We start from the raw sequence: 56855 nt of genomic DNA, 5'->3' as shown, positions 1-56855 counted from the left end.
CCAGCACCCGCAAATACGACAGCGGCACCGGCTGGCCCAGCTTCTGGCAAGCCTTGCCCGGCGCCGTCGCCACCAAGCCCGACCACCGGCTCGCCCAGGCGCGCGTCGAATACCACTGTGCGCACTGCGGCGGCCATCAGGGGCACGTGTTCGACGACGGCCCGGCGCCGAGCGGGCAGCGTTATTGCAACAACGGTCTGGCCTTGCGCTTTATCCCCGAGGGCGAAGCCCTGCCGCCGCCTCGCTCCGTGCCGCCCATACCACCAGAGGGCGCGTAAACACTGGCCTCCAGCCTGGCTGCGGGGCGCGTCCTGCCTTACGCCCAGCCTTCCGGCCACACGTCTTACTTGGTTGGGGGCTCGCTGCCGGTTTCGCTTTTGCGCCGCTTGGCGCGGGGGTGGGCAGCGTCGTAGGCCTTGGCCAGGTGCTGGAAATCGAGGTGGGTATAGACCTGCGTCGAGGCGATGCTGGCATGGCCGAGCATCTCCTGCACGGCGCGCAGGTCCCCCGACGACTGCAGGACGTGTGAGGCGAACGAGTGCCGCAACATGTGCGGATGCACGTGGGTCGGCAAGCCCTGGGCCTGCGCGCGCTGCGCCAGCCGGGCTTCGACGACGCGCGGATGGATGCGCCGTCCGCGCTGGCCGACGAAGAGCGCCGGCTCCGTCTCGGCGGCCAGCTCAGCGCGACGCTCGGCCCAGGCGGCGAGCGCCGCGCGGGCCTGACGGCCGACCGGGATGAGGCGTTCTTTGGCGCGTTTGCCGAGGACGCGGATCTCGCCCGCGAGCGCATCCTCGAGCGCGTCGAGGTCGAGCGCCACCAGCTCCGCCAGACGCAAACCCGAGGAATAGAAGAGTTCGAACATCGCCTGGTCGCGCAGCACTTGCGCCGCTTCGTTCTCGCCACCAGGTTTCGTCTCGAGCAGGCGCGCCGCCTCGTCCGGCGACAGCGCGCGCGGCAAGGCCTTGGGCGTTTTCGGCGGACGCAGGCCGTCGAGCGGATTACCGCGCAGGATGCCGCGTCGGCCCAGCCAGCGGAAAAACCCGCGCCAGGCGGAGAGCAGCCGGGCCAGCGAACGGCCGCTCAAGCCCTGGGCATGCAGGCGACCGACGAAGCGCCGGAAGTGATGGCTTTCGAGGGCCGAATACCCCATGCCAGGGGCCGTTTCGGCAGACACCTCGGCCAGGGTCGCCAGGTCGCGGCGGTACGCCGCCAGAGTGTGCGGGGAAACCCGACGCTGCTCAGCCAGCTCCGCCAGATAGGCGGTGACAAGCTCGGCGTCGGTCATCGCGGAAATCGCGCCTTTTCAGCGCAGAACGCGGGCCAGCGCCGCCGAAGCCAGCTCGCCCAGGCGCTCGAGGTACAAGGTGCCCATGCCGGCGTAGAAGCGTTGCACGTCCTCGCTGCCGATCGCCAGCAGGCCCATGGTGCCGCCGCCCCGACGCAAGGCGATCAGCGCCTGCGAACGCACGTGGCGCGCCGCGTCGCCGAACCACGAGGAGGTCTCGAACCCCGAGGTCGAGCCGCAATACGGCTCGGTCAACGTCTCGGCAAAGCCGAGCAGTTCGGCGCTGACCTCGGCGAACTCGGGCAGCTCCTCGCGCCCTTCGGGGCACTCCCACAAGCGCAAGGCCACGTGCGGGATCGAGAAATCGTCGCGCAGGTGGAAATTCAGCGTATGCAGGACGGCCTGGAACGAAGCCGCTGCGGCCAATCCAACGCACAGGCGGTGCATCTTCTCGCCGATCGCGTCGTTTTCTTCGCCGAACTGCAAAAGCTCACCCATCTTGCCTTCGAGCTGCCGGTTCTTTTCGCGCAGGCTGAGCATCTGCCGTTCGGTGATCGAGATCGTCCGCCCGCCGTGCGGGTGCGGGATGACCATGCGCGAAATGAGTTCGGCGTGCTCTTCGAAAAACTGGGGATTCGACTGCAGATACAGCGCAACGTCCTCGGATTTCATAGTTCGATTTCTCCCGAAAAAACGGTGACCGCCGGCCCGCGCATGAACACCGGCGTACCGGGTCCGGACCAGGCGATGTCGAGTTCGCCGCCGCGCGTCTCGACGCGCACCGGCGAATCCAAAAGTCCGCGTGCAATGCCGGCGACCACGGCCGCGCAAGCGCCGGTGCCGCAGGCCAGGGTTTCGCCGACGCCGCGCTCGAAAACGCGCAGGCGAATCCGGTCGCGCCCCACGATCTGCATGAAACCGGCATTGACGCGCTGCGGAAAGGCGGAATGCGCCTCGATCTTCGCGCCTTGCGCCAGGACCGGCGCAGCATTGAGGTCGGCAACGACCTGGACCGCATGCGGGTTGCCCATCGAGACGGCGGTAATCTCGACCGCCTCGCCGTCGACGTCGAGCGTCTGCACGATGCGTCCGGCGTCGCCGCGGAAAGGAATCCTCTCGGGCGCGAACTCGGGAACGCCCATATCGACACACACCCGTCCGTCGTCCTCGAGGCGCGGAACGATCGTCCCGCGCTGCGTCTCAACCCGGATTTCGCGCTTATCGGTGAGCCCTTGCTCGACGACGAAACGCGCAAAACAGCGTGCGCCGTTGCCGCACTGCTCGACCTCGCCGCCGTCGGCGTTGAAGATGCGATAGCGAAAATCGACATCCGCCCGCGGCGCAGCCTCGACCAGCAGGATCTGGTCGCAACCGATGCCGAACTTGCGGTCGGCGAGGAAGCGCAGCTGCGCAGGCGAAAGGTCGATGCGCTGGCGCACGCCGTCGAGCACGACGAAGTCGTTGCCGAGCCCCTGCATCTTAGTAAAGTGAAGTTTCATCGTTTGCGTTCTTTGCGTTGTTGCTTCGGGGCCCTCGAGCGCCCCGAACGTCATGGACCAGTCGCGCCCATTATAGAGTCCTTCGCCCCCCCACCGTCACCCTGACGTGCAGCCCTCCGTGTCCGAGCCTGCCAGCGGCCGCGCGGCGATTTGGCGCCCACTCCGAATGGCCCTAAAATGCGCCATCTTGCGCCACGGGGATCGCCATCGTCCGGCGCCCACGCCGCCCGCTTCCGCCCACCCACGTCAACATGTTCAGTCGTCTCTACAGTTACCCCCTGGCCGCGCTGCTCTGGCTGCTGCATTTTCTGCCCCTTTCCGTGCTCGCACCGATCGGCCGTGGCGTCGGCCGGCTGATCTTCGCCTGCGCGGCCCGACGGCGGCGGATCGCCACGCTCAACATTGACTGGTGTTTCCCGGAACTCAGCCAGAACGACCGCCGGGCCCTGGTGCGCGAGCACTTCGCCTGCCTCGGCCGCAGCCTCGTCGAACGTGCCATCTTCTGGTGGGGCAGCGAAGAACGCCTGCGCCGCCTGATCCGCGTCGACGGCGAGGAACACGTCCAGGCCCTGCGCGCCGAAAGCCGCCCGATCATCCTGCTCGCGCCGCACTTCCTCGGCCTCGACGCCGGCGGCGTCGCGGTGACGATGCGTTTTGACATCGTCAGCATCTACGCCGCGCAAGCCAACCCGGTCTTCAACCGCCTGCTCTACGCCGGCCGTACTCGCTTTGGCGACCAACAACTGCTCTCGCGCCAAGACGGCGCACGCGCCACGGTCAAGGCCATGAAGAGCGGACGCCCGTTCTACTACCTGCCCGACCTGAACGGTCGCCGGCGCGATTCGATCTTCGTTCCCTTCTTCGGCATTCCCGCCGCCACCATCACCGGGCTGCCGCGCCTCGCCAAGGCGGCCAGCGCCGCCGTCATTCCCTGCATCACCCGCATGCTGCCTGGCGACCAGGGTTACGCCGTCGAATTCGGCGCGCCCTGGATCGATTACCCGAGCGAGGACGTCGAGGCCGACACCGCGCGCATGAACGCCTGGATCGAAAGCGTCGCGCGCACCATGCCCGAGCAATATTACTGGGTACACCGCCGCTTCAAAACGCGCCCGCCGGGCGTCGCCAAACCCTACTGAACGATTTTCGATGAATACGCCTCCCGCCGCTGTGCCCGACACCTTCGAAGGCTGGTGGACCATTGCCGGCGACTGGGTCGAACCGCCCAACCGGCGACGCGACGGCTGGAGCGGAATGCTGCGCGTGCGTATCGGTGACGCCTTGTTCTACGTTAAGCGCCAGAGCAATCATCGTTACTGGTCGCCGCGACCGCCCTTCCGGCATCCGACGGCCAAACGCGAATACGACAATCTGCTGCGCTTGCGCGCGCTCGCCATCGGTGCGCCGGAACCGGTCTTCTATGGCCAACGGCACAGCGCCGAAGGGCTCGAAGCCGTGCTCGTCACACGCGAGTTGTACGCTTACCGTTCGCTCGACACCCTGCCGGCGCTCGACGCCGAGCAACGTCACGCCGTAGCCGTCGCCGCAGGCGAATTGATCGGTCGCCTGCACCGCGCCCGCTTGCAGCACCGCGCGCTCTACGACAAACACCTGATGCTGCGCTGGCCCATTTCCGGCGCGCCGGAAATCGCCCTCATCGACCTCGAGTCGATGCGCCGCCAGCCCAGCCGCAGCCTCGCCGCGCGCCGCGACCTCGGGCAATTGGCCCGGCGCCAGGCCCTGTGGTCACCCGAGGACTGGCAAACCCTACTCCAAACGCATAGGAATTCGCTGCACGGACGCTGATTGAGGCGGCGCACACGCGCCGCCGAGGGTATACTAGCGCCCGTTGGCGGACGCCATTTTTTCAACGACTTAGCCAGAGGAAACAGACTTGGCCCTCACGATACTTGGACTCTCCGGCGCCCTGACGCACGACCCTTCGGCGGCACTGTACATCGACGGCAAGCTGGCGGCGGCGGCCGAAGAAGAGCGCTTCGTGCGCGACAAGCACGCCAAGGGCCGCATGCCCTACGAGGCGGCGAAATTCTGTCTGGCACAGGCCGGGATCAAGCCCGCCGACGTCGACGTGGTGGCCATCCCCTACGCCCCGATCAGCATTTTCGAGAAGGCGCGCTGGCACTACGCCAAGCGCTACTACTACGCGCCGGACCGCGCGCTCGATGCGATCTTCGCCGGCAACCGCCGCTACTACCGCTACAAGAAGCGCATCGAGTGGTGCCTGATCCAGCTTGGCTTCGACCTGAAGAAAGTCGAGATCGTCCCGGTCGAGCACCACCTCGCACACGCCGCGAGCGCCTACCATTGCTCGGGTTTCCGCGAGAAAACCGCGATCGTCGGCATCGACGGCAAGGGCGAGTACGCGACGACTTTTTTCGGCTACGGCGAGAACGGCAAGATCCACAAGATCAAGGAATTCTACGATCCTGACTCGCTCGGCGGCCTGTACGGCGCGATCACCGAATACCTCGGTTTCGAGATGCTCGACGGCGAGTACAAGGTCATGGGCATGGCCCCTTACGGTGATGCGGCCAAGTACGATTTCTCACGCCTCGCCAAGTTCGAGAACGGCGAGCTGATCGTTAACACCGACTACGCCAACGTCATCGGCTTCCGCCGCTACAAGGAAAAAGGCAAGGGCTACTACTTCTCGCCCAAACTCATCGACTGGCTCGGGCCGAAGCGGGTCGGCGACATCGCCGACGACCCCTACATCCACTACGCCGCGAGCATGCAGAAGCTGTTCGAGGACCTCGCTCTCCAGATGATCGAGCATTACCTCGGCGACCTCCTGCGCGAGACCGGCAAGCTCGCTTTCTCGGGTGGCGGTGCGCTCAACGTCAAGCTCAACCAGAAGATCATCGCCCGCCCCGACCTCAAGGAACTCTTCGTCCAGCCGGCCTCAGGCGATGCCGGCACGGCGGTCGGCGCGGCGGCCTACGTTTCAGTCGAGCGCGGCGTCCCGGTCGAGAAGATGGAACACGTCTATCTCGGGCCGTCTTACAGCAATGAAGACGTCATCGCAGCGTGCGCACGCCATCCGTCGCAGCCCCAATGGACCCGCCTGGAGAACGTGCCGCAGCAGGTCGCGCAGATTCTGGCCGACGGGAACCCGGTCGCCTGGTTCCACGGGCGCATGGAATTCGGCCCGCGCGCCCTCGGTGGCCGTTCGATCCTCGGCTGCCCGAGCGCGCCTGGTATCGCCGACCGGATCAACGAACAGATCAAGTTCCGCGAACGCTGGCGTCCTTTCTGCCCGAGCATGATCGACCGCGTCGGCCCGCAGATGCTTGGTAGCGACCACCCGGCGCCGTTCATGACCTTCACCTTCGAAGTCGCGGAAGGCTGGAAGGAACGAGTGCCCGAAGTCGTTCACGAAGACGGCACCTCGCGCGCCCAAGTGCTCGAACGCAAGCACAACCCACGCTATTACGACCTGATGGTCGAACTGGAAAAACTCACCGGCAACGGCGTTGTGCTCAACACTTCGCTCAACCGCCGCGGCGAGCCGATGATCTGCTCGCCGACCGACGCGCTCAACATGTTCTACGGCTCCGACCTCGAATACCTGGTGATGGAGGACATCCTGGTCGCCAAAGCCAAACCTGAAGCAGGAGCCTGAGCCATGGCCGAACGCTGGGTCGTTCAATTCTGTCATTGCCATTACGGCCCCTTCCTCGACGTCGCGCGCCAGTACGCCGCGCTCTTCGCGGGCGGCCCGTACAAGGTGCTGACCGTCTATCTGACCGGAAAACCCAGCGACAAAGCGCGCCTCGAGTCGGCGTCGGACGAAGTGGTGTTCCTCGACTACTCCAGTCGGCAAGTGCGCGGACTCAAGCTCGACGCCATCCGCGCCCTGCGCGGGCTGATCGCCGACCGCGATGTCGCGCTGGTCATCGCCCACCGTTTCAAACCGATCTACATCGCCTGCCTGGCGACCAAACTCCCGGTGATCGGCGTGCACCATGCCTTCGGCGGCTACCTGCGCGCGCCGCGGCGCTGGTTCGTCGGCGCCTTCCGCCGCCGCCTGACGCTGCTCGGCGTCTCCGACGCGGTGCGCGACGACATCCGACGCTGCCTGCCCGGATGGCCGGAAGACAAGATCCAGACCCTGCACAACCGGATCGACGTCGCCGCCGTCCGCGCCACACTCGTCACCCGAGAAGAGGCGCGCGCGACGCTCGACCTGCCTGCCGAAGCAAAAGTCATCGCCAACGTCGGCCGCCTGCACCCCGACAAGGACCAAGCCACTCTGCTGCGCGGCTTCGCTCAAGCCCGAGCCCAACTGCCCCCCGGAACGCTGCTGGCGATCGCCGGCAGCGGCCCGCTGGAAGCCGAACTCAAGGTGCTGGCGAGCGCACTCGGCATCGCCGACGGCGTGCGCTTCCTCGGCCAGGTGCCCGATGTGCGTCGCTATTTCCGCGCCTTCGATCTCTTCGTCCTGAGTTCGGATCACGAACCCTTCGGCATGGTCCTGCTCGAAGCGATGGCCGCCGACGTGCCGATTTTTGCCACCGACTGCGGCGGCGCCCCCGAGGTCGTCGCCGACCCGGCGCACCTGTTCGCGCTCGGTAACAGCGACGAACTGGCGACACGCCTCGTCGCTTTCTTCGCCGACGCTGGAGCCACCGACTCCGCCGCCCGCGCCGACAATGAAGCCGCCAACATCGCGGTCCACTGCCGCCTCGAACAATGCTTCTCTGACACGGCCGCTCGGCGCCGCTTTTTCTCGCTCCCGGCTGTTGCCGCAGTATTGCCGTCGGCATGACCCCGTCCGCAACACCCCCTGAGACCGTCCCGCCGCCGATGGCGCGGGGCATCGCGCGCATCGCCCTCGTCGCATTCAGTTCGCTCGGCGACGGCCTGCTCTATCTGATGATGGCGCACAACCTCGCCCTCAACGGTTATCGCGTCACCTATTTCGGCTCGCTCGCTTACCAGCTGCGGGGATGGCTACCGGACCTGGACATCCAGCCGCATCCGCCCCTCGACGCGCTTGATCAAGCCCTCTCCGGCTATGACCTCGTGCTCATGAGCCCGCCGCAACCTTTGCGCGACGCTCTGACTGCGGAAAGCTTGGCGGACCTTAAAAGCAAATGGCAGCTCATATGCCTGCGCGCACCGCAGGACTGGCAACACGACCTCCGTGCCACGCTCAGCGCCCGCTGCACGCCCGCGGCTTATGCCGAAATCGCCCCACTGCTTGGCGGCAGTGGCGCCATTCGCTACCGCAAATTTGACGGAGAGAGCGTGGTCGACATCTGCCTCGACTTCATGCGCAACAAGATGGGGCTAACCCGAACACAACGCCAGGTGCCCATCCTCCCGCCTGCGGAGCACGCCTTCCGCCGTCATCCGCGCCGCATCGTCCTGAGCCCAGACTCGGCCAACGCAGAGAAGAAGGATTGGTCACCAGAAGGTTTCCTGCGCCTGGCCCATACCCTCGAACAACACGGCTACACCCCCGTATTCGTCGTCGCCCCAGCCCGCCATCAGGATTGGCAAGCGAAGATCGGTGGGCGTTACTCGCTGCCGCGCTTTGATGATATCGGCGAGCTCGCGGCCTTCATCTACGAGTCGGGTGCGTTAATCGCCAACGACTCCGGCAACGGCCACCTGGCCTCTTTCCTTGGCGTTCCAGTGGTCACCATTTATCGCAAGAACAATCCTCGGTTTCATTGGCGCCCCGACTGGGGACCGGGCCGGGTCGTCGGCCCTTGGCTAACCCTGCACTGGCGAGGCAAAGCGCACTGGCGACCTTTCGTCCGAACTGGAACGATCCTTGCCGCGCTTGAAGCATTGACATGTCCGACCAAAAATTGAATTTCCTGATCCTCGACGGGATCTCCGGCGTCCCGCTCGGCCTTGAAATCGCCGAGGCGCTCGAGGAACTCGGCCACACGAGCATCCATTTCGACTGCCTGAAACAACGCACCCGAACCTTCTACGGGCTCCGCTCGGCCTTGAGCAAAGCGCTAGATCGGCATGCTCACCGCGACGGTTTCTACTGCCTGCCGCGACTCGACGAGAGCGCGCTTGCGACACTGATTGCCCGCAGCCAACCGGATGTCATTCTCGTCATCGGCTTCATCTACAAGTTCTTCTCCCCCACAGTCTTGCGCCGCCTCGCCGACCGCCAGGGCACGCACCTGCTGCTTTACGACACTGACAGCTGCAATCTCTACAGCCGGCGACGCGAGTTTATTTTCTTCATCGAGCAGGAGCTTCCGGTCTACGACCGCATCTTTTCCTTCTCCAAAGTCACCACGCGCTTTTTCAAGGACACGCGCGGGCTCGATGCCGTGCACCTGCCCTTCGGTGCAAAACCGATCCCAACGAACGAGGGTCCGAAAACGCACGAGGTTCTCTTCGTCGGCAGCGGCGACTTGCGTCGCATCTTTCTGCTTGAAGCCATCCGCGACCACATCACCGTGCGCGGCAATCGCTGGGAGCGCAACGCGCCGCTCATCTCCGCTCCGCTCAACGCGCGCATTGATGACCGCCCAGTCTGGGGCAAAGAGTTGCACTCCCTGCTGGGCAGCGCCAAGATCGTCCTCAACATCACGCGCACCGACTTCTACGGTGCCGAAACCGGCGTCAACCTGCGCATCTTTGAAGCCCTGGCCGCCGGCTGCTTCCTGCTGACCGACCACTGCCCGGAGATCGCCGAGCTTTTTTCGGTTGGAGAAGAACTGGAGACCTTCCGCTCGTCGGACGAATTCGCCGACAAGGTACGCTATTATCTGGCGCACGACGAGGAGCGGGAGCGGATCGCGCGTACTGGCGCCCTCGCGTTCAACAAGAAACACACTTGGAAGACACGCCTGTCAGACGGCCTTATGCACATTCATTCCTCACCGGGCGTCGGCGCGAACCTCGCCGCTCCGTCCGCTAACCGCATCACCTAGTCGTCAGCTCGCTCTCCCGTATTGAGCAATGGACAACACTAACGAGGTCAGATGAATTTCAGCGCACGTTGCGGCAGTAAAAGCCCGTCTTCAACGTGCTGATTTTTTCGCGACTTTCGCGCCGCTGAATTCACCTCACGGCTGCTGACGACCACCCGGATTACGCTGCATCGTCACGTTTGAGATCACACCATGCCTCATCACCGCATCAAAGTTTTACAACTCATCTTCGAATGCCACGACCGCTCGCACGACCCAGAGGAACTCGCGGAACAAATCGTTGCTGCGTTCCCGCGCAACGAATTCGAGGTCACTTCTGCGTATCTTCGAGGCGAACCGGTCAACGGCCAACCTCAGAGTTTGGCAGAACATGTCCGGTATTTCCGTTTCCCTGAGGCCGCGCTCAAAGGGCTCCGACTTAGCGTAAAACGCACCCTGCTCGACTATTGCGCTCAAGAAAAATTCGACGTCGTCATCTGCCACCGCTACAAACCGGTCAGTCTCATGATGGCTCTCAATAAAAAGCTGCACATACCGGCCTGCATCGGGGTGTCTCACGGCTTCGGCGAATACAAGACGCTGTGGCGCAAGCTGCACGCGCGCCTAAGCATCGACAACAGATGGCATTTCGTTGGCGTCTCCTCTGCCGTGCGCGAGCATCTAATTCAGCAAGCGTGCGGTTTCACGGCAGAAAACACGACGGCGATCTTCAACGCACTCGACATCGAAACGCTCGAAAAAATGTTCCTTGAGCGCAAGGACGCCCGGCAAGCGCTAGAACTTCCCGCTGCCGCGCGCATCGTCGGCACAATCGGCAGGCTAGTGCCGGTCAAGGGGCACATCCATCTGATTCGCGCTTTCGCACAAATCGCCCCCGCGCATCCCGATGCTCACCTAGCGATCATTGGCGACGGCAGAGAAGCAGAAAGCCTTAAAGCAGAAATCGCGCGCCACGACCTTGCGCAACGCATCCACCTTCTCGGCTGGCGCACTCGAGCAAAACAATATATCAGGGCCTTTGACATCCTCGCTATACCGTCTTTGAGCGAAGGCTTCAGCTTAGCCCTACTCGAAGGCATGTCGGGACGACGACCGATTATCGGATCCGACATTCCTGCGATGGCACCGACCATTCGGGCGGCCGGGGGACTTTGCGTCCCACCGTCGGATACTGACGCCTTGGCCAAGGCCCTCTCGTGCTACCTCGCAAAACCCCCAGAAGCCTTAACCGAACTGGGCGAACAGGCCTATCAATACGTCCGTGCCAACCATGGAATCGCGGACTACCGCGCTGCCTATCTCCGCTTGACGCGCCAAGTCCTCGCCCGGGGAAAACAAGCTTCTTCTCACCGCACCTAAGCCCACTTCGATGCAGAACCTCGTCACCGTCATCATCGCCTCATACAACCATGGCCCGTACATCGAAGAATCGATTCAGAGCGTTCTTCGCCAAACCTATCCGCACATCGAACTTTTGGTCATTGATGACGGTTCGAGCGACGATAGTGTAGCGCGCATCGCCGCTCTGCAGGCGAGCCATGGCTTCGACTTCCGCACCCAACGCAACATCGGGCTGACACGCACGCTGAACGACGCCATTGCCCGAGCCCGCGGCGAATTCATCGCCCCTTTCGGGTCGGACGACATCATGCTGCCGGAGCGGATCGCTCTGCAAATGGCACATGTCGCGGACAAACCCGAGGTCGGAATTTGTGCCGGAAACATCCAACTGATGAATTCGGATGGCACCCCCTACGCCGTCAAACGCCCGGCACGCGACGGTTTTCGGCGCCTCGACTTTGACGACGTTTTTCTGGAAAGGAAACCGATGGCACCGGCGCCGACGATGCTGATCCGCCATGATGCGCTAGAAAAAGTCGGCGGTTTCAATCCTGAGATACGGCTGGAAGACCTCTACATCCAGCTCAAGATCACGCATGCGGGTTATTACGTTGACGCATTAGGCACCGATCTCGCCCGCTACCGCATCCACACGACGAATTCACACAAGAACATCCGCTTCATGGCGGAAGCCATCCTGCGCATTTACGAGGATTACCGCGACCACCCAGCCTACGAAACCGTCAAATTCAAGTTCATCAATTCGATGCTGGTCAAAGCGTCTCGACGCGATCGAAAGCTAGCCAAAGAGTTGCTCGCTCAACTCCCGTTGCGTGCCTGGAACCGCAGAACCTTTGCCAGCCTTCTGCGTTATCCTTTCGCTCCAGCCGGGAAATAAGAGTCGAATGACGCACGCCTCAGCGCGAAGGTGCCGAGGTTTTTTGGGTAAGTAGGAGGGTGGCGTTCAACAGCGCCAAGGGAATCCAGATCAACAACCAGTGCTCCTTTGGACGGGAGAGGAAACTACCGCCCTCGGTCATCCCCGCCATCAGACCATAAACAACGGCAACGGAAAAAATCACGACCGCGTCATCCCTCTTGTGCTTCCATGCTGCATATAATGAAGTGGCATACATCGCCCCCCAAAACGCAACCCCCACCAGCCCCAAGCGATAAAGCACCGAGAGGGTCATGTTGTGTGGGTCACTAAACGGGTAAGGGATATCGGAAAGCTGCACGCGCAGCTCCGCATCTAAACCGTGCCCCCAGATCAGCGCTTCTTTCGACTGCTGCCAGACGTCGGACCAGATTTCCGTCCGATATGACAACCCCCGTTGCAACATCGCCTCCGGATTGAGCGCAAAAAGAACGCTCACCAAAGCCAGCAGCGCTACGCCGCCGAGCAGCACTTGGCGGCGTGGACGCAGTACCACCACCCACCCCAGGGAAGCCAGTAACGCCAGCATTGGCGTGCGCGACCCGGTTTCGTACAACAGGATCGCCAGAACGCTGAGCGGCGCAACAGCCCACCAGCGGGCACGTCCCTCCCCAGTCATCAGATACCCCAGCCAGATTGCGGCGAAAAAACCATAGGCATGTGAGATCAAGAGCGGGTTGCTCAAAACTCCGAAGCCAATGAGGCGCTCCTGGTTTCCTCCGGCAAAAAGCCAGAGATTCCATAGCGCGAGAAAAACAGACAGCACGGCCGTACCGCGCAGCGTCGCGGCCAAGCGATCGTGCTGCGTCAGCGCCAAAAAACTCACGGCAATGAAAACAACCAGTACATAAGCCGGTAGTCTGAGCAAGGACGCTGCATCCCGAAAACTCTCGCCAACGACGACACTGAGCGTGACATACGCAAGAAACGACACGGCCATACGCGCCTGCGGCTGACGGAATGTCGTCACAGCTATCGAAGGCTGCAAAATTATCAGCAGTAAAGTCGGCGCCAAAAGGGTCAGATAAAAAACTCGCGCGTAATCACCTCGCTCCTCGAGAAACAACAAACCGAGTAACAGCGATGCCAGGCCGAAAAACATCGGCAGAGGGAGTATGGACAAAACGCGTTGGACCCAACGCCCTTCACTCACCTCTGGCGCTTCTTGATTCCCCATCGTTACTCCAATGATCCCCTACGGTTTGCGCATAAAAAGACAAAGTCGCCATCGGTTTCCAGCCAGGCAGCATCTTCAGTGTAGCGAGTGAGGTGAGCGAAATTTCTCGTTCTTTGCCAAGCGAAAAGCGGACGCATAAAAATCGCCATGTCAGCAACGTCAATCAGTCCGTAGTCCCCGGAAGGCGTACGGACAATATTCCCAAGATGCAACGAACGGAACAGCACGCCACTGGCATGCAATCGATTGATGAAATCGGCCAATTCGATCCGCATCGTCCGGGCAGCGTCGGCATCCATCCCGTTTCGAATCAAACTGCGCAACGTTTCGCCTGCAAGCGGCCGGTACAGAAGCGCCTCGCGCGACAGATGTGGAACACGATAAAGCGTCGTGGTTTCTGGGCAGGGCACGCCTAGCAACTTTAAACGGCGACAGTTTCGAACAAAGCGACGCGAATAAGGAAAGAGTAAGGCCGATGAAAACCAGCGCTTAAGGCGAAATATTTTCAGCATCCAGCCATTGCGCAGCCGATAAATTTTCGGCCCGTAAGCATCGCTCTCTAAGACCTCGGCCCCGTCGGTCAAAGCCTCGAATTCAGTCTGGTCTAATTTATTCAAGGATTCGCCCTCGTCAAAAGCTGTAGTCCCACGCTCATCCCTGCACCATCCTCTGGGCTCAGCAATGTCCGGTTCTGCTTTCTCGCTCCCCTCTACGCTGGGAGTAGCATCTGCCATCTCCCGGAAAACCTATCCCCAAAAGTCTCTGGATACAGACTATTTCGTTTTCTGTTTTGAAATATAGCGTCCCAACTCTTCCATCATCGCGGCTAAGGCTCGTGTTTTCTTGGCGAACCATTCATCTTGCTCTTTGGCCGAAAGCACCTGATCATCAGCCGTGGTCACTCGCGGATTTTGAGTCGAGGACATCGAAATTTTGACTTCGTTATCGATGTAGGCCGTGCTCGACCATTCGGCCAGCACCGAATATTCGCGAATCTCATCGGTGAGCAGATCAACGCCCGTCGTGTAATCACGTTTTGGATTTTTGACGCCAAGTAAAGGCATGACGGTTGGCACCACGTCCATATGATTGGACATTCCCTCGTAAACGCGAGGACTCATGCCTGGGACCCACAACACAAACGGCGTCCGAACCTGCTCGTCGACAAAGCTTGAGTTGTGTCCCCAGCGCCCTTTTTCCATGAATTCCTCGCCGTGGTCGCCAAGTACGATCACGACGGTGCTGTCGAGAAGCTGCTCCTGCTTAAGATAGTCGAACACCCGCTTGAACTGGCTATCGAGGTGATGCACCGAATTGTAGTAACGGTTTTTGATCAACGGCGCCTGAACGGAAAGTTGTTCACGACTCAGCGTAAAGTAATTGATGTCGTCCGGGTACGGAGTTCGGATCACACTTTCCGGAGGGAAGTAGTAACGCGCGTGCGGCGACTCGAAAAACATGAAGGTAAAGAATGGCCGGCCACGGTCACGCTTGCCGATGAAGTCGAGCATCTTGCCGACGTTGATACGATCGTTTTCCCATCCTTGGGCAGCCCCTGGCGCCTCATGAAGGATTTCCGACGGCAACTGGCTAAAAATCGTCGCATCGAACTCTGGGTAGGAAAATTTGGCGCTGGTATAAAGGCTCATCTGATAATTCTGCGCCTTCAGCACGTCGATGATCGGAGCGCCCCGCCGTTCGGCAAGCATCGGAAACCAGTAATTACCGGGAATCCCGGAAAACATCGTAAACACCCCGACGCGCGTACCGTTACCACCGCTGAAATGCCGCGTAAACCGCGTTGCGCCTTTGGCGAAATTCCAAGTACTCGGCATGACTTCGGCGTCGAGCATATCCCAACGCAGCGATTCCGCAACCAGCCAAACGATGTTGAGCGGCTTGGCGGGCTTCTCGACGACGAGCGGATTGAGCGGGTAGTTGAGCGCACCGCTGCTAACGGCAAGTTCCTTTTTGCGATCGACCTTGACGCCTACCTTTGAGAGCAGGGTCCGTGCCGTCATCCCCAGATAGTAAGGCACGGTCACGGTCAAGGCGCTGATGCTGGTCACCCCGGTCGCGGTTCCGTAGGCATAGACCATACGCTCGCCGACGGTCATCACTGCAAAGATCACCATCAGCCCAGAAAAAAGACGACGCGGCACCCAGTGGGGCTCGCCGAAGACCTGGAACAGACGCGCCACCACAAACAGCAACCCAGCCTGGAGCACAAAGAAACCGAGGGCAATGGCCGCGAAAGTCAGGTTGGAGGCCGTACTGGCACCGAGTGATTCGACGCCGCCAGGCGTTGTCACCAGATTGATGACGAAACTGTTGATGAAAAAACCGTAGAGCGTAAACAGCTTGGCGTTGGCATAGAAAAACAGGGTTGTCGCGCCACTACAGAACACCGCCCAAGGATAGAGAAGCGTGGTGCGCGCAGCGGTTCGACCGCGGTTCACCAAACGCTCAACAGTCCAGAACAACAAAAGCGCGGGCAGAAGATAGATCACTCCGTACGACAGCCAAACCGCGATGACAAACCCAAAGGCCAGTGGCCCATCCGTCCGCGCAGCAGAGAAATCGATACCGTCCCAAGTAATCGTCAACAGGACGAAATACGTCAACAGGAAAAAATAAGCGAGAACGCGGCGAAACTGTTGAACCGAAAACAAGGAAAACCTCCGGGAAAGAGAGGTAAATCGGATGCGTGCGCGGCAAAGTAGACCACAGACCTTCGTCCTTCGACCGCGCGCAGTATACCCGCTGCCCGCCCTCCTGAACCAAAGTCCGCTTTAGGCTTGTGCTGCCTCGCCAGGAAAGCCGCATGCTAGAATTTTCAGTTTACGGCGGTGCGCCCCGCATCACCGACCATCCGATTTTTCCCGATGCAGCGACCCGCCCCCTCTTCCAGCACGTCCTCCCTGCGCCTTTATCTGCGCTTGCTCGGCTACCTGCGTCCGATGCTCGGCTGGTTCGCTGTCAGTCTGCTGGGCTTCGTTATTTTTGCATCGGCCCAGCCGATGCTCGCCAGCGTACTGAAATACTTCGTTGACGGGATCACCAACCCGTCCGGTTCGACCCTTCAGAACCTCCCCCTCATCGGCCGCCTTGACCTGACTTACGCGGTACCGCTGATGATGGTACTCATCGTTTTCTGGCAAGGGATCGGCTCGTTTCTCGGCAATTACTATCTAGCTCGCGTCTCGCTCGGACTGATCAACGACCTGCGTCGCGCCCTCTTCGGTAGCCTGTTTCATCTCCCGAACACCTATTTTGACCAGAACAATTCAGGCCACCTGATCTCGCGCATCGCCTACAACGTAACCATGGTCACCGGTGCCGCGACCGATGCGATCAAGATCATGATCCGCGAAGGGCTAACGGTTGTATTCCTGTTCGGCTACCTCATTTGGATGAACTGGAAACTGACCCTTGTCATGGTTGCCATCCTCCCAGTCATCGGCATCATGGCCAGCGGCGCAAGCCGAAAATTCCGCAAGCAGAGCAAGAAAATCCAAGCGGCGATGGGTGACCTGACCCACATCGCCTCGGAGACCATCCAGGGCTATCGCGTCGTGCGCAGCTTCGGCGGCGAACGCTACGAAAGCGAGCGTTTCCGCATCGCCAGCGAAGAGAACACCCGCAAACAGCTCCGCATGGCACGCACCGGCGCCACGTTCACGCCGGCGTTGCAACTCGTCACGTTCAGCACGATGGCCGTCCTGCTTTTGCTCGTCCTCGTGATGCGCGGCGACTCGACGGCCGGCGATCTCGTCGCCTACATTACGGCGGCCGGTCTGCTGCCCAAGCCGATCCGTCAGCTCTCGGAAGTCAGCGCCACGATCCAACGCGGACTGGCGGGCGCGGAAAGTATCTTCGAGCAACTCGACGAAACGCCGGAACCGGATCGCGGTACCGTCGAACAGGAAAGGATCACCGGACGCATCGAGGTCCGCCAGTTGTCCTTCCGATATCCGGGCAGCGACAAACTCGTTCTCGACGATATCAATTTCACCATCGAACCAGGGCAGATGGTGGCGCTGGTCGGTCGTTCCGGCAGCGGAAAATCGACGCTCGCCAACCTGTTGCCGCGCTTCTATCAGCACGACCAGGGACAAATCCTCGTCGATGGCCTCGCCGTCGAAGATTACGCGCTGCGCAACCTCCGCCGCCACATTGCGCTCGTCACGCAGCAAACCTCGCTGTTCAACGACACGGTGGCCAACAACATCGCGTATGGTGACCTCGCAGGAGCCCCGCGCGACGCCATTGAGCGCGCCGCCGAAGCAGCCCACGCCAAAGAATTCATTGATCTTTTGCCCGAGGGCTTCGACACCCTGGTCGGTGAAAACGGAGTGCTGCTTTCCGGAGGGCAACGGCAACGCTTGGCCATCGCCCGCGCCATCCTCAAGGACGCCCCGATCCTGATACTCGACGAAGCCACTTCGGCCCTCGACACGGAATCTGAACGCCACATCCAAAACGCGCTTGACCGCGTCATGGCCAACCGTACGACGCTGGTCATTGCGCATCGACTCTCGACAATCGAAAAAGCCGACGTCATCATGGTCATGGAGCATGGCCGCATCATCGAGCGCGGCTCACATGCGGAATTGCTCGCCGCCGATGGGCACTACGCTCGGCTACACGCCATGCAATTCCGCGAAGACAGCGCCCCTCCGTCGGCCTAAAACCAAAACACGACGCGAAGCCCGTTGCGAGATCGAAACGCGTAAGACCAGAAATTTCGCAAAATCCAGCCCGCACCTCGTTAGCGGAAGCGTGGTCAACGCCCTTCGGTCTAGCACAGGAGGCCCGAAGGTCAGTTCAGGGCAGCGGCAAGCGGGCATCCAGCCAGCGTACCAAGGGCGAACCAGCGGGCCAGTTGCGTAAAAACCGCGCCCGGTCACGCTGCCACGCCTGCGCATGGGTGCGCGACGAACGATGCTGGGTCATCGCATCAAGGTCGATGAGCACCACCTGCCCATCGTGCCAAAGGAGGTTGGTTGCCTTTAAATCGCCATGGCTGATGCGCAAGGCATGCAGCGTACCAAACAGGGTCAGCAGGGCTGCGGCAATTTCGGCGGGCGGCTCGGCATCGGCGCTCAGGATTTCAAGCAAATCGCGCCCGGGACAAAACGCGTTAACCAGAAAAGCACGGCGACGCAACGGACCGAAGCGTTCTTCGACAAGCGCCAGTGGTTCCGGCGTGGCGATGCCATAGAAACGGAGACGATGCCCCTCTCGCCACGAATGCCAAGCACGCGAAGGCCGCCAACTGCGCCCGAACGCATGCCAGATATTTTTCAGGTTGTAACGCTTGACGACCAGAACACCGGCCTGCGGATCGTCGATGCGCGCCACGGTACACGTACGACCGTCCTTGAGTCGCCGCCCGGCCTCGACTGCGGTATCAAGTCTGGCCTGCACACCGTGCAGCGCACTAGCGTGCTGGCGCGCCACGACGGAGAAGCGGCGCCAACTGCGCTGCACGGAGAACAAAGTACAGTCGCGGCCAATCTTGCCGAGAAAATCGTCCCAACGCCGTTTTCGGCAGCCTTCAACCCTAGCCGCCAGAGCCTCGGGCTGCGGAGCGCTTCCCGATGCGCCCTGGTAAGCCGCCAGAAGCGGCGCCCAATGGGCATCCCAGGCCGGCGGCAACTGCGCCAGCATGAGCGCCAAATTACTCTCCCGGCCAGCGGCATCGCCCGCTGCCAAAACACGCACGGCGTCACCGTCGATCACATAAAGCGTCCCGTCCTGGCGCAGAAAGTTGCCCAAGTGGGCATCGTCGTGCACCAAGCCAGCGGCATGCAAGCGCCCCAGTGCCGCACAGCCTTCGGCCAACACGGCATGGGCCGCAGTGTTCTCGGGCGACGCTCCACCGCAGGCCTCCCAGGCCTCGGCCAGGGTCGTGGCGCCGTCGAGCCAGGCCGTCAGCAGCAGATGTCCCCCGTCAGGCAAAGCCGCAGCCAGAAGCACCTCCGGTGTCGGCACGCCGGCAGCAGCCAGCGCCGCAAGTCCGTCGCACTCGCGCTGCCAATGCCGGGCACTGCCCTCGGCAACGAACAGTTTGGCGAGCACGCGCCGCCCCCGCCATACCCCACCGCCGACCACGCGCTTTCCGGGCAGGATGCGCAGCAGCGTCTCGAAGCTCAGTATCTCGCCATCGCCAAGCGCCAGAGCAAACGGCAGCGCCGGCGTACGGCCGGCCACTCGCAACGTCACCACCGAAAGCACAGGTGCCGCGAGCGTATCGTTCATGCCGACGCTCCCGGCGCGTATTTGCGGCGATAGCGCGCCATGAGGCGCTGCGCCTCGCGCTCCAGTCGCGCCAGCAAGGCCGCCTCCTCGCGCAGGATGACGCGCAGCGGTCGCTCGAAGTAAGCGCGCAAAAAGCGCAGCACGTCGCGCCGCGTCAGCCCGATCTCAAGTGCCGAGAAATAGAGCCCAGCGAGATCCTTGTCGCGCCAGCGACGCGGCGTCTCCGCACGCGTTTGCGCCCGGTGCAGGTCGATCAGCGAAAGGCGAAAATCCTCGGGACGCGGCGCGGGATCGAGGTGAAGGAGAAAGTGGCAGATGTAAAAATCGCGGTGATTGACCCCGCCGCGGTGCATGCGCCCGGCCATCTCGGCAACGCGCCGGATCAGCGCGCGCTTCCATGCCGGCAGCGGTGGATTTTGCGGCCAATCGCGGCAATGGTCTTCGAGGCTGACCGTGCTTGCCAACTCTTCGGTAATGATGAAGGAATGTTGTCGTGCGGGATCGACACCGCGCTCAGCAAAGGCTACTGGGGTCATGCTGGCGACGCCGAGTTCGGCCAACCGGCGCAGGGCGCGGTACTCGTTGCCGGCACCCAGCACTGGCGCACGCAGGCTGACGAGATTCTTGATGATCTCGCCCCAGCCGACGCCGCGGTGGATCTTGACGAAATACCCTCGTCCTTCGACCTCGGTCCGCAAAGTCCGGCGCGCTTCGAGCTCGCGGAACACCTCGCCCTGCAAGGCTTCGACGGCAGCATGCGCGTCGCACCCGGCCCACAGGCGATCGAAAGGCGGCGCCAGCCAAACGGTTTCGCTCATGGCCGCGCCTTCAGGATGATGTCCGCCGCGCGCTCGGCGTTACTGTAGATGTCAGCCGTCTCGGCAAAAGCGAGCGCCTTGGCCTGCCAGCGACGCCGCGCCGCCTGGTTGCCAAGCATCTCGGCCAGCGTTGCGTCGAGCACGGCTTGCGCAAACGGCTCGGGAAGCACACGCCCGGCCTCGGCGTCGTCGATGTAATGCGCGTACCCGCAGACCGCGGTGACCAGCACCGGCAGCCCGGCGACCACCGCCTCGAGCAACACCGTGCCGGTGTTTTCGTTGTAGGCCGGATGGATCAGCAGGTCGGCGCCGAGCAAAAAGCGCGGGATGTCGTCGCGCCCGGGGAAGATCGTCACCCGCTCGGAAAGCCCGAGCGTGGCCGCTTGGCGCAGAAACTCGGACGGGTCGTCCTGGCCGATGACAAAGAGCCGTGTGCGCTGCCGCAGGGCCTCGGGCAAGGCGGCCAAGGCCTTGATGCTGCGGTCGAGTCCCTTGGTTTTGAAGCCCGAACCAACCTGCAGCAGGAGCAAATCTTCGTCCCCCAGAGCAAACTCGCGCCGGAACTCGGCGCGCAGATCGGCCGCATTGGCCGGCGCCTTGCGGTCGCGCGCAATGCCCGGCGGCAGGAGGTGGAAGCGGGCCGACGGCGTCCGGTAATGGCGTTCGAAGAAGGGCTGCTGCAGCTGCGAGATCATCAGGATCTCGGTCGTGCTTTCGGGAGCGAACACCGCCCGCTCGTAGGCCGAGAAGTGCCGATAACGCGAGGAAAACCGGTAGAGCGGATTGCGCAGCTGACGCGCCTTTTCCTCGTAACACCCGTCGGCGGCGAAATAAACGTCAAGGCCCGGCATCTTGTTGAAGCCGATCACCCGATCCACCGGCGCAGCGGTCAGATGCTCGCCGATCCAAGCGCTGAATTTCTCGTTGCGGCGCACGTTGCTCCACGCCCGAACGGGCACGCGCACGAGTTCAAAGCCAGCGGGCACCTCGCCCTCCCAATCGAGCGTATAGACGCGGATATCATGTCCGCGCGCCTGACAGGCCAGGGCGATGCGCAGGAAGTCGCGTTGCAACCCGCCGAAGGGAAAGTATTTGTAGAGACAGAAAGCCAGTTTCATGATTCAGAGTCCGGCGCAGGTTCGGTGCCCCGCCGTTGCTTGTAACGGTTATACCCCCAGAGGTATTGCTCCGGGCACTTCAGGATCAGGCGCTCCATTTCCCGGCTGATGCAGGCGGCGCGTTCCTCGACGCTGCCCTCGACGGGATACTCGGGCGGCATGAAATGCAGGCGGAACCCGTCGCCATCCGGCAACCGCTCGCCCCAGGCCAGCACCACCGCCGCACCGCTCTCGCTGAGTTTGCCGGCCAGGGTCATGGTGTAGGCCGGACGCCCAAAAAAATCGATCCAACGCCCTTCGCCCCGGCGTGGCGCCTGGTCGGGCAACATGCCGACCGCCTCGCCTCGACGCAACGCCTTGATCAGCGTGCGCACGCCCGAAAGGTCGGCCGGCGCGAGGTAAAGCTGCGGCCGCGCCCGCCCTTCCTCGATCATCGTCTGCAACCAGGCTTGCTTCGGCGGCCGGTAGAGGACGCTGATCGGCGCGCGATGCGAATAGTACTGGGCCGTTACTTCGAAGCAGCCAAGATGCGGTGTCAGGAACAAAATGCCCTTGCCGGCCGCTTGCGCGGCTTCGACGTAGTCCCAGCCGCGCACTTCGCGCACCAGACGCACGGTCTCTTCCAGCGGGTGCAACCACAGGCGCGGCAGCTCAAGCGAGGTACGCCCGGCATTGGCGATCGCTGCATTGCGCACACACCGCGCGCCGTCGGCACCCAGCGCCAGCGTCATGTTCTCGCGCAGGTGGCGGCGGTAAGTGGGCGACGCAAGCCAGGTCAGCCAGCCGAGCAACGCGCCAAGACGGTGCAAGGTGGCAAGCGAGGTGCGTGCCAGCAATCGAAAGACGAAGATCAAGGGAAGTTTTCCGCGAACAAATGCAAATCGCCCCCGGTTTGACCCCGGGGATTCGAAAAACTACAATTATCGCATCCGCCGAGTTAAACAGGACAACTTGCAGGGCGGGCGAGGGGCAACCTTCGGAAATACTGCTAAAGCGTCGTCAGCCAGAAACCCCGGGCCGGCCACGCAGCCGCAACGGGGTTTTTTGTTTTGGAGCTGACTGTAATGTCCAAGGATTTCATCTTCAGTTCGGAATCGGTCTCCGAAGGCCATCCCGACAAGGTTGCCGACCAGATTTCGGACGCCGTTCTCGACGCCATCCTGGCCGAGGACCCCAAGGGCCGCGTGGCCTGCGAAACGCTGGTGTCGACTGGCCTCGTCGTGATGTCGGGCGAAATCACCACCAAGGCCCACATCAACTACCGCGAGATCGCCCAGGAGACGATCCGCCGCATCGGCTACACCGACAGCGACATTGGTTTCGACTACAAGTCCTGCGCCATCCTCACCGCCATCAACAAGCAGTCGCCCGACATCGCACAAGGCGTTAACGAAGGCCAGGGCCTCGACCTTGACCAGGGCGCCGGCGACCAGGGCCTGATGTTCGGCTACGCTTGCAATGAAACGCCGACCCTGATGCCGCTGCCGATCTTCTACGCTCACCGCCTGATGCAACGCCAAGCCGAAGTGCGCAAGGACGGTCGCCTGCCCTGGCTGCGCCCCGACGCCAAGAGCCAGCTTTCGGTGCACTACGTCGATGGCAAGCCCGTGTCGATCGACACCGTCGTCGTCTCGACCCAGCACGCCCCCGACGTCACCCACGCCCAGCTCTCCGAAGCGGTGATCGAAGAGATCATCCGCCCGGTGCTGCCCAAGGAACTCGTGACCGGCGCCACCCGCTTCCTGGTCAACCCGACCGGGCGCTTCGTTGTCGGCGGCCCGAACGGCGATTGCGGCCTCACCGGCCGCAAGATCATCGTCGACAGCTACGGTGGCACCGCCCGCCACGGCGGCGGCGCCTTCTCGGGCAAGGACCCGTCGAAGGTCGACCGCTCGGCCGCTTACGCTGCCCGCTACGTCGCCAAGAACATCGTCGCCGCCGGCCTCGCCGAGCGCTGCGAAGTGCAGATCGCCTACGCCATCGGCGTCGCCAAGCCGGTGTCGCTGATGGTCGAAACCTTCGGCACGGGCAAGATCGCCGACGAGAAGATCGTCGAACTGGTGCTGCAGCATTTCGACCTGCGTCCGAAAGGCATCATCCAGTCGCTCGACCTGCTGCGTCCGATCTACTCGAAGACCGCCGCCTACGGCCACTTCGGCCGCGACGAGCCGGAGTTCACGTGGGAGAACACGGACAAGGCAGCCGCGCTACGCGCGGATGCTGGCCTGTAAGGCGACGACGCAATCGCTTGGCCACGTTCCGGCGCAGGCTTACCTCCGGCGCATGCCGGAGGTAAGCCTGCGCGACAGCAGCGGCCGCTGCCAGAGTACCGTTGCCCCCAAAAAGCCGACACCCCGTCGGCTTTTTTATTCCCGTCTCCGCAACCGCACGGATGGCCGGAATGCCCGATTTCTGGTAGAACGAACAGATGGATGCCTTCTGGATACTCGTTCTGCTCATCGTCTTGTCGGGATATTTCGCGCTCGCCGAAATGGCGCTCGCCTCGTCCCGCCGCTCTCGCCTCGTCCCCCTTGCCGAAAATGGCGACCATCGCGCCGCGCAAGCGCTAGCGATCAAAGACAATCCGAGCCGGCTGCTCGCCGCGACACAGACCGGGATCACCGCCGCCGCACTGCTCTCCGGCGTCTTCGGCGAGTCGGCGCTGAACGACACCATCGTCGGCTGGATCAGCCGCTGGCTGCCCTTCATCGTCGAATACCAGAGCGAAATCGCGCTCACCGTCACCATCATCGTGGTCACCGCGTTCTCGATCGTCTTTGGAGAAATCGTGCCCAAGCGCATCGCCATCGCCCACCCCGAAAACGTTGCGATGCTCTGCGCCCCGTCGATGACCCTGTTCATCCGGATGATGTCACCGCTGATCCATGGCCTCTCGCGCGCCGCCGACCTCGTCCTGCACGCGCTCCCGGTACGCGCCGCGCCGGCCGTGGTCAGCATCGAGGACATCCTGGCCTACGTCGACGAAGGCCAGCGCGCGGGCGAGATCGCCCCCGAAGAGGGCCACCTGCTCGGCAACATCTTCCGCCTCGAAGACTGGCGCGTGGTGGCGATCATGACCCCGGCCGTCGACGTCGCCTACCTCGACCTGCTGCGCCCGCACGAGCACAACCTGACAGTCCTGCGCGAATCGCCACACTCGCGCCTGCCGATCTGCAAGGGCGACCTGCAACACGTCGTGGGGCTGGTCGAGAGCCACGACATCCTGCAGGCGGCGCTGGCTGGCAAAATCGACTTCACCGACGTGCCGTTGACCGCGCCGCTGTTCGTTCCCGGCTCGCTGACGCTGATCGAGCTTCTGCGCACGTTACGCAGCCAGCGCAATAACTTCGCCTTCGTGGTCAACGAGTTCGGCCAGACCGAAGGCATCGTCACCCTCGATGACCTGCTGCAAACAATGGTCGGCGACATGATGCCGCTCGCCGACGACCCGAATGAGGCGCTCGCCGTCCGCCGCGCCGACGGCTCCTGGCTGCTCGACGGCCTGATACCGGTCGACGAGATGAAAGGCAAGCTTGCCATCCCCGACATCCCGGCCGAGGATTTCGGCAACTTCCACACCCTCGGCGGCTTCGTCCTCACCGCCCTCGGACGTATCCCGAAGAAAGGCGAATTCTTCGAATACGCCGGCTGGCGCTTCGAAGTCGTCGACGTCGATCACAACCGCATCGACGAAGTCCTCGCCACCCCGCTTCCGCCGCCGGAAGCCTGAACCTGAGCGCGGAGCTCAACATGCTCAAAAAAATCCGCGTCGAGCAACTCGTGCTCGGCATGCACATCAAGGAATTCTGCGGCTCCTGGATGGAACATCCGTTCTGGCGCAGCGCCTTCGTCATTGACGATCCGAAAGACCTGATGCGGATTCGCAACAGCAGCATTCAGGAATGCTGGATCGACACCGCGCGCGGGCTCGACATCCCGCCCGATGCCCCCTCGATCAGCACCGCCGAAACCGACGCCCAGGTCGAGGCCGAACTCGCCCAGGTGGCGCAAAGCGCGCGCACCGTGGCACCGCAGTCCCTCGCCGCCGAGGTCGAGCGCGCGGCACGCATCTGCGCCCAGGCCAAGACCGCCGTCACCTCGATGTTCCAGGAAGCGCGCATGGGCAAGGCCATCGACACCGGCAAGGCGCAGCAACTCGTCGAGGAGATTTCCGACTCGGTGCTGCGCAATCCGGGGGCGCTGATCAGCCTGGCCCGGCTGAAGAATGCCGACGACTACACCTACATGCACTCGGTTGCCGTCTGCGCGCTGATGATCGCGCTCGCCCGCCAGCTCCAGCTCGACGAGGAGACAACGCGCCGCCTCGGCCTTTCCGGCCTGCTGCACGACCTCGGCAAGGCGGCGATGCCGATGGACGTGCTCAACAAGCCGGGCAAGTTGAGCGACGGCGAATTCGCGATCATGAAACGCCACCCGGACGAAGGGCACAAGATGCTCGCCGACGTCCCCGGGGCCTGCCCGATCGCCCTCGACGTGGTCCTGCACCACCACGAAAAAATTGACGGCTCGGGCTACCCGCACGGGCTCAAGGACACGGAGATCAGCCTCCACGCCAAGATGGGAGCAGTCTGCGATGTCTACGACGCGATCACCTCCAACCGCCCCTACAAGGCCGGCTGGGATCCGGCCGAATCGCTGCGCAAGATGGCCGAATGGGCGCCGGGCCACTTCGATCCGACGGTTTTCCAGGCCTTTGTCAAAAGCCTCGGCATCTACCCGATCGGCTCGTTGGTGCGCCTGGAATCAGGCCGCCTCGGCGTCGTCGTCGAGCAAAGCGAGAAATCCCTGCTCGCGCCGCGGGTCAAAGTCTTTTTCTCGACCCGCGCCAACGCCCGCATCCGGACCGACGTCATCGACCTTTCGGCGCCGGCTTGCCGCGACAAGATCGCCCAGCGCGAAGACCCGGCCCAATGGCGCTTTCCTGACCTCGACGCGCTGTGGTCTGGACTTCCCGGAAACCCGTGGTGAGCCTGCGCCCTCCGCGCGGGGCACGTTTCGGAACGCCGCAAGAGCGCGTATAATCAAGCGCTGATCCGAGGGGCGCTGCAAGACTGTCTGCACAGTTTCAGGCTCGGAATACCCCCAACTGCGCTCATCCAATCAACCCGTGCCGAACACGGGAAGACGGGTGAATCTCCAGCAGTCCGCTCACTGCCCGCCTCCCCTGCCCGGCCACTGTTTCAGGAGCACACCGTGGCTGAACAATCCAAAGACTACGTCATCGCCGACCTTAGCCTCGCCGAATGGGGCCGCAAGGAAATCCGCATCGCCGAAACCGAGATGCCGGGCCTCATGGCGATCCGCGAAGAATTCGCCGCCCGCCAGCCGCTCAAGGGCGCACGCATCACCGGCTCGCTGCACATGACCATCCAGACCGCCGTGCTGATCGAGACCCTGATCGCGCTCGGCGCCGAAGTGCGCTGGGCCTCGTGCAACATTTTCTCGACCCAGGACCACGCCGCCGCTGCGATCGCAGCACAGGGCATCCCGGTCTTTGCCGTCAAGGGCGAATCGCTCGCCGACTACTGGGATTACACCCACCGCATCTTCGAGTGGACCGACGGCGGCTACAGCAACATGATCCTCGACGACGGCGGCGACGCGACCCTGCTCCTGCACCTCGGCGCCAAGGCTGAGAAGGACCTCTCGGTCCTGGCCAAGCCCGGCTCGGAGGAAGAAACCGTCCTCTTCGCGGCAATCAAAGCCAAGCTCGCAACCGACCCGGCCTGGTACTCGACCCGCCTGAAGGAGATCAAGGGCGTCACAGAGGAAACGACGACCGGCGTGCATCGCCTGTACCAAATGCACGAGCGCGGCGACCTCAAGTTCCCGGCAATCAACGTGAACGACTCGGTCACTAAGTCCAAGTTCGATAATCTCTACGGCTGCCGCGAGTCGCTGGTCGACGGCATCAAGCGCGCCACCGACGTGATGGTCGCCGGCAAGGTCGCCGTCGTCTGCGGCTACGGTGACGTGGGCAAGGGCTCGGCCCAAGCACTGCGTGCCCTGTCGGCGCAGGTGTGGGTCACCGAAGTCGACCCGATCTGCGCCCTGCAGGCCGCGATGGAAGGCTATCGCGTGGTGACCATGGACTACGCCGCCGACAAGGCCGACATCTTCGTCACCTGCACCGGCAATTACCACGTCATCACTCACGACCATATGGTCAAGATGAAAGACCAGGCCATCGTCTGCAACATCGGCCACTTCGACAACGAGATTGACGTCGCCTCGATCGAGCAGTACGAGTGGGAAGAGATCAAGCCGCAGGTCGACCACATCGTCATGCCCTCGGGCAACCGCATCATCCTGCTGGCCAAGGGCCGCCTCGTGAACCTCGGCTGCGCCACCGGCCACCCCTCGTACGTCATGAGCTCGTCCTTCGCCAACCAGACGATCGCCCAGATCGAGCTGTACACCAAGACCAGCGACTACCCGGTCGGCGTCTACACGCTGCCCAAGCACCTCGACGAAAAGGTCGCCCGTCTGCAACTCAAGAAGCTCAACGTCCAACTGACCACGCTCACCCCCGAGCAGGCCGCCTACATCGGCGTGTCGGTCGACGGCCCGTACAAGGCCGAGCACTACCGTTATTAAGCGCCGCGCCTGGCCGGCGAACGAACATTCGCCGGCCACCCGACCCTTTTTTGCTCCTGAACGGACCATGACCCAGACCGACCTCTCGATCGAATTCTTCCCGCCGCAGACGCCGGAAGGCATCGAAAAGCTGCGTGCCGTGCGTGCCAAGCTCGCGCCGCTCCAGCCTTCCTTTTTCTCAGTGACCTTCGGTGCCGGCGGCTCGACGCGCGAGCGCACCTTCGCCATCGTCAAGGACATCGCCGCCGAAGGCTTCGACGCCGCGCCGCACCTCTCCTGCGTCGGCTCGACGCGGCAGAACATCCGCGACATCCTTGCCGACTACCGCACCGCCGGCATCCGCCGCCTCGTCGCCCTGCGCGGCGACCTGCCCTCGGGCATGGCCGAGGCCGGCGAATTCCGCTACGCCAACGAACTCGTCGAATTCATCCGCAGCGAAACCGGCGACCACTTCCAGATCGCCGTCGCCGCCTACCCCGAATGGCATCCGCAAGCGCGCTATCCGAAGGACGACCTCGACGCCTTCGCGCGCAAAGCCAAGGCCGGCGCCAACACGGCGATCACCCAGTACTTCTACAACGCCGACGCCTATTTCCATTTCGTCGACGAAGTCCGCGCCCGGGGCGTCGACATCCCGATCATTCCCGGCATCATGCCCATCGTCAGTTTTTTCAAGCTGGCGCGCTTCTCCGACGCCTGCGGTGCCGAGCTGCCGCGCTGGATGCGGCGCAGCTTCGAAGGCATGGGCGATGACACCGACTCGATCCGCGCCTTCGGCCTCGACCTCGTCACCGACCTCTGCGAGCGCCTGCTTGCCGGCGGCGCGCCCGGCCTGCACTTCTATTCGATGAACCAGTCGGCGCTGACGCTCGAAATCTGTCGCCGGCTTGGCCTCTCGCCCGAAACAACGCGCTAGACTGTACAGGGGCGCACTGCACGCTGCGCCCCACCCATCAACTGACGATGGCATAATCGGCACATGCTGATCGTGCCCGTCAGTGGACAGCCAGATTGGCGCAGGCCGCCGCTCATCCTCCTGCTCCTGATCCTGATCAATGTCCTCGTCTTCTTCGGCGCGCAGGGCCGTGACGACGAGCGCACCCTGCACGCCGCCCGCTACTATTTCGACTCGGCGCTGCCGGGTATCGAACTGCCGCGTTATGTCGCTGAACTCGAGCGACATCGCCCCGCCGACGCGCTGCCGCTGCAAAAAGCGCTGGACAAGAAACAGCCACAGCGGGTGTTGCGCGCCATGGAAAACGACGCGGCGTTCATGCGCCGCCTGCACGCGCAACAAATCGTCACCCCCGAAGCGCCGGAGTTCGCACGCTGGCGCAGCGAGCGCCGTCACTACGAAACCCTGCGCGACAAGAGCACCAGTCAGCGCTTGGGCTTCAAGCCCGCCGAACCGACGGTCGCCAGCCTGTTCGCGCACATGTTCCTGCATGTCGACCTGATGCACCTGATCGGCAACATGGCGATTCTTTTCGTCGTCGGCCTGCTCGTCGAAGAAAAGCTCGGCAAGACGCGCTTTCTCCTCTTTTATCTCCTCTGCGGCCTGGGCGCCGCCGCGCTCGACTGGGCGGTCGACAGCCAGCGCACCATCCCCGGCATCGGCGCTTCCGGCGCGGTGTCCGGCGTCATGGCGATGTTCGTCATGCTCTACGGCTTGCAGAAAATCCGTTTTTTCTACTGGCTCGTGGTCTATTTCGATTTCTTCATGGCGCCGGCGATCCTCGTCCTACCCGTCTGGATCGGCTGGGAACTCGTCCAATACCTCAACGCCGGCAACAGTCAGATCAACTACCTCGCCCACCTCGGCGGCTTCCTGACCGGCACCCTGCTCATCGCCATGCTGCGCCGCTTCGGCCCAGCGCTCAAAACCGCAACGGAGCCCCCCCTTGTTCCAGACCCGCTGGTCGCCGAGCGGCAGCGCCTCACCGGGCATCTCGAGCAACTGCGCTTCGCCGAAGCCGTTCACAGCGCGCGCCGCTGCACTCGCCTGGCCCCGCACGATGCCGCCCTGCTCGAGCAATACTACATGCTCGCACGCGGGCAGCCGGGCAGCGACGACTATCACCGCGCCGCAGCACAGATCTTCGCCCGGGCCGAAGACGTCGCTCACGGCGAGTTCGCCTACCGGACCTTCAAAGACTACTTCAAAACCGCGCGCCCCTCGGTGCGCCTGGCTTCGGCACAATTGGCAACGCTGATCCGCGGTTTTGCCCGCAACGGCTACCTCGACGATGCCGAACGCTTGAGTTTGGCTTTGGCACGCCGCGACGCACAGCATCCGGCGCTGCCCGCCTTGTTGTTGCTGCTGGCCGAAGCTTACCGCCGCGCCGGTAACGGTTCGCGTCGGCACGCCTTGCTCGAACGCCTGAGGCAGGAGCACCCGAACAGCGAGGAGGCGTTGCGCGCCGGAACGCTTTAGCCTGGCCAGTCCGTCATGACTGCGCCGGTGCCATGCGCTCAATCGCCGTCAGCAGCTTGCGGCCCTCTCCGCTGGCCGCATGCTCCGGGTAACGCGTCAACAAAACCTGCAGAATCTGCCGCGCCGTAGCGTCCTGGCGCAGGTTCTCGCACAGCATGCTGGCCGCGAACAAGTAAACGTCGGGAATCTCGGGATGACGCGGGAACCGCTTGTCGAAGCCTTTGATCAACGCAAGCGCATACGTGTAATCGCGCGCCTGACGCGCGGCTTCGGCCAAACGTAGCAGCTCGGAAGGACGCTCGGGCGCGAAGTCGGGTGTGCGCTCAAGCAGCGCCCGATACACCTGCAACGCCTCGCTGCCGCGCGATTTGCCGAGCAGCGCTGAAAGATAACGCCGCCCGTGCGCAACCAAGCGATCGTTCTGGTCGGACAGCAACAGCAAGGCGTGATAACGCCGGTGAGGCGCCAGATCGTCGGGCGCGGTCCGTACATCTTCATACGCCAGATCAAGTGCCGTCGCCAGCTGTCCATCGGCCACCAAACGGCCGAGCACGGCCTGACGTTCGTTGCCTGAATCTGCAACAGCCGGTGCAACATCGGCTTCGACACCAAGTTCATGATGATGCTGATAGACGGCGTAACCCATCATGTTGAACATGATCAGGCTGAAGTACATCGCCACGAAGTTGAGCACCGGCAAGCCCAGCCATTCCGGCAGGCGCGGCACCAGAAAGTGTTGTACCGCGCCCTGGCTGGCCGACAGCATGAACAGGAAGGCGCACAAGCTCAGGTAAGGCAGGCCGATGGCGCGCATCGTCGACAACAAGGTCAGCGGATTGATCGCCGCGCGCAGGCTGCCGGTGATCGTCAGTGCCATGACGCTGGCCGGCGTCGCCACGACGCAGAACAGCAACACGAGCCCGGCGAACAACGGTCCGAGCTCGCTGGCAAGCGCCACCCAGACGCCCATGAAGATAAAAACCGCATACTGCTTGTAGGGCAGATAAGGACTGAGCGTTTCGAACCGTTCGCTGTATTGGTCAGGCCGCAACTGCCCGTGCGCGGTCCGCGCCAGAATTTTGTAGGCATAGCGCATGAAGGCCAGCCACACCCCGAACAGCACGATGATCAGATCGAAAGGCGTGGGCAAGGGCACCAGGAAATACACCCCACTTACAGCCGCCAGAAAGAGCATGTACAGCAGAGGCTGCAGATGCCAGGGATAAAGGAAAAACTGTGGGATCCGCTGCCAGAACGGCACGATCCCAGGATCACCGCGAACCTCGACCGCCTGCGCCGCTCGCTGCATCGCCCCTCCCATCCGCCCTGTCGGTTACCGCGCCCAGATTATGCCGTTCGCACATCCGACAATACTACACTTCGGCGCAAATCACGAATGCCCGCAACACGCGCTTACGGACGAGAGACCCACCAGACTCCGAGCAGAACAAGCCCCGCGCCGGCGACCTGGGCCAGCGACATCGCTTCGTTGAGTAGCACCCAGCTAAAGACGATGGTCAGCACCGGCCCCAGCGTCCCGATCAGCACGGCGCGGGCCGCGCCGATGCGGCGGATCGCAGCCGACTGCCAGAACACCGGCAAGACCGTCGAGAACAAAGCCATGCCGATCCCGTAAAAGTAGATCGGCCATGGCTGGCGCAAAGCCGAAAGCGGTTGGGTGGCGAAAAAATGGAGCTGTGTCGCCGTCGTCGACACCAGCATCGCCAGCGCCGCAAAACGGCTCGCCCCGAGGCGTCGGATGACCGATTCTGCACCCGCGCTGTAGAAGGCGTAGGTCAGGGCCGAAGCGAACACGAAGCCCGCGCCGAGCAGGACGCTACGCGCTTCGCCCGCCACCTGCAGATCGTGAGCAAACGCCAAGCCAATGCCCGCGTACGACAACGCCAATGCGCCGACCTGCCGACGTTCAAGTGGACGACCGAGAAACAGCACGCCGATCAGCAAGGTCAGCGTCGGGTAGGTAAAAAGAATCAGACGCTCAAGACCCGCCGAGATGTACTGCAGACCGAGGAAATCGAACATGCTTGAGGCGTAGTAGCCGAGCAGGCCGAGCACCACCAACGCCCCCCAGTCGCGCCGTGACAACGGTGGCGCCGACCGGCTTTCGACGAGGCCAACCCAGAGAAACACCGGTAGCGAAAACGCCATGCGCAAGGCCAGCAGGGTCACCGCCTCAACCGGCGCGACAGCGTAGGCCAGCTTGACGAAGATGGCCTTGAAGGAAAACCCGAAAGCAGCGAGCACCGCCAACGCCACACCGAGCCGTTCGTTCGACCAATCTTTCCAAGGCATGCGTTCACCACCGAGAGAGCGTGCGTAAAAAACGAAACCGAAAACCGACCAACTTTGCTCGTGCCATAATGGACGCGCCCCCAAACGAGGACAATTGGCTTTCCACCAGCACTGCATTCGTCAAATCCGAACGATGCATTACGACCTCACCGACCTGCGACTCTTCGTCGCCATCGCCGAAGCGCGCAACCTGACGCGCGGCGCCGAACGCGTCCACCTCGCGCCGTCCTCGGCCAGCCATCGCTTGCTGCAACTCGAGGCCGCGCTCGGCACGGCGCTCTTCGTGCGCAAGGCGCGCGGTGTCGAGCCCACGCGCGCGGGCGAAGCGCTGCTGCGCCACGCCCGCCAGGTCTTCGCCCGGCTCGAACAGATGCACGCCGACCTCGCCCCTTTCGCCGCCGGCGTACGCGGCCACGTCACCCTGTGGGCCAACACCCACGCCACGCACAGCTTCCTGCCCGACGACCTGGCCGACTTCCTGCGCGCCCACCCGCAGGTCAGCGTTTCGCTCGAAGAGCACACCAGCCCGGAGATCGTGATGGCCGTCGCGCGCGGCGAAATCGAGCTCGGCGTCGTCGCTGAAACGCTCGCCGGCGCCGAAGTCGAATGCCTGCCCTACCGCGCCGACCGCCTGGTGCTCATCGCCCCGGCCGCGCACCCCGTCGCTGCGCGCGCCAAAGTACGGCTGGCCGAAGTCATCGACCATCCTTTCGTTATGCTGCATGCCGGCTCGGCGATCCACACCTTCACCATGAACGCCGCCGCAGCGCTTGGCCGTCACCTCAACGTGCGCATCCAGGTGCGCAGCTTTGAGGCCGTCTGCCGCATGGTCGGCGCCGGGGTCGGGTTGGGTCTGGTGCCGCGCAGCGCAGTGCCGAGCGGCGGCCTGCGCGAACCGCCCACGCTGGTCGAACTCGACGAGCCTTGGGCGCAACGCGACCTGCAGGTCTGCGTCCGCCAACGCGCAGAATTGTCGAGCTTCGCCGCAGCGCTGGTCGACACCCTGACCCAGGCCTGAGCGGAAGAGCGCTTTCGGCGCCCTGCTATACTCCGCCCCCCGTTACGTTTGCTCTGGAACCCGCCATGTCCGCTCCCCTTCCCTGCCCGCAATGCACCCTGGAAAACACCTACTGGGACGGCAGCCAGCACGTCTGCGCCGACTGCGGCTACGAATGGTCGCTGGAACAGCCCGCCGCGGCCCAAGATGACGCGCGTGTCGTGCGCGACGCCAACGGCACCGTGCTGCAGGACGGCGACGCGGTGGTGCTGATCAAGGACCTCAAGGTCAAGGGCTCGTCGATCACCCTCAAACAGGGCAGCAAGGTGAAGAGCATCCGTCTCGTCGGCTCAGGCGACCACGAAGTCGATTGCCGCATGGACGCGGGCAATTTCATGCTCAAGGCCTGCTTCCTGAAGAAAGCCTAGTCGCCGCCCTTAAAGCGCCGCCGGAGCCAAAACGGTATAATCGAAGTCTCTGCCGCGCCCCACCTCTGGGCGCGGTCTCATTTCCGCACGAGGATAGTCATGGCAGGACACAGTAAATGGGCCAACATCCAGCACCGTAAGGGTCGGCAGGATGAGAAGCGTGGCGCGGCTTTTTCCAAGATCGCCAAGGAAATCACCGTCGCCGCCAAGATGGGCGGCGGCGATCCGGGCTTCAACCCGCGCCTGCGCCTGGCCATCGACAAGGGCAAGGCAGTCAATATGCCCAAGGACAAGATCGACAACGCGATCAAGAAGGGCACCGGCGAACTCGAAGGCGTCGATTACGTCGAGATCCGCTATGAAGGCTACGGCATCGGCGGCGCTGCGGTGATGGTCGACTGCCTCACCGACAACAAGACGCGCACCGTCGCCGACGTTCGCCACGCCTTCAACAAGCACGGCGGCAACATGGGCACCGACGGCTGCGTCGCCTTCCAGTTCAAGCACTGCGGACAGATGCTGTTCGCCCCGGAGACCGACGAAGCGGCGCTGATGGACGCGGCGATCGAAGCCGGTGCCGAGGACGTCGTCACCAACGAGGACAGCTCGATCGAGGTCATCACCACCCCCGGCGACTTCATCGCCGTCAAGGACGCGCTCGAAGCCGCGGGGTTCACCCCGGAATTCGGCGAGGTGACGATGAAGCCGGAAAACGAAACCGAGCTGGCCGGCGACGATGCCGTTCGCATGCAAAAGCTGATCGACGCGCTCGAAGCCATCGACGACGTGCAAGAGGTTTACACCAGCGCGGCCTTCGACGAGGAATAAGGCAGAGCCTCGCAGCTCTCGCTCCAACCCATAAAAATGGCGCCCGAGGGCGCCATTTTTATCACTGCGGCGAAACGCCGCTCAGCCCGAAGTCTTGAAGCGCCCCAGCTCTCCTTCGAGCTCGGTCGCCATCCGGGTCAGCTGATCGACGCTGGCCTGCGCTTCCGAGATCGCCGAGTGGTTGCGGTCAGCCATCTGCACGATCTGTTCGATCCGCTGCGCGATGGCGTTGGCGGCGATGCCCTGCTCGCGCGTCGAGTCCGCGATGCTATGTACATTCTGCGCCGAGCTGCGCGCCTCGTCGCCGATCTCCTCGACCAGTTGTCGCGCTGCGCCCACCATTTCCTGGCCGGAATTCATCTGCGTCTGACCCTGCTGCATCGCCACCACGACCTGACCGATCTCGCCCTGGATGCCGCTCAGTAACTGCCCGATTTCCTGCGTCGCGGTCGCGGTCCGCTCGGCCAGCTTGCGCACTTCGTCGGCCACCACCGCAAAGCCCCGCCCCTGCTCGCCGGCGCGCGCCGCCTCGATCGCCGCGTTGAGCGCCTGCAGATTGGTCTGCTCGGCGATCTCGCGGATCACATTGACGATGCTGCTGATGTTCTCCGAACGGTCCGCGAGCTTGCGCGTCACATCGCCCGCGCCGTTGAGCGTTCCGGCAATCGCCTCGAACTGGGCGCGCGTTTCCTCCAGGCTGTCGATGCTCTGCTGCGCCTTGCGCAGCACCGCCTCCGAAATCTCCGCCGCATGATTGCTGTTCTCGGCCACCAGCTGCACGCTGACCGCCACCTCTTCGACCGAGGCCGCAGTCGATTGCGCCGCGTCGGTCTGGGTGATCGATGCCTGGTTGATCCCCGCGGCGATGCTCGCCACCGAGGCCACCGTCTCATTCACCCGCAGAGTGAATTTCTGGATGTTGCCGATCGCGTGATCGAGCGCATCCATCAACAGATTGTACGAACGACCGATGCGCGCCAGTTCGTCACTACCGTCCAGCGTACTGCGGCTGTTCAAGGCCAATTGACGCGCCGCGTTCTCGATCTGCCCCTCCAGGTTTTTCACCCGCCCGGTCAGGCGCAGCATGATCACCACCCCCAGCGCCAACGCCAGCAGCATCGCCGCTGCGCTGATGCCGAGGTACATCGCCCGCGTACGCACATAATCCGCAGTCGCCTGCCCATGCACGGCGGAAGCATCGACGACCAGCTCATCGAGCGCCTTGTTCACCTGGTCGCGCACCACCCGGTAATGCTTGGTGTACGGCCCCATGTAAATCGTCTTGGCGTCGGCCATGCGCCCGGCCGACAAGGCCTCCAGCATCGGCTCCAGGCTCTCCTTCTCCATTTGCGCGTAGGCTTTCTGGATTTCACCGATCTGTTCGATGCGTTTGGGAACGATCTGCGCCTTGACGGCATCCTCGATCGCCTGGCGCATCGCCGGCATGTCCTCGGTTCGCGTTTCACCGACGCGAATGGCGATGTTCTTGTCCCCGGCCATCCCGACTTCCTCGAGGAACATCACGTCGATGCCGACCCGCATCCGGGGCAGGCGGGAGGCCAGTTCGCCCAGCGCCCGGATCGGCTTGGCGCCGCTCAGGTAGAGCGTCTCGACGTTGGCCTCAAGGCGTTGCATGCCCCACAGCGACAAGCCAACAAGCACCGACATGGCGGCAACCACGACGACCAGCAGGGCGGTCAGCTGTTGGCGGAAATTCATTTTTTGCAGCATCGTCTACCTCTCTTCAGAACTCGGATCATGAGCCCATCGACGAAGGACGGGTCACGAACCCTGCCCTTCCTGGGCCAAACAACGGTGTCGGCCAAACGGCAACAAGACTTAAGGCCCAACCCCATTTTTTTGACGCGGCACCACACACCTACCTCAAACCAAACGCCATCGCACCGCATCACCAACGATTCGCCGAGCATCACCCCAAGGTAGTCCGGCATGGCGGTCACCGCAAATGCCGACGCCCGGTATACTACGCCTTCCCACTCCCCCTCTGGACGCCATGCCTGTCACCGCCCGCACTTCCCTGCCTCCGAGCGAAGCGACGACGCGTATCCTGGGCATCGACCCCGGCCTTCGCAGCACAGGGTTTGGCGTCATCGACGCCTGCGGCCAGCGGCTCAGCTACGTCGCCAGCGGTTGCATCCGCACCGATGCCGAGGCCAGCCTGCCAGCCCGGCTCGGCACCATTCATGCCGGCATCCGCGAACTCGTCGCCCGCTACGCCCCGCGCCAGGCGGTGGTCGAAATCATCTTCGTCAACGTCAACCCGCAATCGACCCTGCTCCTCGGGCAAGCCCGCGGCGCCGCCGTCGCGGCCCTCGTCGCCGACGGCATCGAAGTCGCCGAATACACGGCCCTGCAGGTCAAGCAGGCGGTGGTCGGCAACGGGCACGCAGCCAAAACGCAGGTGCAGCACATGGTGCGCCGTCTGCTGACGCTGTCCAGCGAACCCGGAACCGACGCCGCCGATGCCCTCGCCTGCGCCATCGCCCACGCACACGGCAGCCAGGGCCTCGGCCGGCTGGCGACGCGCAACGGCAACATCCGCCGTGGGCGCATGTCGTGACCCCATTTCACCTCCGGCGCGCATCGCGCCGACCATTCTTTCTCGGAGCCAGCCATGATCGGTCGCCTGTCCGGCACCCTGCTCGAAAAAAACCCGCCCCAGGTCCTGATCGACGTTCACGGCATCGGCTACGAAGTCGACGTCCCGATGAGCACGTTCTACAACTTGCCGGCCAGCGGCGAAAAACTGACTCTGCTCACCCATTTCATCGTGCGTGAGGATGGGCATTTCCTCTACGGCTTTGCCAGCGAAGCCGAACGCTACGCCTTCCGCCAGTTGATCCGGATTTCCGGGGTCGGCGCACGCATGGCGCTGGCGGTGCTTTCCGGCCTCTCGGTCGCCGACCTGGCCCAAGCCATCGCCCGCCAGGAAGCCGGCCGCCTGACCAAAGTCCCTGGCATCGGCAAGAAGACGGCCGAGCGCCTGCTCCTCGAGCTCAAGGGCAAGCTGGCTGACACCTTGCCGGGCGTCAGTCACGCCGTCGCCGACAATCAGAGCGACATCCTCAATGCGCTGCTGGCACTGGGGTACAATGACCGTGAAGCCGCCGCCGCGGTCAAGCAGCTGCCGCCAGACGTCTCGACCACCGATGGCATCCGTCAGGCCCTCAAACTCCTCTCCAAGTCATGACGCACCAATTCTCGCTGGCGCACAAGCAACTCATCCAGATCGCCATCGTGGCGATCCTCCTGATCGGCTGTGTCGCAGTCCTGCTGCCCTTCACCGGCACCCTGTTACTGGCCGTGGTCATCTGCACCACGATCTCACCGGCGCGCGACCGTCTGGTCGCCCTCTGCCGCGGCCGCAGCTCGCTCACCGCAGCACTGATGTGCCTGACCATGGTCCTGTTGCTGGTCATTCCCTTGGCCATCCTCTCAGGCTCCCTGGCCAACGGCGTCGAAACGGCCGTCGCCGCCATCCGCCCGCTGCTGGAGCAAGGCCTGCCGACCGACGCCCCGCGCTGGCTGATCGACCTGCCCTTCCTGGGCGGGTTCATCGACGACTACTGGCACAAGCTCGTCGCCAGCCGCGAGGAAATGAACGAACTCCTGCGCCAGTTCATCGCCCCGACGCGGCGCGTCGCCCTGGCCACCGTTTCGCTTTTCGCCCAGGGGCTGCTCCAGTTGCTGCTGGTTGTCTTCTTCGTCTTCTTCATCCTGCGCGACGCCGACACCTACGCCGATGCCCTGCGTACCGGCAGCCGTAAACTCGCGGGCGACCTCGGCGAACGCATGCTCAAGCTCGCCGACGGCACCATCACCGGCGTCATGGTCGGCATCGTCGGCACTGCCGCCGCCCAATCGCTGGTCGCCATGCTCGGCTTCCTGATCGCGGGTGTGCCCGGCGTGGCCATGCTGACCATCGCCACCTTCTTCTTCTCGATGGTGCCGGTGATCGGCGCCACCCTGATCTGGCTCGGCGCCGCATTCTGGCTTTACGACGGCGGACAGACCGGCTGGGCCATTTTCATGGTGCTGTGGGGCATGCTCGGCATCAGCGGGGTCGACAATTTCATCAAGCCCATCCTGATTTCGCGCACCTCGAGCCTGCCGCTCCTGCTCATCGTCGTCGGCGTCTTCGGCGGCGTCCTAGTCTTCGGCTTCATCGGCCTCTTCCTCGGCCCGACCCTGCTCGCCCTGACCCAGGTACTGATCCGCGCCTGGCTGACCCACGCCGACGATGACGAACTGCCGCCGCTGACCCCATGATCCAAACCGACGCCCTGACCGGCGCCCCGGCCGGCCCCGACCGGCTGATCTCGGCCGAATCGCGCTCGTCCCAGGAAGACGCGATCGAACGCGCGCTGCGTCCGAAGCGCCTGGCCGAGTACGTCGGCCAAAAAAAGATTCGCGAACAGCTCGACATTTTTATCGAAGCCACCAAGCGCCGCCGCGACGCGCTCGACCACGTCCTGCTCTTCGGCCCGCCCGGCCTCGGCAAGACGACGCTGGCGCACATCATCGCAGCCGAACTCGGGGTCAATCTGCGCCAGACCTCCGGGCCGGTACTCGAACGCGCCGGCGACCTCGCCGCGATCCTGACCAATCTCGAACCGCACGACGTGCTGTTCATCGACGAAATCCACCGCTTGTCGCCGGTGGTCGAGGAAATCCTCTACCCGGCGCTCGAGGACTTCCAGATCGACATCATGATCGGCGAAGGCCCCGCCGCGCGCTCGGTCAAGCTCGACCTGCCGCCCTTCACCCTGGTCGGCGCCACGACCCGCGCCGGCATGCTGACCAACCCCTTGCGCGACCGCTTCGGCATCGTCGCCCGCTTGGAGTTCTACACGCCCGAAGAACTGACGCACATCGTCAGCCGCTCCGCGCAATTGCTCGAGGTTCCCGCCGAAGCCGATGGCGCGCTGGAAATCGCCCGCCGCTCGCGCGGTACGCCGCGCATCGCCAACCGCCTGCTGCGCCGGGTGCGCGACTACGCCGAAGTGAAGGCCAGCGGCCAGATCACCCGCGAAGTCGCCGACCTCGCGCTGTCGATGCTCGACGTCGACCACGGCGGGCTCGATCTGATGGATCGAAAGCTGCTCTCGGCGGTGATTGATAAATTCGGCGGCGGCCCGGTCGGCGTCGACAACCTCGCGGCCGCCATCGGCGAAGCACGCGACACCATCGAAGACGTGCTCGAACCCTACCTGATCCAGCAAGGCTTCCTGCAGCGCACGCCACGCGGCCGCATCGCCACCAGCGCAATCTATCGCCACCTCGGGCTCGACACTCCGCAAAGCGGGAGCCAGAGCGAGCTGTGGCGGCCGCAGTAAGCCTTCCTTGTCACAAATCTTTACACTCCGGCACAAGTTGCCACAGTAAACTGTCGCCCCCATGAAACACGCGCCGAAGCCCAACGCCTTCAGCATCCCGGTCCGCATCTACTACGAGGACACCGATGCCGGTGGCGTGGTCTATTACGCCAACTACCTGAAATTCCTGGAGCGTTGCCGCACCGAGTGGCTGCGCGTCATCGGCCACGAACAAGCCGACCTCTTGCGCGAGCCGGGCATCGCCTTCGTCGTGCGCAGCGTCGCGCTCGACTACCTGAAGCCCGCCCGCCTCGACGACCTGCTCACAGTCAGTCTCGAGGTCGAACGCATCACCAAGTCGCAGATTTTCTTCGGCCAGCACATCCGGCGCGCGATGCCGGACGGCGCCGGCGAAGAGGAACTGCTCAGCGGCCGCGTGCAGATTGTCTGCGTCAACGCCGCCAAGATGAAAATCACCTCCATTCCCGTCGAATTGCGCACCCAACTGGAAGCCCTGCAATGAACGTCTCGCAAGACCTGTCGATCCTGCACCTGATCCTCAACGCCAGCGCGGTGGTGCAGGCCATCATGCTCCTCCTCGCCGGGCTGTCCTTCATGTCCTGGTACTACATCTTCCGCAAGTGGTTCACGGTGCGCGAAGCGCGTGCCCAGACCGAGCAGTTCGAGCGCGATTTCTGGAGTGGCGGCGATCTGAACAGCCTGTACCAGAGCGCGGTCAACAACCGCCACGACACGGGCAGCATGGAGCGCATCTTCGAAGCCGGCTTCCGCGAATTCACCAAACTGCGCAGCCAGAAGAACCTCGACCCGAAGGACATCATCGACGGCGCCCGCCGCGCCATGCGCGCCACCTACCAGCGCGAAGTCGACACCATCGACGCCCACCTCGCCTACCTCGCCTCGGTCGGTTCGGTCAGCCCCTACGTCGGCCTGTTCGGCACGGTCTGGGGGATCATGCATTCCTTCCGCGCCCTGGGTAACGTCGGCCAGGCCACGCTCGCCTCGGTCGCGCCGGGCATTGCCGAAGCGCTGGTCGCCACGGCCATCGGCCTCTTCGCTGCGATTCCGGCCGTCGTCGCCTACAACCGTTTCTCGCACGACATCGACCGCCTCTCGATTCGCTTTGAATCGTTCATGGAAGAATTCTCCAACATCCTGCAGCGCCAGATGCGCTAAGCGGACAGGACGAGAGAAGACACGATGCGCCCGCGCCGCCTGAAAAACGAAATCAACGTCGTCCCCTACATCGACGTCATGCTCGTGCTGCTGGTCATCTTCATGGTGACCGCACCGATGATGACCACTGCCAACATCGACCTGCCCTCGGTCGGCAAGGCCGCACAACAGGCCGAGAAGCCGCTCGAGGTCATCATCCGTCCCGACCGCAGCCTGGCCCTCATCGACCGCAGCGGCCGTGGCGGCGAACGTGCGGTGACGCGCGAGGAACTGGTTCAGGCCGTGCTCGCCGCTCAAGCGCGCAACCCCGACCAGCCGGTGCTCATCTCCGGTGACCGCAGCGTCAAATACGAGGCCGTCCTTGAGGTCATGGACGCCCTTCAGCGCCAGCAGGTCAAGCGCGTCGCCCTCAACGTCCAGATCAGCGCCAAGTAGGATCGCTTCCGCCGTGTCGCCACACTCTCCGCACTTGCAGCCACAGCCCGAACAGGACCAATGGAAATCGCTGGCCCTGGCCGCCGCTGTACACCTGGCACTGATCGGCGCCCTGTTCTTCGGCGTCCAATGGAAGAGCCAGGCGCCGTCGGCCGTCGCGATCGAGATGTGGAGTGGCGCCCCGGCCCCGGCGCCGGTGCCCGCCCCTGAGCCGAAACCTGAACCGAAACCGGAGCCCAAGCCCGAACCGAAGCCTGAGCCCAAGCCCGAACCGAAGCCTGAGCCCAAACCGGCGCCAAAACCTGAGCCCAAGGTCGAACCCAAGCCGGTCGTCAAACCTGACATCGCGCTCAAGGAAGAAAAGAAACCCAAGAAGGACGAGCCGAAAAAACCCGAGCCGCCCAAGGAAGAACCGAAGAAAAAACTGGAGCCGAAAAAGCCCGAGCCTGAGCGCCGCCCGAACTTTGACGACGAGCTCAAGCGTGACCTCAAGCAAAGCGAGCAACAAAAGGCCGCGCAGGCGCGCAACGACCGCCTTGCCGCCGAACTCAACCAGATGGGGCAGTTGCGCGCCGACCAGGCCGCGGCTGCGCGGGCCAGCGGCATTGCCAACTATGCCGCCAAAATCCGCGCCAAGATCAAGGGCAACATCGTCCTCCCGCAAGGCATCCAGGGGAACCCGGAAGCGATTTTCATGGTCACCCAACTGCCGAGCGGCGAAATCATCGATGTCAAACTCAAGCGTTCGAGCGGAAACCGTGTACTCGACGACGCCATAGAACGGGCCATTCGCAAGTCCGACCCGTTGCCCAAGCCCGACAATTCGACCGACTTCCGCCGCGATCTCGAACTCAAATACAAGCCCTTCGACGAATAATCCCGAACCCGACGTCATCCCATCGCAGGGGTGACGCGTTACCCTTCGTTTGGGGCGACCCTTTATAATGCCGCTCTCTATTTCTCTTGCCCGCGAAAAAATGCACCGACCCCTGCTCAAACTCCGCGCGCTGAGCCTCGTGGCGATCGGCGCGCTGGCCCTGCTGGCGACCTCCGCCAGCGCCCAGCTCTCGATCGAGATCACCGGCGCCGGCGCCAACCGCATTCCGGTCGCCATTGCCGACTTCGGTGGCGAAGCAGGCCTCTCGCGCGCCCTGACCTCCGTAATCCGTGCCGACCTCGAACGCAGCGGCCTGTTCAAAATGGTCGACACCACCGGCACCGCGATGAACGAGAGCACCGCGCCCGCCTACGGCGACTGGCGCAACCGCGGCGCTGACGCGCTGGCTGCCGGCAGCCTCGGCGCCGGCGGCGACGGCCGGATGGAAGCCCGCTTCCGCCTCTACGACATCAACAAGCAGCAACCACTCGCCGGGGTTGCCTATCCGACCAGCACCGCCACGCTGCGTACCGCCGCGCACCGCATCGCCGACGTCATCTACGAAAAGCTCATCGGCGAACCCGGCGTGTTCTCGACCCGCATCGCCTACGTCGTCAAGAACGGCCCGGCGCGCTACGAACTGACCATCGCCGACGCCGACGGGCAGAACGCCCAGGTCGCCCTGCGCTCGCGCGAGCCGATCATCTCCCCGGTCTGGTCGCCGGACGGGGCACGCATCGCCTACGTCTCGTTCGAGAACAAGAAGCCGATCATTTTCGTGCACACTCTCGCCACCGGCCAGCGCACCGCCGTCGCCAACTTCCGCGGCTCGAACTCGGCGCCGGCCTGGTCGCCCGACGGCCGCCGGCTGGCTGTGGTCCTGTCCAAGGACGGCGGCTCGCAAATTTTCCTGGTCAACGCCGACGGAACGGGCGTGCAGCGCATCACGCCCCCGGGTTCGATCAACACCGAACCCTATTTCTCGCCCGACGGCCAGTCGCTCTACTTCACCTCGGACCGCGGCGGCAGCCCGCAGATATATCGTGCCAGCGTCGGCGGCTACGACGCCCAACGGGTCACCTTCGAAGGCAACTACAACGTCTCGCCGCGCATTTCGCCCGACGGCAAGACGATGGCCTTCATCACCCGTCGCGAGGGCGGCTTCCGCCTGGCCGCCATGGACCTCGCCAGCCGCCAGGTCCAGATCCTCACCGATTCGTACCGTGACGAATCGCCCAGCTTCGCGCCCAATAGCCGCATGATTCTGATCGCCACTGAAATGGGCGGTCGCGGCGTGTTGTCGGCCGTCTCGATCGACGGCCGGATTCGTCAACGTCTGTCGATCCCGGCGGGCGACGTGCGTGAACCGGCGTGGGGGCCATACATCAAATAACCGATAATCACCCAACGCTTTTTTTGCCTCAGTTGCAGGAGAACTACCCATGAAGAAACTGATCCTCCCCGCTCTGCTCGCCGCGCTCGTCGCCGGCTGCAGCTCCACCCCCGACACCACGGCCGACGCTCCGGTCGAAGGCCGCAACAGCATCGCCACGGTCAACGCCGGCAACCTCGACGGCCGCAACCTGCCCGCCGTGCTGACCGATCCGAAGAGCATCCTGTCGAAGCGCAACATCTACTTCGACTACGACCGCTACGACGTCAAGGCCGAGTACAAGGACCTCGTCACGGCTCACGCCAAGTTCCTCGCCAACAACCGTCAGTTCACCGTCCTCGTCCAGGGCAACACCGACGATCGCGGCAGCCGCGAATACAACCTGGCGCTCGGCCAGAAGCGTGCCGATTCGATCAAGAAGATGCTGGTCATGATGGGCGCCCGTGAAGACCAGGTTGAAGCCGTCAGCCTCGGCGAAGAGAAGCCGCGTGCCGAAGGCGCCAACGAAGCCGCCTGGGCCGAAAACCGCCGCGGCGACATCCTCTACAAGGGCGAGTACTGAGCATGACGGCGCGCCGCTTGCCTTTTGCCCGCGCCGCTTCGGCGCTGGCTGTGCTGCTCGTTCTGGGCGCGCCGCAGGCGCGCGCCGGCATGTTCGACGACGACGAAGCCCGTCGTCAGATCAAGGATCTGACGCTGCAGCTCAATGAACGCCTCGATACCGTATCGAAGGGCCAGTTCGAGCTGCTCAACCAGATCCAGGCGTTGCATGAGGACAACGCCCGCTTGCGCGGCCGGGTCGAAACGCTCGAATACGAACTCGACTCGGCCAAGAAGCGTCAGCAGGATTTCTACATCGACCTTGACGGCCGCTTGCGCAAGCTCGAGCCGCAGACCGCCGCCCCCGAAGAAGGCAAGCCGACCGGCGAAGCCGGCGCGCCCAAGAAGGCCGACCCGGCCGCCGAAGCGCGCGACTACGAGGCCGCGCTCAACCTGTTCAAGGCCAACAAGATCAAGGACGCCGCCCAAGCGCTCGACACCTTCGTCAAGACCTATCCGGACAGCACCCTGACCCCGAACGCGCAGTACTGGCTTGGCAACGCCCATTACTCGCTGCGCGATTGCAAGAAGGCCATCGACGCCCAGCGTGTGGTCGTCGCCAAGTGGCCGCAGCACCCCAAGGCGCCGGACGCGCTGGCCAACATCATCACCTGCCAGCAGGAACTCGGCGATGCCAAGGGTGCCAAGGCGACGACCGACACCCTGCTCGCCAAATATCCGGACAGCCCGGCGGCCCAGGCAGCCAAGAAGCGTCAGAAGAAGTAAGCGCGTGAGCACGGCCCCTCCCTCGCTGAAAATCAGCGAGATTTTCCATTCCCTGCAGGGCGAATCGTCGCGCGTCGGCCTGCCGACGGTTTTCGTCCGCCTGACCGGCTGCCCGTTGCGCTGCGTGTGGTGCGACACCGAACACGCGTTCAGCGGTGGCCGGCGCATGAACCTCACCGCCATCGTGGACGAGGTGCGTGGTTATGGCGCCCACCACGTCTGTGTTACCGGCGGCGAACCACTGGCGCAACCCAACTGCCTGCCGCTGCTGACCCTGCTCTGCGATGCGGGCTTTGACGTCTCGCTCGAAACCTCCGGGGCCTACGACATCGCCGCGGTCGATCCACGCGTGGCTCGCATCGTCGACCTCAAAGCCCCCGGCTCGGGCGAAAGCAGCAAAAACCTCTGGGCCAACCTCGACCACCTCACGCCGCACGACGAACTCAAGCTGGTTCTGGCCGACCGCACCGACTACGAATGGGCCCGTCAGGCGCTCGCCGAGCACCGCCTGGCTGAGCGCTGCCCGGTTCTGGTTTCGCCGGTCGACAGCACGCTCGATGCCACCACCCTGGCCGAGTGGGTCCTCACCGACCGCTTGCCGGTCCGTTTCCAGGTCCAACTGCACAAACGGCTGTGGGGCCATCAGCGCGGCAAATAAGTCCCCTCCGGGGCGCCCGCCCGATGGCGATCGCAGCGCCAGTCGCCTACACTGCCATAAGCCCCTCCAAGGAGACCGCCGTGAACGACGAACGCCGCCAACATGCTCGCATTGCGTTCCAGTGCCCCGCTGTCCTGACCCTCGACGATGGCACCCATCGGGCCAGCATTCGCGATCTGTCGCTCAAGGGCGCCTTGGTTGAACTGACCACGACCACCCACCTCCCCATCGCCAGCCACGGTCGACTCGAAGTCACCCTCGACCATGGCACCCACACCCGCATCCACATGGGCTGCCAACTGGCGCATTACCACGGCCGCCTGGCTGGACTCCTGTGCACCTCGATCGACCTCGACAGCATCACTCATCTGCGTCGCCTCGTTGAACTCAACCTTGGCGAACCCGAGTTGCTTGAGCGCGAACTCTCGGCATTGATCGGCGATTGAGCATCGCAAGCTCCGCCTTTTCGCCCCAAGCCACGTCACGTCCTTTAAAATTCGGGGTTTCACCACCCTGCCCGCAAGCGCCCTTATGTCCGCGAACCAGAATCCGCGCGCCGTCGTCCTCCTTTCCGGCGGACTCGACTCGGCCACTGTCCTTGCCATCGCCCGCGCCCAGGGCTTCGACTGCTATTGCCTGTCGCTTGAATACGGGCAACGCCACCAGGCGGAACTCACCGCCGCCGCGCGCGTCGCAACGGCCCTCGGCGCCCGCGAACACCGCACCTTGCACCTCGCCCTCGACGCCTTCGGCGGCTCGGCACTGACCGACGCCACGATCGCCGTTCCGGTCGACGGGGTGGCCGACGGCAGCATCCCCGTCACCTACGTTCCGGCCCGCAACACCATCATGCTGTCGCTGGCCCTGGCCTGGGCTGAAGTGCTGCACTCGCGCGACATTTTCGTCGGCGTCAATGCGGTCGACTACTCGGGCTACCCGGACTGCCGCCCCGAATACATTGCCGCGTACGAGAAGATGGCCAATCTGGCGACCCGTTTCGGGGTCGAGGGTCAAGCCCTGACCATCCATGCGCCCCTGATCGACCTGTCCAAGGCCGAAATCGTCCAGCGCGGCAACGCCCTCGGCGTCGACTACGGACTGACCGTCTCCTGCTACCAGGCCGACGATCAAGGCCGCGCCTGCGGTGCCTGCGACGCCTGCCGCCTGCGTTCCGCCGGATTTAGCGCCGCCGGGCTTCCAGACCCGACCCCCTACCAGCGCTAAACGGTCTCAACGCCGGCAATTGCGCTCGACATCGAGCTGGTTCCGCTCGACCAGCGCCGCACGCTCCTGGTCGGAGACGAAAACAGCCGCCCCGCTCTTGTCGCGGTAATACGCTGGTACGCCTTCGGCATGCTTCAGGCGTTGCGCCCGAGCCTGCGCCTGCTCGCACTGCTGCTGTCGCGCCTTGGCCTCGCGCTGCTCCGTTTCGGCGCGTGCGGCATTTCGTTGCCGGAAAGACCGCTCCGCGGCCTGCCAATCGGTGCCACTTCCGCCTGAAACCGACGCCGGCGCGGAAGGCGAGGGCTGATTCGGTGCACTCGGCGCCCGCGATTCTCCTGGCCCCGGCCGATCAGAGAAAACGGCCCGCCCACTGGCATCGCGCGACCGGTAAACGTCCGACTGCGCTAAAGCCGCCCCCGTGAGCAACAGCGCCACAAGCAACGCGAAAAGCCTTCGCACCCCCGGCGCAAAGACCATCAATGCGTATTGCATAACCCCCTCCACCCCCCCTGTTGTGCAGCAACGGAACAATCCCGCTTAACACCCGTGGCGACCGAGCGCAAGAATAACGCCATCGGCATGCCATGAAAAGCCCGCGTTCGAGCACTCACCACTGCCCGAGGGATAAGCCCGGTTTCGGGCACAGAAGCACACGTGGCCCATCGCCCCGCAACCCCCTAGAACACGGGCCTCCCACCTCAAATTTGACAAAACCCAATCCAATCAATACACTTCTGTTTTTGGGCTGGCGCCACTCCCATTCTTTGCCGCCCGTTGGGGAATTCCTCCCCACCCTGTACCTCCAGAAACAGGGTTTCAAAACTCCGAAAATTTAGCTCTGCCCTGCGGTATCTTGACCGCGCCCTCGGGCCTTGCACCCGCCTAAAACCGTTTGTCGCCTAGCCCTGTAGTTGAGCGACGACAAAACAGTGAAGGAGAGAGCATGTCTGCAACGATGACGCTCAAGCACAAAGTGGCACGTCGCTCTGCCAGTGCTATCAACCTGATTCAGCACAGCCTGCTGATTCTCGGCCTTGCCTTTGCGCTCGGCCTCATCAACCTAATCCCCGGTGGAGCCCAGCCGATCGACCTCTTCAAGGCGGCCCTCCCCGAACTGCTTTCCGACGCCGAAGCCGACGACGGAATCGTCGCCAACGCCACGCCGACCCCGGCCAACGCCTCGACGCGCCCCGTCTCGTCCTTGTCGCCGCACATGCTCGGGGCGCTGGATTACGTGACCCGACGCTACCGGGTCTCACCAGAAGCCGTGGTTCCGCTGTTCGAAGTCGCCCAACTGATCGGCAAGGAGCGCAGCATCGACCCCTTGCTGATCGTGGCCGTCATCGGCATCGAATCGAGCTTCAACCCCTTCGCCGAGAGCACGATGGGCGCCCAGGGATTGATGCAGGTGATTCCCCGCTTCCATCAGGACAAAGTACCCGATGGCGCAGGCGAAAAAGCCTTGCTTGACCCAGTGATCAACATCAAGGTCGGCACCCACGTCCTCGAAGAAGCCATTCGCCGCCGCGGCGGACTGATCCCCGGCCTGCAGCACTACGCCGGCTCCTCGGACCCGACCGGCGCCTACGCCAACAAGGTTCTGGCCGAGAAGCATCGTCTCGAGCAGGCGGCGCGGCGCGCCAGTGCTGCGGCCACCCGAGCCGCCGCCAACAGCGCCCCCGCGACCCCGCAAGCCTGAGGCCAGCCCGAACAGCGAACAGCTTACCCGCCGACCCGCCCGGTGCTCGCCATCCGGCGGATCGTTTCGCGGGCTTGCACCGAAAGGATCAATTCGGCGTGCGCCAGCGGCGAAGTGACGCGGGCGTCGTAGTGCAGGAAGCCGAACTCGTCCTCGCGCAGCAGTTCGCTGTCGAGCAAAAGGGAGATCAACGCCGTGAAGGTCGCCCGCTCGGCTTGCTCGGACGCCCCGAAAACCGCCAGCAAGGAGAGCCGCTGCGCCAGCAGGTGGCAGTCGTTCTCCACCGCCTGGCGGGTACACTTTCCCGAACCGCCTTGTTGCAAGACGGCGAGGACCAAGAAATGCCGCTCAAGAATGGGCCGCAGAATCTCGCCCAGTGACTGCAGGTCGGCCGCCTCGGCGCTTCCTGGCGCCGGCGCCAGGAGCAGGCCGTCGGATGTCCGGCGCAGTAGCTTGCGCTGTTCGAGGATGGAGACGACGCGCTCGGTAACCGCGACAACCTCTTCGCGCGCCCACGGCAGAAAGAGCTCAGCCCCCATCAGGCCGTAAATGCCGGCCACGGCCTCGTCGAGGTGCGCCTGGGTAAATTGCCGCCCGCGATGCACGAGACAGGCGATCAAGGCCGGCAAAACGAAGAGGTGCAGGACGTTGTTGCGGAAATAAGCAAGCAGCGGCGCTTCACCGTCGCAGACCCGGAACAGATCACCGAGCGGGTGCTGGACGCGCTCGATGAAGCTGAGGCGCTCGACGTAAGCCACGATCTGGCGAGCCTCCAGCGGACACGCGACCGTCTCTTGCGCATAGGGCAGGCCACACAGCGCTTGATAATGATCGAGCATCCGGTACAAACCCTGCTCGTCGGCCGCTTCGCGCGGCGTCGCCAACAAGGCCACCGCGACCAGATTGACCGGATTGACGACCACTGCCGCGTTAAGTCGCCGCGCCAACTCGTTGGCGGCGGCGAACGTCGCCCCGCGCAGCCATTCCGGCGCCGCCTCGCCGCCGCCAGGCTGGCGCCAGTCGGGACGGTAGCGATCGAGAAAATCAGCCAGCACCAGAGGCTGGCCGAAATTGATGTGCACCCGCCCATAGACACGCTTGAGATGCCGCGCGGTCTTGAGCACCATCCACAGCGATTCGCGTTGCTTGGGTCGCCCGGCGAGTTCGCGCACGTAAGTCCGCCCTTCGATCAAGCGTTCGTAGCCGATATAGACCGGGACGAAAACCAGCGGCCGCTCATGTTCCCGCACGAAGCTGCGTACCGTCATGCCGAGAATCCCGGCTTTGGGCGGCAAGGTCCGTCCGTGCCGGCTGCGCCCACCTTCGATGAAGTACTCGAGCGGAAACCCGCGAGTCATCATGAGGTGTAGGTATTCGTGGAAAACCGCGGCGTACAAAGGCTCGCCCTTGAAGGTCCGACGCAGGAAGAACGCCCCGCACCGGCGCAGCAGCCCTCCGACCACCGGCATGTTGAGGTTCGCCCCAGCGGCGATGTGCGGCGGCGTGAACCCTTTATGGTGCAGAAAATAGGAGAGCAGCAGGTAATCGACGTGACTGCGATGGGTCGGCACGTAAACCACGCCGTGCCCAGGCGCGATGCGCGTCAACACATCGATGTTGTAGATTTCGATGTTGTCGTAGAGTCGGGACCACATCCAGGACAGGAACAGTCCGAAAGCACGCACGGCACCGTAGGTGTAGTCGGAGGCGATCTCCAGCGCAAAACGTCGCGCCCGCGCTTCGGCCTCGCTTTGCGGCACGCCGCGGCTCTCGGCTTCGACAGCGATGGCTTTGCGCACCGGCACACTGTCCAGAACGGTCTCGACCTGAGTATTGCGGTGCGAAAGGTCCGGGCCGATCGCCATCTCGCGCTGGCGCCGGAAATGAACGCGCAGAACACGGGACAACTTGCGCTGTGCCTGCGCAGCATCGACGCCTTCGCGCGACAGGGCGCCGAGCGAGATCGGCGCATTGAAGCGGACGAGGACGTTGCGGCCATGCAGGAGGATCGTCAGCAAGCGCCCGAATGGCCCGGGCTGGCGCCAGTTTTCCGAGAACAAGGCTTTGAGGATCGAATCCTGCTTGTCGGGACGGCGCCCCCAGAGGATGACCACCGGGACAATCTGCACATCGCATTCGGGATTGGCCAGCGCGCTACGCACGAGATCGCCCATCAAGGGGGTCGGCGTATAGCGTTCACGCGGGCTCGCCAGCAAGGCCGAAGAACCGTTCAGGCAAAAGACAGCCTGCGTCGCACGGACATCGAACGCCGAGAACGCAGCCCCGGCGGGGGGGAGCCCCGCGCGGCGCGTTTCCTCATCAAGCACCAGCAGATCAGACAAGTGACGGTGCTGCAGGACATAGCACACCGGCTTGCCGGGATCGAGGCCGAGATCCTCGAGACGTTCCGGGAAAACCGTCGTACGCACCCAGAAATACAGCACCCGGCGAACGAAAGGCAGCACCCAACCGGGCACGGAGAAAAAACCACGCATACGGACGCCCCAGTCCTCATGTGACGGCGCCGCCAGAGTCGGCGGCGCCGCATTCATTTTCCGCCGCCGGAGGCTTCAAGCCGGCAGCGCCCCTCCTTGGCTGGCGTCCGTTGTCGTTATTCGTCGTCCAGCCCGACCGCCTTGTACTGCGCCGAAAGCGTGTGCTGGACGTTGGCCGGCACCGGCGCGTAGTGCGAGAAAGCTATGGTATACGAGCCTTGTCCGCCCGTCAGCGATTTCAGCCGACCTTGGTAGTCGTCGAGTTCGGCGAGCGGCACCTTGCCGCCGATCGCCATGCTGCCGACTCCGCGCGGCTGCGTCCCCGTCACTTGTCCACGCTTGCTCGACAGGTCGCCCGCCAGGTCGCCGACCGTCGCTTCCGGCGCCAGGATTTCGATCTCGACGATCGGTTCGAGGATGATCGGCGTCGCGGCCTGCAAGGCCTGGATCACGGCCTTGCGCCCAGCGGCGAAGAACGCGATGTCCTTGCTGTCGACCGGGTGCGACTTGCCGTCATGCACCGTCACCCGAACGTCGTGCACCGGGAAGCCGCCAACGACGCCATCTTCGAGCGCCTGACGCACGCCTTTTTCGACCGCAGCCATATACACCCCGGGAATGGCGCCCCCCTTGACGACATCGACGAACTCGAAGCCGGCACCGCGTTCCAGCGGCTCGACGCGCAGCATGACCTCGCCGAACTGCCCTGCGCCGCCACTCTGCTTCTTGTGCCGGCAATGCCCTTCCGCCTTGCCGTTGATGGTTTCGCGGTAGGCGATCTGCGGCGGCTTGGTGGCCAGCTCGATCTTGTACTGCTGCGCCATGCGCGCCAGCTTGGCCCGCAAGTGCATCTCGCCGAGGCCGCGAATCACCGTCTCGTTGGTCGTCGAGTGCCGTTCGACCTTGAAGCAGGGATCCTCGACCTCAAGCTTGTACAACACATCGAACAAGCGCTGCTCGTCGGCCTTCTTCTTGGTCTCGACCGCCAGCCCCTGCATCGGCAGCGGAAACTCGAGCGGCTTCAAGTGGATGTGGTCTTCGTCATGGGAATCGTGCAGCACGCAATCGAATTCGATTTCCTCGACCTTGGCGATGGCGCCGATGTCGCCCGGAACCAGCGCCTCGACTTCGATGTACTCCTTGCCTTGCAGACGATACAGGTGGCCAATCTTGAACGCGCGTTTGGCGTCGCCGACGAAGAGCTGCGACTCCTTGCGCATCGTGCCCTGATGCACCCGGAACACCCCGAGCTTGCCGATGAAGGGGTCGCTCACAACCTTGAACACATGCGCCAGCACATGCTTGTTGGGATCGGCTTCGGCACGGAACGGCTGATCGTCGGGTGCGCCCGGGTCGCCGGTGTAGAAGAGCGGGGGATTGCCTTCGCACGGGTTGGGCGCCAGCTTGGCCAGCACATCGAGCAACTGCGGAATGCCGGCGCCGGTACGCGCCGAAACGAACAGGATGGGAATCAGATGACCGGCGCGCAAGGCTTTTTCGAAGGGCGCGTGCAGCTCGTCCGGGCTAGGGTCGGCGCCATCCTCAAGGTAGCGCGCCAGAAGGTCTTCGTCCTCCTCGACGATCTGATCGATCAGCGCCCGATGCGCCGCTGCAACCGACTCGAAATCGCTCTCGCCCTCGTCATGGCCGAGCACTTCAACCACCTCGGCGCCATGCTGCGCCGGCAAATCGAGCAACATGCACTCGCGCCCGAAGCGTTCGCGCAGCTCACCGACCAGCTTGGGCAGGTCAACGTTTTCGGCATCGATCTTGTTGATCACCAGCATCCGGCACAGCCCGCGCTCGCCCGCCAAGCGCATCATGCGCTCGGTCATCAGCTCGATGCCGTTTTGCGCATTCACCACCACCAGCGCTGTATCGACCCCAGCCAAGGCGCTGATCGCCTGACCGGCAAAATCGGGATATCCCGGGGTGTCGATCATGTGGATGCGCGCCGCCTGCCAATCGAAGCTAGCCACGGCGGAACTGAGGGAGTGCCCGAGCTCTTTTTCCTGCGGATCGAAATCGCAGACCGTATTGCCTTTCTCCACGGCTCCGCGCGACGTGATGGCACCCGACGCCGCGAGCAACGATTCAGCCAGCGTGGTCTTGCCGGCGGAGCCGTGCCCAACGAGTGCTACGGTACGAAGGTTTTCGGTGCTGTTGTAACCCATGTTCTCCCCCATAGATGAGAAACGCACTCCCAGGGGGCCAAACCAGACACTGCCCCGCAAAGAGCAACTGACTACGCTTGAGCGATCCGATACGAGGCCATTCTACGCCTTGCGGCGAATAAGCAAAGAGGAAGCACGAACGTCCTCCCATTTGAAGTGCGGCAGCGAATCAACCGCTGCAAAACGCGATCACCGCCTTCAAAAATGACAATGGATAATCAGAATCCTTGCGGCTGTTGGCTTTCGCCATTGCACAAGAACATTAAAAAGGGCAAAGACGAGCATCTTAATTGACCCTACTATAAGCAAGGCGGATAATCAGGCGAGACTCACCACAAACCCCGTGTTTTAGGGCATTTCAACAAATCCGGCGAACCGGAAGGAGTAATGATGGGCGGAAAGACCAAGAAGCATCTGGAGGTGTTGCGTGAAATGCGCAGCCGTGCCGTGCTCGGCGGCGGCCAGAAACGGATAGACCAGCAGCACGAACGAGGAAAACTGACCGCGCGTGAGCGGTTGGCCCTGCTCCTCGATGAAGGCTCGTTTCAGGAGTTCGGCGCCCTGGCGACGCACGATCTCAACGCCTTCGGCCTCGACAAGCATCGCTACCCCGGCGACGGCATCGTCACCGGCTTCGGCAAGGTCAACGGCCGTCGCGTGGCCGTCTTCGCACAGGACTTCACCGTTCTGGGCGGTTCGTTCTCCGAAGTGCAGTCGCAGAAGATCAGCCGCATTCAGGACATGGCGCTCGAAGCCGGCATCCCGGTCATCGGCCTGAACGATTCGGGCGGCGCCCGCATCCAGGAAGGTGTGCGCAGCCTCGCCGCCTACGGCGAAGTGTTCGTGCGCAACGTCACCGCCTCGGGTGTCATCCCCCAGATTTCCGTCATCCTCGGCCCCTGCGCCGGCGGTGCGGTTTACTCCCCGGCCCTGACCGACTTCATCATCATGGCCGGCCCGAGCTACATGTTCCTCACCGGTCCGGACGTCATCAAGGCGGTGACGGGCGAGGAAGTCACCGCCCAGGAACTCGGTGGCGCCGACGTGCACACCGCGCGCAGCGGCGTGGCGCACTTGGCGGCCGAAACCGAGCTCGAAGGCCTGGCGATGACCAAGCTGCTTTTGAGCTATCTGCCGCAGAACAACAACGAGGAACCGCCGCAAATCACCCCGGAAGATCCGGTGACGCGCATGGACGAGGCCCTCAACGATCTCATCCCGGATAACGAGAACCAGCCCTACGACATCCGCGATGCAATCGAGATGATCTTCGACCAGGACAGCTTCCTCGAGATCCAGCCCGACTACGCGCCCAACGCGGTAATCGGCTTCGCCCGCCTCGACGGTTATTCGGTCGGCATCGTCGCCAACCAGCCGTGCTACATGTCCGGCGCGCTGAACATCGACGCCTCCGACAAGATCGCCCGCTTCATCCGCCTGTGCGACGCGTTCAACGTGCCGATCATCACCTTCGTCGACTGCCCGGGCTTCCTCCCCGGCACCAGCCAGGAATACGGCGGCGTCATTCGTCACGGCGCGAAGATCATCTACGCCTACTGCGAAGCGACCGTGCCGAAGATTTCCATCGTCACCCGCAAAGCCATGGGCGGTGCTTACGTGGCCATGGGCTCGCGCCAGATGCGCAACGACGTGACCTTCGCCTGGCCGACCGCGCACATCGCGGTGATGGGCCCGGAAGCCGCCGTGCGCGTGCTCTTCCGCGAAGAAATCGGCAAGGCTGCGGACCCCGCTGCACGCGAGGCGGAACTGATCGCCGAATACCGCGAGAAGTTCTTCAACCCGTACCGTGCGGCCGACGTCGGTCAGATCGACGAAGTCATCGAACCGTGCGAAACGCGTCCGCGCCTGGCGCGCGCGCTTGAGGTCCTGCGCACCAAGGTGCAGCAGAACCCGCCGAAGAAGCACGGTCTGTGTCCGGTTTAAGGGCCCTCCGACTTCACGACTCAATCAATTCGTCACGCGAGGTTTGAATGGAGAATATTGGCTGGGGTTTGCAGATGACCGTCCTCGGAATGGGGCTGGTCTTCTCCCTGCTGGCCATGCTGTGGGGGCTTCTGACCCTGGTGCTCAAGTTCGACAAGGAACCGGAACCGGTTCCCGCCGAACAAGTCCAGGTCGAGGCCGAACGCATCGCTGCCGAAGCCGATGACGCCATTGGGGCGCAAGTCCCGATGACGCCGACGGTGAACGGCATGCCGGCAGATCTGGTGGCCGCGATCATGATCGCCACCATGAAGCACAAACAAATCCTGCGGCGCCAGGCGGCGCCCTACATGCGCAGCTACTGGCCGGGGAGCCAGCTGTTTGCCAGCCGTTGGGTGGCCGCGGGCCGCGCACGGCAAAACTACACTTGGCAGCCGAGAGGGAAATAATGCGACGTTATACTTTGAACATCAGCGACAAGGAATTCGTGCTCGACGTGCAGGAACTCGCAGCCGACCGATTCGAAGTCGTCGTCGGCGGCGAGACCTACGAGGTGTCGCTGGGCAGTGACGAAAGTCTCGCCGAGGCCGTCATCACCCCCGCCTTCGACCCCGGCGCCCACGCGCCGCGGGCCGCCTCTTCCGCCGCCAGCGTCCAACGCGCAGCCCCCAAGGTCGCCGCAGCGCCCGCCGCTTCTGCCCCCAAGGCCGCCCCGGCTGCCCGTCCCGCTGCAGGCGGCGGCAAGGGTGCGCTTACCGCGCCGATGCCGGGCACTATCCTCGAGGTCAACGTCAAGCCGGGCGACACGCTGGCGCGCGGCCAGCAGGTGGCCATCCTCGACGCGATGAAGATGCACAACGTCATCGGCGCGCCGCGTGCCGGGACGGTGGCTGAGGTCTATGTAACTGCGGGGCAGGCGGTCAACCACGGCGATGCGATCATCAAGTTCAAGGAGGACTGAACGATGATCGATCAAGGTACGATCGCCCTGCTGCTCAAGGGGCTCAACGCCGTCACCTGGCAGTCGCTGGTGATGCTCGGCGTTTCGTTTGTCCTGTTCTACCTGGCCATCGTCAAGGACTACGAGCCCCTTCTGCTGCTGCCCATC

The 56855-nt window shown here is 63.6% G+C and carries 54 protein-coding genes and 1 riboswitch (2 of these 55 cut by a window edge); of the genes, 38 read left to right on the top strand and 16 right to left on the bottom strand.

Going from position 1 to position 56855, the window contains the following annotated elements; translation table 11 throughout:
- Positions 1-278, top strand: partial view of a peptide-methionine (R)-S-oxide reductase MsrB gene (gene msrB / locus QMB55_RS11065; RefSeq protein WP_497588763.1) — the 3' portion only. Its footprint begins 214 nt before the window's first position; the window shows 278 of its 492 coding nt (coding positions 215-492); its start codon lies beyond the left edge, outside the window; it ends in the stop codon at positions 276-278.
- A 65-nt stretch (positions 279-343) separates the two neighbouring features.
- On the opposite strand, the gene xerC is transcribed toward msrB, so the two are convergent.
- The 3 genes from xerC to dapF are packed head-to-tail and all read right to left on the bottom strand — an operon-like array spanning position 344 to position 2787.
- Positions 344-1288 (bottom strand): tyrosine recombinase XerC, encoded by a 945-nt coding sequence (xerC, locus tag QMB55_RS11060; protein WP_497588762.1) that lies wholly within the window; start codon positions 1286-1288, stop codon positions 344-346.
- A gap of 18 nt (positions 1289-1306) precedes the next feature.
- Positions 1307-1960, bottom strand: coding sequence for a DUF484 family protein (locus tag QMB55_RS11055; protein ID WP_497588761.1), 654 nt, complete (start codon positions 1958-1960; stop codon positions 1307-1309).
- Positions 1957-2787, bottom strand: coding sequence for a diaminopimelate epimerase (dapF, locus tag QMB55_RS11050; RefSeq protein WP_497588760.1), 831 nt, complete (start codon positions 2785-2787; stop codon positions 1957-1959). The genes QMB55_RS11055 and dapF overlap by 4 nt, the downstream gene beginning before the upstream one ends.
- Positions 2788-3038: 251 nt before the next feature.
- On the opposite strand from dapF, the gene QMB55_RS11045 reads away from it, so the two are divergent.
- The 8 genes from QMB55_RS11045 to QMB55_RS11010 all read left to right on the top strand — a co-directional run bounded on the left by QMB55_RS11045 (position 3039) and on the right by QMB55_RS11010 (position 11955).
- The gene (locus QMB55_RS11045) at positions 3039-3926 is read left to right on the top strand and encodes a lysophospholipid acyltransferase family protein (RefSeq protein WP_497588759.1); all 888 of its coding nucleotides are present in this window, start codon (positions 3039-3041) and stop codon (positions 3924-3926) included.
- Positions 3927-3936: 10 nt separating this feature from the next.
- Positions 3937-4593, top strand: a complete 657-nt coding sequence (locus QMB55_RS11040) for a lipopolysaccharide kinase InaA family protein (protein WP_497588758.1) — start codon at positions 3937-3939, stop codon at positions 4591-4593.
- 88 nt (positions 4594-4681) lie between these two features.
- On the top strand, positions 4682-6430 hold the full coding sequence (locus tag QMB55_RS11035) for a carbamoyltransferase family protein (protein WP_497588757.1): 1749 nt from the start codon (positions 4682-4684) through the stop codon (positions 6428-6430).
- Between the two features lie 3 nt (positions 6431-6433).
- Positions 6434-7576 (top strand): glycosyltransferase, encoded by a 1143-nt coding sequence (locus QMB55_RS11030; protein ID WP_497588756.1) that lies wholly within the window; start codon positions 6434-6436, stop codon positions 7574-7576.
- Entirely contained in the window at positions 7573-8631 is a 1059-nt protein-coding gene (locus QMB55_RS11025; protein WP_497588755.1) for a glycosyltransferase family 9 protein, read from the top strand. The genes QMB55_RS11030 and QMB55_RS11025 overlap by 4 nt, the downstream gene beginning before the upstream one ends.
- The gene (locus QMB55_RS11020) at positions 8613-9716 is read left to right on the top strand and encodes a CgeB family protein (RefSeq protein ID WP_497588754.1); all 1104 of its coding nucleotides are present in this window, start codon (positions 8613-8615) and stop codon (positions 9714-9716) included. The genes QMB55_RS11025 and QMB55_RS11020 overlap by 19 nt, the downstream gene beginning before the upstream one ends.
- A 192-nt stretch (positions 9717-9908) precedes the next feature.
- Entirely contained in the window at positions 9909-11075 is a 1167-nt protein-coding gene (locus tag QMB55_RS11015) for a glycosyltransferase (RefSeq protein ID WP_497588753.1), read from the top strand.
- Positions 11076-11085: 10 nt separating this feature from the next.
- Positions 11086-11955 carry a glycosyltransferase gene (locus QMB55_RS11010; RefSeq protein WP_497588752.1) on the top strand — a complete coding sequence of 290 codons (870 nt, stop codon included), beginning with the start codon at positions 11086-11088 and terminating at the stop codon, positions 11953-11955.
- Positions 11956-11974: 19 nt separating this feature from the next.
- Here the strand turns inward: QMB55_RS11010 and QMB55_RS11005 are convergent, their stop codons facing one another.
- The 3 genes from QMB55_RS11005 to QMB55_RS10995 form a co-directional block, all read right to left on the bottom strand.
- Positions 11975-13171 carry an O-antigen ligase family protein gene (locus QMB55_RS11005; protein ID WP_497588751.1) on the bottom strand — a complete coding sequence of 399 codons (1197 nt, stop codon included), beginning with the start codon at positions 13169-13171 and terminating at the stop codon, positions 11975-11977.
- A gap of 2 nt (positions 13172-13173) precedes the next feature.
- Positions 13174-13788 (bottom strand): protein kinase family protein, encoded by a 615-nt coding sequence (locus QMB55_RS11000; protein ID WP_497588750.1) that lies wholly within the window; start codon positions 13786-13788, stop codon positions 13174-13176.
- Between the two features lie 156 nt (positions 13789-13944).
- Positions 13945-15843: a sulfatase-like hydrolase/transferase gene (locus QMB55_RS10995; RefSeq protein WP_497588749.1), complete on the bottom strand. Its 1899-nt coding sequence runs from the start codon at positions 15841-15843 to the stop codon at positions 13945-13947.
- A 213-nt stretch (positions 15844-16056) separates the two neighbouring features.
- Between QMB55_RS10995 and msbA the strand changes: the two genes are divergently transcribed.
- Entirely contained in the window at positions 16057-17862 is a 1806-nt protein-coding gene (gene msbA, locus QMB55_RS10990; protein ID WP_497588748.1) for a lipid A export permease/ATP-binding protein MsbA, read from the top strand.
- 136 nt (positions 17863-17998) lie between these two features.
- Here msbA and QMB55_RS10985 read toward each other — a convergent pair whose 3' ends face one another.
- The 4 genes from QMB55_RS10985 to QMB55_RS10970 are packed head-to-tail and all read right to left on the bottom strand — an operon-like array spanning position 17999 to position 22225.
- Positions 17999-19435 (bottom strand): lipopolysaccharide kinase InaA family protein, encoded by a 1437-nt coding sequence (locus tag QMB55_RS10985; RefSeq protein ID WP_497588747.1) that lies wholly within the window; start codon positions 19433-19435, stop codon positions 17999-18001.
- Positions 19432-20253, bottom strand: a complete 822-nt coding sequence (gene rfaP, locus QMB55_RS10980; protein ID WP_497588746.1) for a lipopolysaccharide core heptose(I) kinase RfaP — start codon at positions 20251-20253, stop codon at positions 19432-19434. The genes QMB55_RS10985 and rfaP overlap by 4 nt, the downstream gene beginning before the upstream one ends.
- Positions 20250-21371 carry a glycosyltransferase family 4 protein gene (locus QMB55_RS10975; protein ID WP_497588745.1) on the bottom strand — a complete coding sequence of 374 codons (1122 nt, stop codon included), beginning with the start codon at positions 21369-21371 and terminating at the stop codon, positions 20250-20252. Before QMB55_RS10975 ends, rfaP begins: the two co-directional genes overlap by 4 nt.
- Positions 21368-22225: a lysophospholipid acyltransferase family protein gene (locus tag QMB55_RS10970; RefSeq protein WP_497588744.1), complete on the bottom strand. Its 858-nt coding sequence runs from the start codon at positions 22223-22225 to the stop codon at positions 21368-21370. Before QMB55_RS10970 ends, QMB55_RS10975 begins: the two co-directional genes overlap by 4 nt.
- Before the next feature lie 210 nt (positions 22226-22435).
- Between QMB55_RS10970 and metK the strand changes: the two genes are divergently transcribed.
- From metK to QMB55_RS10940, 6 genes are all read left to right on the top strand, one after another.
- Positions 22436-23602: a methionine adenosyltransferase gene (metK, locus tag QMB55_RS10965; RefSeq protein ID WP_497588743.1), complete on the top strand. Its 1167-nt coding sequence runs from the start codon at positions 22436-22438 to the stop codon at positions 23600-23602.
- A 197-nt stretch (positions 23603-23799) separates the two neighbouring features.
- Positions 23800-25101 carry a hemolysin family protein gene (locus tag QMB55_RS10960; protein ID WP_497588742.1) on the top strand — a complete coding sequence of 434 codons (1302 nt, stop codon included), beginning with the start codon at positions 23800-23802 and terminating at the stop codon, positions 25099-25101.
- A gap of 20 nt (positions 25102-25121) precedes the next feature.
- On the top strand, positions 25122-26360 hold the full coding sequence (locus QMB55_RS10955) for an HD-GYP domain-containing protein (protein WP_497588741.1): 1239 nt from the start codon (positions 25122-25124) through the stop codon (positions 26358-26360).
- A gap of 61 nt (positions 26361-26421) precedes the next feature.
- Positions 26422-26493, top strand: a riboswitch (S-adenosyl-L-homocysteine riboswitch).
- A gap of 92 nt (positions 26494-26585) precedes the next feature.
- A complete protein-coding gene (gene ahcY / locus QMB55_RS10950) occupies positions 26586-27989 on the top strand; it encodes an adenosylhomocysteinase (protein ID WP_497588740.1) in 1404 nt (467 codons plus the stop codon).
- Positions 27990-28056: 67 nt separating this feature from the next.
- Positions 28057-28905 (top strand): methylenetetrahydrofolate reductase [NAD(P)H], encoded by an 849-nt coding sequence (gene metF / locus QMB55_RS10945; protein ID WP_497588739.1) that lies wholly within the window; start codon positions 28057-28059, stop codon positions 28903-28905.
- 63 nt (positions 28906-28968) lie between these two features.
- Positions 28969-30423 (top strand): rhomboid family intramembrane serine protease, encoded by a 1455-nt coding sequence (locus tag QMB55_RS10940; RefSeq protein ID WP_497588738.1) that lies wholly within the window; start codon positions 28969-28971, stop codon positions 30421-30423.
- Between the two features lie 13 nt (positions 30424-30436).
- Here QMB55_RS10940 and QMB55_RS10935 read toward each other — a convergent pair whose 3' ends face one another.
- Together QMB55_RS10935 and QMB55_RS10930 are read right to left on the bottom strand one after the other, a co-directional pair.
- Positions 30437-31732, bottom strand: coding sequence for a tetratricopeptide repeat protein (locus QMB55_RS10935; RefSeq protein ID WP_497588737.1), 1296 nt, complete (start codon positions 31730-31732; stop codon positions 30437-30439).
- Positions 31733-31836: 104 nt separating this feature from the next.
- The gene (locus QMB55_RS10930) at positions 31837-32736 is read right to left on the bottom strand and encodes a DMT family transporter (RefSeq protein WP_497588736.1); all 900 of its coding nucleotides are present in this window, start codon (positions 32734-32736) and stop codon (positions 31837-31839) included.
- A 94-nt stretch (positions 32737-32830) separates the two neighbouring features.
- On the opposite strand from QMB55_RS10930, the gene QMB55_RS10925 reads away from it, so the two are divergent.
- The 3 genes from QMB55_RS10925 to QMB55_RS10915 all read left to right on the top strand — a co-directional run bounded on the left by QMB55_RS10925 (position 32831) and on the right by QMB55_RS10915 (position 34989).
- The gene (locus QMB55_RS10925; protein ID WP_497588735.1) at positions 32831-33754 is read left to right on the top strand and encodes a LysR family transcriptional regulator; all 924 of its coding nucleotides are present in this window, start codon (positions 32831-32833) and stop codon (positions 33752-33754) included.
- Positions 33755-33819: 65 nt separating this feature from the next.
- Positions 33820-34161, top strand: a complete 342-nt coding sequence (locus QMB55_RS10920) for a zinc ribbon domain-containing protein YjdM (RefSeq protein ID WP_497588734.1) — start codon at positions 33820-33822, stop codon at positions 34159-34161.
- A gap of 99 nt (positions 34162-34260) precedes the next feature.
- Positions 34261-34989: a YebC/PmpR family DNA-binding transcriptional regulator gene (locus tag QMB55_RS10915; protein WP_497588733.1), complete on the top strand. Its 729-nt coding sequence runs from the start codon at positions 34261-34263 to the stop codon at positions 34987-34989.
- Positions 34990-35070: 81 nt separating this feature from the next.
- Here the strand turns inward: QMB55_RS10915 and QMB55_RS10910 are convergent, their stop codons facing one another.
- Positions 35071-36708, bottom strand: a complete 1638-nt coding sequence (locus QMB55_RS10910; protein WP_497588732.1) for a methyl-accepting chemotaxis protein — start codon at positions 36706-36708, stop codon at positions 35071-35073.
- Between the two features lie 295 nt (positions 36709-37003).
- Between QMB55_RS10910 and ruvC the strand changes: the two genes are divergently transcribed.
- The 14 genes from ruvC (at position 37004) to queC (ending at position 47435) form a co-directional block, all read left to right on the top strand.
- Entirely contained in the window at positions 37004-37570 is a 567-nt protein-coding gene (gene ruvC / locus QMB55_RS10905) for a crossover junction endodeoxyribonuclease RuvC (protein WP_497588731.1), read from the top strand.
- Between the two features lie 54 nt (positions 37571-37624).
- Positions 37625-38200, top strand: a complete 576-nt coding sequence (ruvA, locus tag QMB55_RS10900) for a Holliday junction branch migration protein RuvA (RefSeq protein WP_497588730.1) — start codon at positions 37625-37627, stop codon at positions 38198-38200.
- Complete coding sequence (locus QMB55_RS10895; RefSeq protein ID WP_497588729.1) at positions 38197-39279, top strand: AI-2E family transporter; 1083 nt, start codon at positions 38197-38199, stop codon at positions 39277-39279. Before ruvA ends, QMB55_RS10895 begins: the two co-directional genes overlap by 4 nt.
- On the top strand, positions 39276-40346 hold the full coding sequence (gene ruvB, locus QMB55_RS10890) for a Holliday junction branch migration DNA helicase RuvB (RefSeq protein ID WP_497588728.1): 1071 nt from the start codon (positions 39276-39278) through the stop codon (positions 40344-40346). The genes QMB55_RS10895 and ruvB overlap by 4 nt, the downstream gene beginning before the upstream one ends.
- A 61-nt stretch (positions 40347-40407) precedes the next feature.
- Positions 40408-40848, top strand: a complete 441-nt coding sequence (gene ybgC, locus QMB55_RS10885) for a tol-pal system-associated acyl-CoA thioesterase (protein ID WP_497588727.1) — start codon at positions 40408-40410, stop codon at positions 40846-40848.
- Positions 40845-41522, top strand: coding sequence for a protein TolQ (tolQ, locus tag QMB55_RS10880; protein WP_497588726.1), 678 nt, complete (start codon positions 40845-40847; stop codon positions 41520-41522). The genes ybgC and tolQ overlap by 4 nt, the downstream gene beginning before the upstream one ends.
- A gap of 24 nt (positions 41523-41546) precedes the next feature.
- Complete coding sequence (tolR, locus tag QMB55_RS10875; protein WP_497588725.1) at positions 41547-41957, top strand: protein TolR; 411 nt, start codon at positions 41547-41549, stop codon at positions 41955-41957.
- 13 nt (positions 41958-41970) lie between these two features.
- On the top strand, positions 41971-42834 hold the full coding sequence (locus QMB55_RS10870) for an energy transducer TonB (protein ID WP_497588724.1): 864 nt from the start codon (positions 41971-41973) through the stop codon (positions 42832-42834).
- Positions 42835-42934: 100 nt separating this feature from the next.
- Complete coding sequence (gene tolB, locus QMB55_RS10865) at positions 42935-44227, top strand: Tol-Pal system beta propeller repeat protein TolB (RefSeq protein ID WP_497588723.1); 1293 nt, start codon at positions 42935-42937, stop codon at positions 44225-44227.
- A gap of 49 nt (positions 44228-44276) precedes the next feature.
- The gene (pal, locus tag QMB55_RS10860) at positions 44277-44789 is read left to right on the top strand and encodes a peptidoglycan-associated lipoprotein Pal (RefSeq protein ID WP_497588722.1); all 513 of its coding nucleotides are present in this window, start codon (positions 44277-44279) and stop codon (positions 44787-44789) included.
- A 2-nt stretch (positions 44790-44791) separates the two neighbouring features.
- Complete coding sequence (gene ybgF, locus QMB55_RS10855) at positions 44792-45553, top strand: tol-pal system protein YbgF (protein ID WP_497588721.1); 762 nt, start codon at positions 44792-44794, stop codon at positions 45551-45553.
- Between the two features lie 4 nt (positions 45554-45557).
- Positions 45558-46211 (top strand): 7-carboxy-7-deazaguanine synthase QueE, encoded by a 654-nt coding sequence (gene queE, locus QMB55_RS10850; protein ID WP_497588720.1) that lies wholly within the window; start codon positions 45558-45560, stop codon positions 46209-46211.
- Between the two features lie 80 nt (positions 46212-46291).
- Positions 46292-46657 carry a PilZ domain-containing protein gene (locus QMB55_RS10845; protein ID WP_497588719.1) on the top strand — a complete coding sequence of 122 codons (366 nt, stop codon included), beginning with the start codon at positions 46292-46294 and terminating at the stop codon, positions 46655-46657.
- Between the two features lie 85 nt (positions 46658-46742).
- On the top strand, positions 46743-47435 hold the full coding sequence (gene queC, locus QMB55_RS10840) for a 7-cyano-7-deazaguanine synthase QueC (protein WP_497588718.1): 693 nt from the start codon (positions 46743-46745) through the stop codon (positions 47433-47435).
- A 6-nt stretch (positions 47436-47441) separates the two neighbouring features.
- Here queC and QMB55_RS10835 read toward each other — a convergent pair whose 3' ends face one another.
- Positions 47442-47927, bottom strand: coding sequence for a DUF4124 domain-containing protein (locus QMB55_RS10835; protein ID WP_497588717.1), 486 nt, complete (start codon positions 47925-47927; stop codon positions 47442-47444).
- A 451-nt stretch (positions 47928-48378) separates the two neighbouring features.
- Between QMB55_RS10835 and QMB55_RS10830 the strand changes: the two genes are divergently transcribed.
- On the top strand, positions 48379-49134 hold the full coding sequence (locus QMB55_RS10830) for a transglycosylase SLT domain-containing protein (RefSeq protein ID WP_497588716.1): 756 nt from the start codon (positions 48379-48381) through the stop codon (positions 49132-49134).
- Positions 49135-49157: 23 nt separating this feature from the next.
- On the opposite strand, the gene plsB is transcribed toward QMB55_RS10830, so the two are convergent.
- Positions 49158-51629 (bottom strand): glycerol-3-phosphate 1-O-acyltransferase PlsB, encoded by a 2472-nt coding sequence (gene plsB, locus QMB55_RS10825; protein ID WP_497588715.1) that lies wholly within the window; start codon positions 51627-51629, stop codon positions 49158-49160.
- Positions 51630-51745: 116 nt separating this feature from the next.
- Positions 51746-53803 (bottom strand): elongation factor G, encoded by a 2058-nt coding sequence (fusA, locus tag QMB55_RS10820; protein WP_497588714.1) that lies wholly within the window; start codon positions 53801-53803, stop codon positions 51746-51748.
- Between the two features lie 390 nt (positions 53804-54193).
- Between fusA and QMB55_RS10815 the strand changes: the two genes are divergently transcribed.
- The 4 genes in view from QMB55_RS10815 to QMB55_RS10800 are tightly spaced (at most 47 nt apart) and all read left to right on the top strand, a layout consistent with a single transcriptional unit that may run on beyond the window.
- On the top strand, positions 54194-55747 hold the full coding sequence (locus QMB55_RS10815; RefSeq protein WP_497588795.1) for an acyl-CoA carboxylase subunit beta: 1554 nt from the start codon (positions 54194-54196) through the stop codon (positions 55745-55747).
- Positions 55748-55794: 47 nt separating this feature from the next.
- Positions 55795-56196, top strand: coding sequence for an OadG family protein (locus tag QMB55_RS10810; RefSeq protein WP_497588713.1), 402 nt, complete (start codon positions 55795-55797; stop codon positions 56194-56196).
- A complete protein-coding gene (locus tag QMB55_RS10805) occupies positions 56196-56708 on the top strand; it encodes an acyl-CoA carboxylase biotin carboxyl carrier protein subunit (protein ID WP_497588712.1) in 513 nt (170 codons plus the stop codon). Before QMB55_RS10810 ends, QMB55_RS10805 begins: the two co-directional genes overlap by 1 nt.
- 3 nt (positions 56709-56711) lie before the next feature.
- On the top strand, positions 56712-56855 hold the 5' portion of the coding sequence (locus QMB55_RS10800; protein ID WP_497588711.1) for a sodium ion-translocating decarboxylase subunit beta. It continues 984 nt past the right edge of the window; 144 of the gene's 1128 nt are visible here — the first part of the coding sequence; the start codon lies at positions 56712-56714; its stop codon lies off the right edge, out of view.

The organism is Propionivibrio sp. (assembly GCF_041441355.1).
Taxonomy (GTDB): Bacteria; Pseudomonadota; Gammaproteobacteria; order Burkholderiales; family Rhodocyclaceae; genus Propionivibrio.
The sequence above is the reverse complement of the archived record's forward strand: the minus strand, read 5'-3'. Positions and strand labels throughout refer to the sequence as shown.

Bases quoted from the DNA above. Each gene is read 5' to 3' on its own strand.
- QMB55_RS11025 (WP_497588755.1), top strand. From the start codon at position 7,573: ATGACCCCGTCCGCAACACCCCCTGAGACCGTCCCGCCGCCGATGGCG.
- QMB55_RS10940 (WP_497588738.1), top strand. From the start codon at position 28,969: ATGCTGATCGTGCCCGTCAGTGGACAGCCAGATTGGCGCAGGCCGCCG.
- QMB55_RS10805 (WP_497588712.1), top strand. From the start codon at position 56,196: ATGCGACGTTATACTTTGAACATCAGCGACAAGGAATTCGTGCTCGAC.
- pal (WP_497588722.1), top strand. From the start codon at position 44,277: ATGAAGAAACTGATCCTCCCCGCTCTGCTCGCCGCGCTCGTCGCCGGC.
- QMB55_RS11045 (WP_497588759.1), top strand. From the start codon at position 3,039: ATGTTCAGTCGTCTCTACAGTTACCCCCTGGCCGCGCTGCTCTGGCTG.
- QMB55_RS10830 (WP_497588716.1), top strand. From the start codon at position 48,379: ATGTCTGCAACGATGACGCTCAAGCACAAAGTGGCACGTCGCTCTGCC.
- QMB55_RS11040 (WP_497588758.1), top strand. From the start codon at position 3,937: ATGAATACGCCTCCCGCCGCTGTGCCCGACACCTTCGAAGGCTGGTGG.
- QMB55_RS10910 (WP_497588732.1), bottom strand. From the start codon at position 36,708: ATGAATTTCCGCCAACAGCTGACCGCCCTGCTGGTCGTCGTGGTTGCC.
- QMB55_RS10815 (WP_497588795.1), top strand. From the start codon at position 54,194: ATGGGCGGAAAGACCAAGAAGCATCTGGAGGTGTTGCGTGAAATGCGC.
- queC (WP_497588718.1), top strand. From the start codon at position 46,743: ATGTCCGCGAACCAGAATCCGCGCGCCGTCGTCCTCCTTTCCGGCGGA.
- plsB (WP_497588715.1), bottom strand. From the start codon at position 51,629: ATGCGTGGTTTTTTCTCCGTGCCCGGTTGGGTGCTGCCTTTCGTTCGC.
- tolB (WP_497588723.1), top strand. From the start codon at position 42,935: ATGCACCGACCCCTGCTCAAACTCCGCGCGCTGAGCCTCGTGGCGATC.
- rfaP (WP_497588746.1), bottom strand. From the start codon at position 20,253: ATGAGCGAAACCGTTTGGCTGGCGCCGCCTTTCGATCGCCTGTGGGCC.
- metF (WP_497588739.1), top strand. From the start codon at position 28,057: ATGACCCAGACCGACCTCTCGATCGAATTCTTCCCGCCGCAGACGCCG.
- tolQ (WP_497588726.1), top strand. From the start codon at position 40,845: ATGAACGTCTCGCAAGACCTGTCGATCCTGCACCTGATCCTCAACGCC.
- QMB55_RS11005 (WP_497588751.1), bottom strand. From the start codon at position 13,171: ATGGGGAATCAAGAAGCGCCAGAGGTGAGTGAAGGGCGTTGGGTCCAA.
- QMB55_RS10810 (WP_497588713.1), top strand. From the start codon at position 55,795: ATGGAGAATATTGGCTGGGGTTTGCAGATGACCGTCCTCGGAATGGGG.
- QMB55_RS10955 (WP_497588741.1), top strand. From the start codon at position 25,122: ATGCTCAAAAAAATCCGCGTCGAGCAACTCGTGCTCGGCATGCACATC.
- ybgF (WP_497588721.1), top strand. From the start codon at position 44,792: ATGACGGCGCGCCGCTTGCCTTTTGCCCGCGCCGCTTCGGCGCTGGCT.
- tolR (WP_497588725.1), top strand. From the start codon at position 41,547: ATGCGCCCGCGCCGCCTGAAAAACGAAATCAACGTCGTCCCCTACATC.
- ybgC (WP_497588727.1), top strand. From the start codon at position 40,408: ATGAAACACGCGCCGAAGCCCAACGCCTTCAGCATCCCGGTCCGCATC.
- fusA (WP_497588714.1), bottom strand. From the start codon at position 53,803: ATGGGTTACAACAGCACCGAAAACCTTCGTACCGTAGCACTCGTTGGG.
- QMB55_RS11020 (WP_497588754.1), top strand. From the start codon at position 8,613: ATGTCCGACCAAAAATTGAATTTCCTGATCCTCGACGGGATCTCCGGC.
- QMB55_RS10985 (WP_497588747.1), bottom strand. From the start codon at position 19,435: ATGAACGATACGCTCGCGGCACCTGTGCTTTCGGTGGTGACGTTGCGA.
- xerC (WP_497588762.1), bottom strand. From the start codon at position 1,288: ATGACCGACGCCGAGCTTGTCACCGCCTATCTGGCGGAGCTGGCTGAG.
- ruvA (WP_497588730.1), top strand. From the start codon at position 37,625: ATGATCGGTCGCCTGTCCGGCACCCTGCTCGAAAAAAACCCGCCCCAG.
- msbA (WP_497588748.1), top strand. From the start codon at position 16,057: ATGCAGCGACCCGCCCCCTCTTCCAGCACGTCCTCCCTGCGCCTTTAT.
- QMB55_RS11015 (WP_497588753.1), top strand. From the start codon at position 9,909: ATGCCTCATCACCGCATCAAAGTTTTACAACTCATCTTCGAATGCCAC.
- dapF (WP_497588760.1), bottom strand. From the start codon at position 2,787: ATGAAACTTCACTTTACTAAGATGCAGGGGCTCGGCAACGACTTCGTC.
- ruvB (WP_497588728.1), top strand. From the start codon at position 39,276: ATGATCCAAACCGACGCCCTGACCGGCGCCCCGGCCGGCCCCGACCGG.
- ruvC (WP_497588731.1), top strand. From the start codon at position 37,004: ATGCCTGTCACCGCCCGCACTTCCCTGCCTCCGAGCGAAGCGACGACG.
- metK (WP_497588743.1), top strand. From the start codon at position 22,436: ATGTCCAAGGATTTCATCTTCAGTTCGGAATCGGTCTCCGAAGGCCAT.
- QMB55_RS11030 (WP_497588756.1), top strand. From the start codon at position 6,434: ATGGCCGAACGCTGGGTCGTTCAATTCTGTCATTGCCATTACGGCCCC.
- QMB55_RS11055 (WP_497588761.1), bottom strand. From the start codon at position 1,960: ATGAAATCCGAGGACGTTGCGCTGTATCTGCAGTCGAATCCCCAGTTT.
- QMB55_RS10935 (WP_497588737.1), bottom strand. From the start codon at position 31,732: ATGCAGCGAGCGGCGCAGGCGGTCGAGGTTCGCGGTGATCCTGGGATC.
- QMB55_RS11010 (WP_497588752.1), top strand. From the start codon at position 11,086: ATGCAGAACCTCGTCACCGTCATCATCGCCTCATACAACCATGGCCCG.
- QMB55_RS10930 (WP_497588736.1), bottom strand. From the start codon at position 32,736: ATGCCTTGGAAAGATTGGTCGAACGAACGGCTCGGTGTGGCGTTGGCG.
- QMB55_RS10895 (WP_497588729.1), top strand. From the start codon at position 38,197: ATGACGCACCAATTCTCGCTGGCGCACAAGCAACTCATCCAGATCGCC.
- QMB55_RS10975 (WP_497588745.1), bottom strand. From the start codon at position 21,371: ATGAAACTGGCTTTCTGTCTCTACAAATACTTTCCCTTCGGCGGGTTG.
- QMB55_RS10835 (WP_497588717.1), bottom strand. From the start codon at position 47,927: ATGCAATACGCATTGATGGTCTTTGCGCCGGGGGTGCGAAGGCTTTTC.
- QMB55_RS10960 (WP_497588742.1), top strand. From the start codon at position 23,800: ATGGATGCCTTCTGGATACTCGTTCTGCTCATCGTCTTGTCGGGATAT.
- QMB55_RS10920 (WP_497588734.1), top strand. From the start codon at position 33,820: ATGTCCGCTCCCCTTCCCTGCCCGCAATGCACCCTGGAAAACACCTAC.
- QMB55_RS10915 (WP_497588733.1), top strand. From the start codon at position 34,261: ATGGCAGGACACAGTAAATGGGCCAACATCCAGCACCGTAAGGGTCGG.